General features: G+C 41.0%; 45 protein-coding genes and 1 pseudogene. 25 read left to right on the top strand and 21 right to left on the bottom strand.

Translation table 11 applies throughout. The features are described from left to right. The first annotated feature begins 1,340 nt into the window (after positions 1–1,340). From Q8W26_RS14030 to Q8W26_RS14020, 3 genes are all read left to right on the top strand, one after another. Positions 1,341–1,922, top strand: coding sequence for a TIGR04211 family SH3 domain-containing protein (locus Q8W26_RS14030; RefSeq protein WP_101213819.1), 582 nt, complete (start codon positions 1,341–1,343; stop codon positions 1,920–1,922). Positions 1,923–2,213: 291 nt separating this feature from the next. After that, on the top strand, positions 2,214–3,272 hold the full coding sequence (locus tag Q8W26_RS14025) for a response regulator (protein ID WP_101213818.1): 1,059 nt from the start codon (positions 2,214–2,216) through the stop codon (positions 3,270–3,272). Then, a complete protein-coding gene (locus Q8W26_RS14020) occupies positions 3,269–4,222 on the top strand; it encodes a GGDEF domain-containing protein (protein WP_101213817.1) in 954 nt (317 codons plus the stop codon). Before Q8W26_RS14025 ends, Q8W26_RS14020 begins: the two co-directional genes overlap by 4 nt. On the opposite strand, the gene Q8W26_RS14015 is transcribed toward Q8W26_RS14020, so the two are convergent. After that, the gene (locus tag Q8W26_RS14015; RefSeq protein ID WP_101213816.1) at positions 4,219–5,151 is read right to left on the bottom strand and encodes a M20/M25/M40 family metallo-hydrolase; all 933 of its coding nucleotides are present in this window, start codon (positions 5,149–5,151) and stop codon (positions 4,219–4,221) included. The genes Q8W26_RS14020 and Q8W26_RS14015 overlap by 4 nt on opposite strands. A gap of 107 nt (positions 5,152–5,258) precedes the next feature. Here Q8W26_RS14015 and Q8W26_RS14010 point away from each other — a divergent pair, with 107 nt between their 5' ends. Together Q8W26_RS14010 and cysE are read left to right on the top strand one after the other, a co-directional pair. Further along, on the top strand, positions 5,259–5,615 hold the full coding sequence (locus tag Q8W26_RS14010; protein ID WP_101213815.1) for a hypothetical protein: 357 nt from the start codon (positions 5,259–5,261) through the stop codon (positions 5,613–5,615). A 129-nt stretch (positions 5,616–5,744) separates the two neighbouring features. Beyond that, positions 5,745–6,572, top strand: coding sequence for a serine O-acetyltransferase (gene cysE / locus Q8W26_RS14005; protein WP_101213814.1), 828 nt, complete (start codon positions 5,745–5,747; stop codon positions 6,570–6,572). Between the two features lie 90 nt (positions 6,573–6,662). Here the strand turns inward: cysE and Q8W26_RS14000 are convergent, their stop codons facing one another. The 3 genes from Q8W26_RS14000 to Q8W26_RS13990 all read right to left on the bottom strand — a co-directional run bounded on the left by Q8W26_RS14000 (position 6,663) and on the right by Q8W26_RS13990 (position 9,530). Beyond that, on the bottom strand, positions 6,663–8,027 hold the full coding sequence (locus tag Q8W26_RS14000) for a DUF3482 domain-containing protein (RefSeq protein WP_101213813.1): 1,365 nt from the start codon (positions 8,025–8,027) through the stop codon (positions 6,663–6,665). Continuing rightward, complete coding sequence (locus tag Q8W26_RS13995; RefSeq protein WP_101213812.1) at positions 8,024–9,136, bottom strand: DUF2868 domain-containing protein; 1,113 nt, start codon at positions 9,134–9,136, stop codon at positions 8,024–8,026. The genes Q8W26_RS14000 and Q8W26_RS13995 overlap by 4 nt, the downstream gene beginning before the upstream one ends. A gap of 115 nt (positions 9,137–9,251) precedes the next feature. Further along, complete coding sequence (locus tag Q8W26_RS13990; RefSeq protein WP_101213811.1) at positions 9,252–9,530, bottom strand: hypothetical protein; 279 nt, start codon at positions 9,528–9,530, stop codon at positions 9,252–9,254. A gap of 248 nt (positions 9,531–9,778) precedes the next feature. Here Q8W26_RS13990 and metK point away from each other — a divergent pair, with 248 nt between their 5' ends. Beyond that, on the top strand, positions 9,779–10,930 hold the full coding sequence (gene metK / locus Q8W26_RS13985) for a methionine adenosyltransferase (protein ID WP_101213810.1): 1,152 nt from the start codon (positions 9,779–9,781) through the stop codon (positions 10,928–10,930). 604 nt (positions 10,931–11,534) lie between these two features. On the opposite strand, the gene Q8W26_RS13980 is transcribed toward metK, so the two are convergent. The 4 genes from Q8W26_RS13980 to Q8W26_RS13965 form a co-directional block, all read right to left on the bottom strand. Then, positions 11,535–14,735, bottom strand: coding sequence for an efflux RND transporter permease subunit (locus Q8W26_RS13980; protein WP_101213809.1), 3,201 nt, complete (start codon positions 14,733–14,735; stop codon positions 11,535–11,537). 1 nt (position 14,736) lies between these two features. Continuing rightward, complete coding sequence (locus Q8W26_RS13975) at positions 14,737–15,915, bottom strand: efflux RND transporter periplasmic adaptor subunit (RefSeq protein WP_101213808.1); 1,179 nt, start codon at positions 15,913–15,915, stop codon at positions 14,737–14,739. A gap of 203 nt (positions 15,916–16,118) precedes the next feature. After that, positions 16,119–19,172 carry an efflux RND transporter permease subunit gene (locus Q8W26_RS13970; protein ID WP_101213807.1) on the bottom strand — a complete coding sequence of 1,018 codons (3,054 nt, stop codon included), beginning with the start codon at positions 19,170–19,172 and terminating at the stop codon, positions 16,119–16,121. A 3-nt stretch (positions 19,173–19,175) separates the two neighbouring features. Further along, complete coding sequence (locus Q8W26_RS13965; RefSeq protein ID WP_305473660.1) at positions 19,176–20,264, bottom strand: efflux RND transporter periplasmic adaptor subunit; 1,089 nt, start codon at positions 20,262–20,264, stop codon at positions 19,176–19,178. Positions 20,265–20,447: 183 nt separating this feature from the next. Here Q8W26_RS13965 and Q8W26_RS13960 point away from each other — a divergent pair, with 183 nt between their 5' ends. Beyond that, positions 20,448–21,353: a LysR family transcriptional regulator gene (locus Q8W26_RS13960; RefSeq protein ID WP_101213805.1), complete on the top strand. Its 906-nt coding sequence runs from the start codon at positions 20,448–20,450 to the stop codon at positions 21,351–21,353. Here Q8W26_RS13960 and Q8W26_RS13955 read toward each other — a convergent pair. Continuing rightward, complete coding sequence (locus Q8W26_RS13955) at positions 21,313–21,771, bottom strand: hypothetical protein (protein WP_153071475.1); 459 nt, start codon at positions 21,769–21,771, stop codon at positions 21,313–21,315. The genes Q8W26_RS13960 and Q8W26_RS13955 overlap by 41 nt on opposite strands. 54 nt (positions 21,772–21,825) lie before the next feature. Here Q8W26_RS13955 and Q8W26_RS13950 point away from each other — a divergent pair, with 54 nt between their 5' ends. Then, positions 21,826–22,326, top strand: coding sequence for a hypothetical protein (locus tag Q8W26_RS13950; protein ID WP_101213803.1), 501 nt, complete (start codon positions 21,826–21,828; stop codon positions 22,324–22,326). A gap of 30 nt (positions 22,327–22,356) precedes the next feature. Here the strand turns inward: Q8W26_RS13950 and glnE are convergent, their stop codons facing one another. Beyond that, on the bottom strand, positions 22,357–25,242 hold the full coding sequence (gene glnE, locus Q8W26_RS13945; RefSeq protein ID WP_370694287.1) for a bifunctional [glutamate--ammonia ligase]-adenylyl-L-tyrosine phosphorylase/[glutamate--ammonia-ligase] adenylyltransferase: 2,886 nt from the start codon (positions 25,240–25,242) through the stop codon (positions 22,357–22,359). Between the two features lie 81 nt (positions 25,243–25,323). Between glnE and Q8W26_RS13940 the strand changes: the two genes are divergently transcribed. The 6 genes from Q8W26_RS13940 (at position 25,324) to Q8W26_RS13915 (ending at position 30,955) form a co-directional block, all read left to right on the top strand. After that, the gene (locus Q8W26_RS13940) at positions 25,324–26,292 is read left to right on the top strand and encodes a hypothetical protein (protein WP_101213801.1); all 969 of its coding nucleotides are present in this window, start codon (positions 25,324–25,326) and stop codon (positions 26,290–26,292) included. 14 nt (positions 26,293–26,306) lie between these two features. After that, positions 26,307–27,209 carry a DUF350 domain-containing protein gene (locus Q8W26_RS13935; protein ID WP_101213800.1) on the top strand — a complete coding sequence of 301 codons (903 nt, stop codon included), beginning with the start codon at positions 26,307–26,309 and terminating at the stop codon, positions 27,207–27,209. Between the two features lie 81 nt (positions 27,210–27,290). After that, positions 27,291–29,012, top strand: a complete 1,722-nt coding sequence (locus tag Q8W26_RS13930; protein ID WP_305473657.1) for a polyamine aminopropyltransferase — start codon at positions 27,291–27,293, stop codon at positions 29,010–29,012. Positions 29,013–29,187: 175 nt separating this feature from the next. Then, positions 29,188–29,601 carry a YjfI family protein gene (locus Q8W26_RS13925; RefSeq protein ID WP_101213799.1) on the top strand — a complete coding sequence of 138 codons (414 nt, stop codon included), beginning with the start codon at positions 29,188–29,190 and terminating at the stop codon, positions 29,599–29,601. A 28-nt stretch (positions 29,602–29,629) separates the two neighbouring features. Continuing rightward, positions 29,630–30,319, top strand: coding sequence for a PspA/IM30 family protein (locus Q8W26_RS13920; RefSeq protein WP_101213798.1), 690 nt, complete (start codon positions 29,630–29,632; stop codon positions 30,317–30,319). A gap of 3 nt (positions 30,320–30,322) precedes the next feature. Further along, positions 30,323–30,955 carry a hypothetical protein gene (locus tag Q8W26_RS13915; RefSeq protein ID WP_101213797.1) on the top strand — a complete coding sequence of 211 codons (633 nt, stop codon included), beginning with the start codon at positions 30,323–30,325 and terminating at the stop codon, positions 30,953–30,955. Between the two features lie 37 nt (positions 30,956–30,992). Here the strand turns inward: Q8W26_RS13915 and Q8W26_RS13910 are convergent, their stop codons facing one another. Further along, complete coding sequence (locus Q8W26_RS13910; RefSeq protein WP_305473656.1) at positions 30,993–31,901, bottom strand: DMT family transporter; 909 nt, start codon at positions 31,899–31,901, stop codon at positions 30,993–30,995. 197 nt (positions 31,902–32,098) lie between these two features. On the opposite strand from Q8W26_RS13910, the gene Q8W26_RS13905 reads away from it, so the two are divergent. From Q8W26_RS13905 to Q8W26_RS13895, 3 genes are all read left to right on the top strand, one after another. Then, on the top strand, positions 32,099–33,775 hold the full coding sequence (locus Q8W26_RS13905; protein ID WP_101213796.1) for an RluA family pseudouridine synthase: 1,677 nt from the start codon (positions 32,099–32,101) through the stop codon (positions 33,773–33,775). A 121-nt stretch (positions 33,776–33,896) separates the two neighbouring features. Continuing rightward, the gene (locus Q8W26_RS13900) at positions 33,897–34,241 is read left to right on the top strand and encodes a hypothetical protein (RefSeq protein ID WP_101213795.1); all 345 of its coding nucleotides are present in this window, start codon (positions 33,897–33,899) and stop codon (positions 34,239–34,241) included. Between the two features lie 13 nt (positions 34,242–34,254). Beyond that, positions 34,255–34,695 carry an ion transporter gene (locus tag Q8W26_RS13895; protein WP_101213794.1) on the top strand — a complete coding sequence of 147 codons (441 nt, stop codon included), beginning with the start codon at positions 34,255–34,257 and terminating at the stop codon, positions 34,693–34,695. 111 nt (positions 34,696–34,806) lie between these two features. Here Q8W26_RS13895 and Q8W26_RS13890 read toward each other — a convergent pair whose 3' ends face one another. Then, entirely contained in the window at positions 34,807–36,321 is a 1,515-nt protein-coding gene (locus tag Q8W26_RS13890; protein WP_101213793.1) for a CYTH and CHAD domain-containing protein, read from the bottom strand. 236 nt (positions 36,322–36,557) lie between these two features. Between Q8W26_RS13890 and Q8W26_RS13885 the strand changes: the two genes are divergently transcribed. Both Q8W26_RS13885 and Q8W26_RS13880 read left to right on the top strand, forming a co-directional pair. Beyond that, positions 36,558–37,238, top strand: a complete 681-nt coding sequence (locus Q8W26_RS13885) for a TIGR00153 family protein (RefSeq protein WP_101213792.1) — start codon at positions 36,558–36,560, stop codon at positions 37,236–37,238. A 21-nt stretch (positions 37,239–37,259) separates the two neighbouring features. Continuing rightward, positions 37,260–38,528, top strand: coding sequence for an inorganic phosphate transporter (locus tag Q8W26_RS13880; protein ID WP_101213791.1), 1,269 nt, complete (start codon positions 37,260–37,262; stop codon positions 38,526–38,528). Positions 38,529–38,720: 192 nt separating this feature from the next. Here the strand turns inward: Q8W26_RS13880 and Q8W26_RS13875 are convergent, their stop codons facing one another. The 3 genes from Q8W26_RS13875 to Q8W26_RS13865 form a co-directional block, all read right to left on the bottom strand. Beyond that, complete coding sequence (locus Q8W26_RS13875; RefSeq protein ID WP_305473655.1) at positions 38,721–38,843, bottom strand: hypothetical protein; 123 nt, start codon at positions 38,841–38,843, stop codon at positions 38,721–38,723. A gap of 68 nt (positions 38,844–38,911) precedes the next feature. Then, positions 38,912–39,409 carry an acetolactate synthase small subunit gene (gene ilvN, locus Q8W26_RS13870; protein ID WP_101213790.1) on the bottom strand — a complete coding sequence of 166 codons (498 nt, stop codon included), beginning with the start codon at positions 39,407–39,409 and terminating at the stop codon, positions 38,912–38,914. Continuing rightward, on the bottom strand, positions 39,409–41,127 hold the full coding sequence (locus Q8W26_RS13865) for an acetolactate synthase 3 large subunit (protein WP_101213930.1): 1,719 nt from the start codon (positions 41,125–41,127) through the stop codon (positions 39,409–39,411). Before Q8W26_RS13865 ends, ilvN begins: the two co-directional genes overlap by 1 nt. Before the next feature lie 484 nt (positions 41,128–41,611). Here Q8W26_RS13865 and Q8W26_RS13860 point away from each other — a divergent pair, with 484 nt between their 5' ends. Together Q8W26_RS13860 and Q8W26_RS13855 are read left to right on the top strand one after the other, a co-directional pair. Next, a complete protein-coding gene (locus tag Q8W26_RS13860; RefSeq protein WP_101213789.1) occupies positions 41,612–41,947 on the top strand; it encodes a hypothetical protein in 336 nt (111 codons plus the stop codon). Then, positions 41,934–42,707, top strand: coding sequence for a Zn-ribbon-containing protein (locus Q8W26_RS13855; protein ID WP_101213788.1), 774 nt, complete (start codon positions 41,934–41,936; stop codon positions 42,705–42,707). Before Q8W26_RS13860 ends, Q8W26_RS13855 begins: the two co-directional genes overlap by 14 nt. Before the next feature lie 32 nt (positions 42,708–42,739). Here Q8W26_RS13855 and syd read toward each other — a convergent pair whose 3' ends face one another. Next, complete coding sequence (syd, locus tag Q8W26_RS13850; protein ID WP_101213787.1) at positions 42,740–43,393, bottom strand: SecY-interacting protein; 654 nt, start codon at positions 43,391–43,393, stop codon at positions 42,740–42,742. A 33-nt stretch (positions 43,394–43,426) separates the two neighbouring features. Between syd and queF the strand changes: the two genes are divergently transcribed. Next, on the top strand, positions 43,427–44,284 hold the full coding sequence (queF, locus tag Q8W26_RS13845; RefSeq protein ID WP_101213786.1) for an NADPH-dependent 7-cyano-7-deazaguanine reductase QueF: 858 nt from the start codon (positions 43,427–43,429) through the stop codon (positions 44,282–44,284). Between the two features lie 64 nt (positions 44,285–44,348). Here the strand turns inward: queF and Q8W26_RS13840 are convergent, their stop codons facing one another. Then, a complete protein-coding gene (locus Q8W26_RS13840) occupies positions 44,349–45,191 on the bottom strand; it encodes an HDOD domain-containing protein (protein WP_101213785.1) in 843 nt (280 codons plus the stop codon). A gap of 307 nt (positions 45,192–45,498) precedes the next feature. On the opposite strand from Q8W26_RS13840, the gene Q8W26_RS13835 reads away from it, so the two are divergent. Next, the gene (locus Q8W26_RS13835) at positions 45,499–46,017 is read left to right on the top strand and encodes a hypothetical protein (protein ID WP_101213784.1); all 519 of its coding nucleotides are present in this window, start codon (positions 45,499–45,501) and stop codon (positions 46,015–46,017) included. On the opposite strand, the gene Q8W26_RS13830 is transcribed toward Q8W26_RS13835, so the two are convergent. From Q8W26_RS13830 to argG, 3 genes are all read right to left on the bottom strand, one after another. After that, complete coding sequence (locus tag Q8W26_RS13830; RefSeq protein ID WP_101213783.1) at positions 46,014–46,193, bottom strand: DUF2986 domain-containing protein; 180 nt, start codon at positions 46,191–46,193, stop codon at positions 46,014–46,016. The genes Q8W26_RS13835 and Q8W26_RS13830 overlap by 4 nt on opposite strands. Before the next feature lie 92 nt (positions 46,194–46,285). After that, on the bottom strand, positions 46,286–47,371 hold the full coding sequence (locus tag Q8W26_RS13825) for a GGDEF domain-containing protein (RefSeq protein WP_101213782.1): 1,086 nt from the start codon (positions 47,369–47,371) through the stop codon (positions 46,286–46,288). A gap of 221 nt (positions 47,372–47,592) precedes the next feature. Beyond that, on the bottom strand, positions 47,593–48,831 hold the full coding sequence (gene argG, locus Q8W26_RS13820; RefSeq protein ID WP_101213781.1) for an argininosuccinate synthase: 1,239 nt from the start codon (positions 48,829–48,831) through the stop codon (positions 47,593–47,595). 325 nt (positions 48,832–49,156) lie between these two features. Between argG and yegQ the strand changes: the two genes are divergently transcribed. Further along, positions 49,157–50,545, top strand: coding sequence for a tRNA 5-hydroxyuridine modification protein YegQ (gene yegQ, locus Q8W26_RS13815; RefSeq protein WP_101213780.1), 1,389 nt, complete (start codon positions 49,157–49,159; stop codon positions 50,543–50,545). A gap of 631 nt (positions 50,546–51,176) precedes the next feature. After that, complete coding sequence (locus Q8W26_RS13810) at positions 51,177–51,953, top strand: hypothetical protein (protein WP_101213779.1); 777 nt, start codon at positions 51,177–51,179, stop codon at positions 51,951–51,953. 373 nt (positions 51,954–52,326) lie between these two features. Here the strand turns inward: Q8W26_RS13810 and Q8W26_RS13805 are convergent. Beyond that, positions 52,327–53,193, bottom strand: a pseudogene (locus Q8W26_RS13805) (IS110 family transposase); the annotation flags it as partial. Between the last annotated feature and the right edge of the window lie 77 nt (positions 53,194–53,270).

Here is a 53,270-nt window from a genome sequence, read left to right as displayed (position 1 = left end):
CCTGAGCCTGTCCTTGTTCTTCCTTGAGATAGCTATCCTCGCTATCTAACCAATCCTTTAGCGCATCATCCTGATGCTATAATCCATTTCAGTAATTTCATTCCTCGATATTACTGTTACTCTACCTGAGCCTGTCCTTGTTCTTCCTTGAGATAGCTATCCTCGCTATCTAACTAATCCTTTAGCGCATCATCCTAATGCTATAGTCCATTTCAGTAATTTCATTCCTCGATATTACTGTTGCTCTGCCTGAGCCTGTCCTAATTATCCTTTAGCAATCATCCTGAATGCTAACACCCAAATCCGTGGGCTAATCCCTTTATCAAACACATCAAGATAAAAATAAGGGGTCAATCTTAACATTAGCTACAAATGTTTGGGTTCCTTGTGAGAAGTGCGCTGCACTCCCTAACCACATGACAAATTATCATGTAATCTCCTCACCAAAACAATGTCCCCAAACTAAAAACTCTCACAGAGCAAAAGTTAAACAACCACCTGGAGATCTATAAATAACTGATACTAAAGGGTTAAGATAAAAGTCTTATACTTATCTTAGGAGTTTTCGCCACGCAAACTTACAGCTTTGTGAGATATCTCTTACAAGCCTTCTGCCAATTAACTACTAAGGATATTTTATACACCTTTTCATTGAAGATGAGATTCTCACTCTTTAATGGGCTAGAAAGCCCAAGGGGGCAGTTAATCAGAGGGGTGCTGCTTAAAAAGTAATGCGCTGAAATGATGTACAGAATCTGTATCAGCTTAAGCGAACAACAACCACGTTCACTGAACTTGACGTGTCATCGAACAGAACACTCCACACTACCAATGAAATTAAATATGGCATTTCTTCTATGCATTGGTAATGCCTTAAATAGAAGAAAGAAGTCAATAGGTATTGGAGCCATTTGTTCTGCTGGCCGCACATTTTGGCACCAAAATGTATTAACTTAAAATAGTGATATCAATGTCGCATCTATAATTACAAATTCAATAAAATAAAAGGCTATGTCTTAGTTAACTGTTGTAGATATTTTTGTTTTTATTCAATGCATTAAATGTAACAGGCGACTCTTGTGCGTGAGGCATACTCTGGTATTAATTGCTTTTAACGGAAAGCTATTAAGAGAAAAATTTAAGGGTGAGTCTTTCATTTAAAGATCAGCAATTAAATGACGGGGCATCTTTGTTAATAACATTCATGTTATTAACCCTATAGACTACCAACATGCCTATACATCGAGGTTTTTAGTAATAATGTGTAAAGTCTAGTTGCAGTCAAGGTGACAAAATAATAGGATGGCGCATGTATCATTTTTCAAGCCTCGAGACACTATATGTTTAAACTACTCAAAGCATTACCTATTGCGTTACTTTTTATTTTTTCACCATTATCACAGGCACAAACAGGCTATATTTCTGATAATGTATTCATCTATATTCATTCTGGGCCAAGTGAGAATTTCAGAATTATAGGTAGCGTGCCTGCTGGTACAGAAATAGAAATTATCGAGCAATCAAAAGATCAAAAATTCACAAAGATTATTGATAATAAAAAACGTACTGGCTGGGTTCAATCGCAATTTACTTCAACTCAACAAAGCCTAAAAATTAAATATGAGCAGCTTAAGCAGCAATTAGCTTCAGAGCAATCAAAAAACCAAGCGCTAAATAGTAACTCAGCTAGTTTTACTCAACAGCGCAATCAGCTGAACAGCCGCATCGATCAACTGAGCCAAGAGTTACAAGAAGCAAACCAAGCTAAGGAGCAAGCGCTTGCCCAACTTGTTGGTGAAGACGAAGATATAAAGATTAAGTGGTTAGTCAATGGCGGTCTCCTTGCAGGTATTAGTATGCTCATTGGTATTATCATCACTTACTTACCAAGCAAGAAAAAGAAAAAAGGGAACTGGGCATAAAGCCTTCTTGTCTCACTAGCTTATTCATACGCCACTGAACTCCCCCTCTGTGGCGTACTATAACAATACATATCTTCACTATTCATTTTTTATCCACCGTAAATAATTGAACTAAATGTATCTATTTTGTAACAGGATATATTCATTTATCCTACCTGTGATAGAATCACTCTAATATAAAAATAAAATGCTATGGTTAAAGCTAGAACTGTTTGAGTAGTTTGCTTGTAAAACTATTCATTTATCTACTTACCATTAGCAATAACCAATAAATAAGCTGTACAGGTCTGTATGACGATACCTATTCTAATTTGTGACGATTCAAGTTTCGCACGAAAACAAATGGCTCGAGCTCTCCCACCCAATTGGGATGTTTCTATCTCTTTTGCAGAGCACGGTGAGGAAGCGATTGAAGCAATCAAAGCTGGCAAAGGGGATATATTATTTCTCGATTTGAATATGCCAGTGCTAGATGGCTATGGCACGCTAGAAGTCATTCAAGCGCAGGACTTACCCACACTCACGATTGTTGTTTCGGGTGATATTCAGCCAGAAGCTCATAAACGTGTAAAATCACTCGGTGCATTAGACTTCATAAAAAAACCCACGGACAAACAAAAAGTTAAAGATTTGTTAACCAGTTATGGTATTTTACGTGAAGAAGATCTGGTTGCTAGTGAATTACTCAATGAGAATGAAACCTTTGTCGAGGAAGATGATAGCGACAAAATTAGAGTATCAGATAACAACGAGATACAACTCGATCCATACCAAGAGGTCGCCAATGTTGCTATGGGGCGTGCTGGTGACCTATTAGCGCGAGTACTTAACGTAACTGTTACTTTGCCTATTCCTAAGGTTAACGTACTTGCTTCCAGCGAACTGCACATGATGCTTAAGGCAACTGATGAAACCAGTTCAATTTCAGCGGTCTGTCAGGGGTATATTGGTTCAGGTATTTCAGGTGAAGCGCTGATCTTGTTTTACGACTCCGCTTTTGACGATTTAGCTAAATTAATGGAGTATGAAGGTGAGCTCACTGAGTCAGCACAAAGAGAAATGTTAGTTGACCTATCTAATATTTTGATTGGTGCATTCCTTAAAGGGTTCTCAGACCAACTCGATCTATCATTTAGTCAATCACACCCTGAGTTACTTGGCTTGCACCGTAATATAAATGATTTGATTTATTCTGATACACGTAATTGGCAGGACATTCTTGCCATTGAAATCAATTACTCGATAGAGGAATATAATCTTGAGTGTGACCTTATTGTACTAATAACTCAAGACTCATTACCCATCTTAAATAACAAACTCATTTACCTTTTAGACGAGCAAAATGCATGAGCGGATTAGATTTTAAAGAAGTCCACTGGATGCTCAGTGTTATTAACAGCATTGATGTGGGCATGGTGGTTATCGATAATAATTACGACGTAGAATCATGGAATGGCTTCATGGTACACCACAGTAATATTGACGCTGCAGATGCGAAGGGAAAGAATCTTTTTGATTTATTTCCCGAGCTCGATAAAAAGTGGTTTATGCGTAAAGTGGAATCGGTTAAAACCATCGAAAACCAATCGTTTATTACTTGGGAACAGCGTCCTTATATTTTCCCTTTTAAGAACTACCGTCCGATAACTGGTACCGTTGAGTACATGTATCAAAACGTAACTATCATTCCGTTACCTTCATTGACTGGGGATATTGAGCAAATTAGCTTAACTATTTATGATGTTACAGATGTTGCAACTAATCGGATGGCGCTTCAACAAGCGAATGACCGTTTAGAAATACTCAGTGACACTGACCCTTTGACCAAGATTCATAACCGCGGATTTCTAGAAAAGTCTTTGCATAATGTTTTTGCTAACTTTAACCGAAATAATATAATTAGCTCTTTAGTGATGCTGGATATTGACCACTTTAAAGCAATTAATGATCAATATGGTCACCCCGCTGGGGACGCTGTTTTAAAGCAGCTGGCGTCGATCTTAAAAGAATCGATTCGTGATACTGATATTTTGGCGCGTTTTGGCGGTGAAGAATTCTCTATTGTGCTTGCTCATTCAACGAGTTCGGAGTCATTAAACTTTATCGAGCGTATTCGTCTGGCAATCGAACAAGCCGAGTTCCGCTACCAAGATACAACAATTCAAGTCACAGTGAGTTTTGGCATTGCTCAAACAGCAAAAGCCTTTAAAACAGTCAATGCTTGGCTTGAAGCTTCAGATAAAGCCTTGTATGAAGCAAAAGAAAAAGGCAGAAACCAAGGGATAATTTTCGACAATTAACCCGTCGAGTATTGGCTCTGTACTTGTTGCTCGATCAGTAAAAATATTTCAACAATATTGCGACTGATTTGTGAAAACTGTTGTTTAAGAATTTTATCGGGGCTATCACTAGGTAAATGGTAGTCTCGGTGATCTGCGCCTCCGACAAATAAAAAATCAATGTCTTTCTTGGCAAAAGCCCAGTGGTCACTCGCTCTTAAATAATCAACCTGCCTTCCCGTGACTTTATCTCGGTGAAAGCGCCGATGAACACTACAAATAGTTGCAATGGCAAAGATTTGTTGGCTTAAATCCGCTTGCTTACCTGTCGAGCTTAAAAAATACATCCGTTTAGCCCGCCCGAGCATATCTAGGTTGTAATTAAACACGATTTCATGCTCGATATTAACCCCCTGATTTAACAATGCCTTGGCCCCTAACAACCCCTTCTCTTCGGCATCAGTGGCAACAAAGAGCACTGAAGTTCTTGGCGGATTATCGACTAAGGCTCTTGCTAAAGCCAACATCGCAGCAACACCTGTTGCATTATCATCAGCGCCTAAGTAGATTCTTCCAGCACGCTCACCTAAGTGATCATAATGTGCGGTGACTACGATGATTTTGTTTGGGAGTGTACTCCCCTTAAGTAAAGCAACCACATTAACCCCTCTTTCACCATTAGGTAGGTCAAACGGTTGCTCATAATTAGAAAAGTAAGCAGGGATTGATAAATGTTTAAATCGTTCAATAATATGCTTCCTAGCCAGCACACTACCCTCGGTTCCCGCTTTACGGCCTGCCATGAGTGGTGCTGATAACAACTCCACATCTCTGGCTAGCTCGTGATTGATGACCACAGGGAGATGCTCGGTCAAACAGCTAATGTTTTGTTTTGTTGTACAAGCAGTCAATAACAGAATAACGGCTATTAGGATTAATTGTTGTTTCAAAGTAACTCCAAATGATCAATAAAATTCTCAATTGCTCCAATAACTCCTTCATTGGTACTCACGCTTAATTATCGTTATACTTACGTTTTTATAATTAGATAACGCTTATGAAGCTCGTTAACCGTATTTCACTTATTATTACGCCAAAACAACCCATGTATCAATGGTTGCAACAAGTCGCAGCCGAAGAAGTTACTTCGCTGGAAGAGTTACAGCTTGAATCAAGCTGCTACTTACTCGATGAACCCACCGACGAAATTGCTATTTCACCGCTAAAACAGCAATTAGTTGAGCAGCATTATCGGATGATTTGGCAAAGTGAGCTCGAGGTTTGGGATGAATTTTTAGATCAAGCCCCAGAACTAAAAGACCTCGCAATGTTTCTAGAATGGTTTGATGTCAAATTTTCAGGCCTAACATTTGACCTTGCGAGTAATAATCTAATGGTAGCAAACACACAATAGTGCTTTTCTAAAGGTGCAGTTAACACCTGCGCCAATTATTAACAATCTATCTTATAAGTAAAAATTCTTGCCCCATTACTATAGTCGTGGCAAATTAATAAGATTAAATACCGTTGTTGTAATAATTTCATGAATATTGAGTCTCTATGGGATCAGATCGTTACCCAAGCAGAACAGGCGATCGCCGATGAACCGCTGCTAACAAACCTTTATCGCCGTCATATTACTGACCATAACTCATTGTCTTCGGCCATCAGCAATATTCTATCCAGTAAATTGTATGATACGTATATGCCTGCGAGCTCACTCGAGCAATTATTTAATGAGGCCTTTAATGATTCACCCCAAGCAATTAGTGCGACTGCGCGTGATATTGAAGCCGTTAGAGAACGCGATCCCGCCATTCAAAGTTACCCAGAAGTGCTATTGCACTTAAAAGGGTTTATGGCTTTACAAAGTTACCGTGTTGCACACCACCTGTGGCAAAATAATCGCCATCAACTGGCACTCTACGTGCAAAGTCGTATTTCAGAAACATTTGATGTTGATATACACCCTGCTGCCTGTGTTGGCAAAGGGGTCATGCTTGACCATGCCAATGGCATTGTTATTGGTGAAACCAGTGTCATTGAAGATAACGTTTCAATTTTGCAAGGGGTTACACTCGGTGGTACAGGTAAAGAATCAGGGGATCGTCATCCAAAGGTTCGAGCTGGAGTGCTCATTGGCGCGGGTTCAAAAATTTTGGGCAACATTGAAATAGGTCAAGGCGCTAAGATTGGTGCAGGTAGCGTTGTTCTTAAAGCTGTCGCTCCACACACCACCGTTGCAGGTGTTCCGGCCAAGCAAATAGGCTCTCCAGAAAGTATTATGCCGGCACTAGATATGTGCCAAAATTTAGAGAAAGAGCTAGCTAGTGATGGTAAAACACCACATATTTTGGATTTTAATATTTAATAGTCCACGCTCTTTTAATGATTAAGCTGACACACAACATAGCCCTAAATCAATGATATCAGGGCTATGGCGCTCTATCATACCAACACCCTAATTAAGCAAGGTTAACATTGGCATTAATATATCAGGCAAATCATCAACACTTTTCTGCCTTGATAAACGATCTAATGCTACGTACAACGCTTTTTTATCACTAGTGGACAGTTGTTCAATCAAGTCACTTACTGTAAGCTCATCAATACTCATCCGGTCACGTTGAGCGTGATTGCGTCGATGCAAGATTTTATAACTATGTAAGAAACGCCCAAGTACAACATAAGGAAAGTTTTTATTTTTGATTGGCCCAACGCGCGCTTCATAACCACCTAAAGGGAGCCCTTTAATCTTCGATTGGGCGAGTTTATCAGCCCCAAACCAAGCAGCGCTTGATCCCAAAGCACCTCCCCCCAATGCTCCTAGCATGAAAGAATGACCTGCAACGGCTAAATCTAATGCCCCACCAGCGGCTGCACCAGCAATACCGGCAACACTCGCTAATTGTTTTCGGTCTAAGCCCCAGCCATACCACTTTTCGGTGTCGAACAAATCATCTGGCAATGATAATTCAGTTGTATCTCTTTCAAGGTGGTGATGACGGTATAGCAATTGCAATTCATCATGGGCGGTTAACTCTCGTTGCCTCATCCATTGGTAATATTGTTGCTCTAACATCAATTGCAGAGAAGTTGCCTGTGTTTTACTCAACACTTTTTGATGCAACTGATACTGTGTTAGTTCTTCAAGCATTTTACTGGCGATAAAACAGCTTTGATATTTTTGCCGTGTCACCTCTCCCTTAAACGCGGTTATTAAACGCGTTAATGACGATGACCACGGTTGATGGATCGCCGAAAAAGCTTCAAGCAAGTCAATATGATGCTCAATCTCCGCTTTAACAGCATCAAATACTCGAACCACACTAAAATATTGTCCTAGCGCTTTGGTCCAATTATCGACGTAATCGCTATTGGCTATCGGGTTAATTAACGCCATGCTAGGCTGACCAGTCCAGCGTAAAATTTCCATTTCCGCTTCATATTCCGCACTATAAGGACGAGACCCATCAACTACATATAAGATAGCTGCCCCAGCCATAATCGGCCGTAAAAGCTCAATTTCATCTTTGAATTGTTGACCGCAATCAGAGTCCTCTAAGAATTGTTGAATACGTTCACCACGCTTATCAGCATCGGGATTAGTCCGATTAAGCCAAGCCAACACTTTTCTTGGTCGTTGAAACCCTGGGGTATCAATCAGTTGATAGCTTTCATTGCCGACTTCAATATCAAAACTCTCTGAGACCACGGTCGTGCCGCTTTGCATTGATATTGCCACACGGTCATCTCTTGCTAAAGTCGAAACAATAGACGACTTACCTTTATTTGGGTGCCCAACTACGGCAAAGCTTGGTTTCATGTTAATTCCTTATCAACAAACAACGTCCAATTTTCCAGTGGGTGACAAAAACGTCGCCACTCATCCAAGTAGTGGGGGCTAATTGATTGCCATTGTTCTTCTTTAAAATCAATTGGCATAATGACACCACGCCCTTGTAGTAAAAAGTCTTTTAATTCACCCATCGGGGGTTCCCACGCGGCAACAATTACGAGCTGCTCTTTATCGTCCGCTCTCGCTTTTTCTTCATCGGTTTCACTGCCATGGAAGCCTACATGAAATAAATTATCCGCTGGGGGAAACTTGTCTTTCACTTGCATAAGTAGAGCATCCGGTACTTGCGACCAACACACAAGATTAAATGAGTCGAATAAAGGTCGCTCTGATGAGGCATTCGTTAACTGCGGCTTTGCTGGCTGCGGGTTCAATAAAGGCGCAGGTGTTGTTACTGTTTGTTGCTGAGCTTTATGTGCCTTAGAGAATGTCAGTGAAAGCCAACACAAGGCAATTAAACGTGGGATGATTGCATAACATAGTTGGGCAGCCAATAGGAACTGCCACCATTGGCCATAGTCGACGCTACTAGTTAGGTTATCATGATTAATACGCTGCTCTTGTGTTAACTCAAGCACCTCTTTAGTTGGCAGTGCAATATCAAGATATGTCCATGGCATTGCTATTGCGGCGAGCACAGGGTAAATATGCTCGGCTGTTAATAATGTTGAACGCCAGACAAATGAAACATCACTGAACAACAATACAAAGATAAACGCGAATAAACACCCACCGCTAAAGGCTAACGAGAGTTTCTGACTTTGCAGTTTTAACCATGGGGTGAGCAATTGTTGTTGTTTTAATTGTTGCACTGAGATAAGCCACTCTCTAGGCCAAATAGGTAGTGCTAAACTAAAGCGTAACGATAGACTTTTTGGCGAAGCCGTTGGCAATAAAGTAAATATCAATAGACCACAAGAAAGCAGCGGCCACAGCACAAATAATAAAATGAAGTGCAAAAGGTTTACGCGACCATAATCATCGCCAGATACCATGGCAGCACTTATAAGCAGCCCGACAATAAACATTAGTAATGTAAGCCCAACGCTCAGGCGAGAAAGAGATTGAGAGACCACGAAGAAAATCCATTAAATAAAAAGATGATTTTGACTGTTTTATAGAACTGATGCAATCACAACTGTGTAAACAAGCGTGTCAATCAGACTAAATTAACTAAAGAATAACACGCATTTAGGCATAAATATCTAACTCGTGATCTTCGTCATCATCAGGTTTCGTAGCGTCTGTATAGGGGGTTTCTGAGAGCGCTTTCTCTTCATCTTTCGCTTCAAACTCTCGTTTATGTTTGGCTTTCACTTCAATCAGTTTTTCTTGGTCTGATGGCTCACCAGACTTAATTTTTTTTATTTGATTCGATTTCTCAATTTGTTTTATTTGAATTTTCACAGGCGAGACGCGGTTACCCAAAGGCCTAGGTAATACTGAAAAAATCAAATCTTGACTCGGCATAGCTCCTCCACGAATCAATAACCTATACCCTTATATCGGCATGGTTGTAATAAACTTAATCTACAATTAATACCATAGCAGATTAATCAGTGGCTATCATGTAAACAGACGAGGCAAAAAGTGTCGCCTAGCTAACATTTATTTGTCAAAAGACCCTAGCATTAATAATTTATTTCATTACAATAGACGTCCAGACGTAAAAACATCTTTTTACTTTTTACCCATTAACTATTTCGAAGGCTTTTGCTATGGCACAACACCTTTTTACTTCAGAGTCGGTTTCTGAGGGACATCCAGATAAAATTGCAGACCAGATTTCAGATGCTGTTTTGGATGCAATCTTAGAGCAAGATCCAAAAGCACGTGTTGCGTGTGAAACTTATGTAAAAACAGGCATGGTCATGGTTGGTGGTGAAATCACTACCACAGCTTGGGTTGATATCGAAGAAATCACTCGCCGTACAGTGCGTGAAATCGGTTATACCAACTCAGATATGGGCTTTGATGCTGACTCTTGTGCCATCCTTAACGCAATCGGCAAGCAGTCTCCAGACATCAATCAAGGTGTTGATCGCGCAGACCCTAAAGATTTAGGCGCTGGTGACCAAGGCTTAATGTTTGGTTATGCAAGTAATGAAACTGATGTATTAATGCCTGCTCCTATTACTTACTCTCATAAGTTAGTAAAACGCCAAGCTGACGTCCGTAAAGACGGTACATTACCTTGGTTACGTCCAGACGCTAAATCTCAAGTAACTTTTGCTTACGAGAACGGCATCATTACTGGCGTTGACGCTGTCGTATTATCAACACAACATTGTGATTCTATCGGTCAAGATGACTTAATTGAAGCAGTAATGGAAACGATCATCAAGCCGGTATTACCTGAAAAGTGGCTAAACAAAGACACTAAATACTTCATCAATCCTACCGGTCGTTTCGTGATTGGTGGCCCAATGGGTGACTGTGGTCTAACTGGTCGTAAAATCATCGTAGATACCTACGGTGGTATGGCTCGTCACGGTGGCGGTGCGTTCTCAGGTAAAGATCCATCAAAAGTTGACCGTAGTGCGGCTTACGCAGCACGTTATGTTGCAAAGAACATCGTAGCAGCTGGTTTAGCAGAGCGTTGTGAAATTCAAGTGTCTTACGCTATTGGTGTTGCTGATCCAACATCTATCAGCATCGAAACATTTGGCACAGGAAAAGTCAGCGAGCAAGTATTAATCGACTTAGTTCGTCAGCACTTTGACCTACGCCCATACGGCCTAATCGAGATGCTTGATCTAAACCGCCCTATTTATCAACCAACAGCGGCTTACGGTCACTTTGGTCGTGAAGAGTTCCCGTGGGAGCGCACAGATAAAGCCCAAGCATTAAAGGATGATGCTGGAGTTTAATTACTCTGAAATATTAGTTTAAGTCGCTAAATGAAAGCCTTAGTAGAAATACTAGGGCTTTTTTGTTACTAGGTATTGGTGTAAAGCCCGCCTCTTTCAGCAGCTTTTTAACTTTTCAAAACATAGCTAAACCTAGCGAGCTTGTGATACCAATTACATTAAATATTTGCCCACTTGTGCCAGTTAAAATAACTGGAACGGCGTTACTATCAATCCCAATAGCAGCTATTTCTCAATCGTGTGCCTTGTTCAGGCTCATTTTTCCAAGGCATAACAAGATCACTTTCTTATCAAAGGAAGTGCTACTCCTTAATAACGGCTGTTATTTGTTGAGCCATTTATAAAAGCGAACCGTCAATTTTCAGCTTACCTTCAATGGCAACTGTCTTAACCAAATCGATGTTAATGCGCGCCCTGCAATAAAACCTAAACACTCCCCCCTAAATTATTTTCCTAACATCCCTCCCCAAAAAAGTAATTAGTGACGGCAAGAAATGTACGCTGATGACCAATCACTTCATGCTAATTTATTGTATTTAAGACAATAAAAAGGCCTGAGCATCACTACTCAGGCCTTGTGAATACCAGTAAAGACGTTAGTCCATTAGCTACTCGATGGGGATATTCCACCACTATTAGTGATTGCTACTTCACCGGAAGCTTCATTTAGCGCCGCCGCTTTTTCAGCTTGCAACTGCGCACGTTTAGTCTTCGAAAAGACCCCTTTAATATCTTCTAAAATCACATATAGACAAGGGATAAGCAGTAAAGTAATTACCGTAGCAAATGCGACACCAAAGGCTAACGAGATGGCCATTGGGATAACTATCTTCGCTTGCATACTTGTTTCAAAGATAATCGGCATTAAGCCAATAAAGGTGGTTAATGACGTTAGTGCAATTGCCCTGAATCGGCGACCACCAGCCTCGATAACGGCATCTTTTATTCGTGCACCGCGTTCTCTGGCTTTGTTGACAAAATCAACCATCACCAACGAATCATTGACCACAACACCTGCGGCGGCAATGATACCAAACATTGACATAGAGCTTAGGTCCAAACCAAAAATCATGTGTCCTATAACGGCACCTATGACACCGAACGGGATCACCGACATAATAATCAGCGGTTGTGAGTATGAACGTAATGGCACTGCAAGTAATGCAAATATGACCAATAAAGACAGAACAAAATTCCTTAGCTGTTCATTAGCACCGTCCATCTCCTGCTGTATTCGACCTGACAGCTTAGTTTTGACACTTGGATAAAGCTTTAACAACTCAGGCATAAAGTTGTTCCGGATATCCTCAGCGACTTTAAACGTCTCAACTTGGGCACTATCAACCGTCGCCCAGACATTAACCGTACGCTTACCATTTTCACGGCGTATACGATTCACACCATCGGTTAAGGTTACTGTTGCTAATTCAGACAATGGCACTTGCTGGCCATCTTTTGTAAAGATCAGCGTGTCATTAATATGGCCGATTGAACTCCGCTGCTCTTGCGGATAACGTAACATCACACGAATCTCTTCTGAATCACGTAAAATACGCTGAGCTTCAATGCCGTAAAAACTAAAATTAACTTGTGAAGCGATATCACGCAAGGTTAAACCGAGCCCGTATGCCAATGGCGTTAACTCAAACTGAACTTCTTTGGTTGCACTTTGGCGGCTATCATTAACATCTGATACCCCTTTAAGACTACGAAGTTTGGCTTTGAGTGCCTTAGCCGCTGCTAATAGCTCATCATCATTTTTACCCATTAAGCTAAAGCTGACATCACCGTCATCTCGGCCACCACCAAATAAATTATCACTGACGGTGAGCGATTTTAACCCCGCCATCGGCGGCATGGCATCACGCCAACGTTGTGCGACTTGGAAGGTATCTAAAGTACGTAATTCAGGGTCGATCATTTTAACCATTACCTGACCCCGGGTACGTGAGTCTAAGCTTGAGTTAATTTCACCTACTACTCGATGACCAAACTCTTGCTCAATCTCTTTATCGACACGCTTAATCACATTTTCAACCGCTAGAATCGCGTCTAGTGTGGACTGTTCAGAGCTTTGCTGTTTCATTTCAATGCTAATGCGTGGAAAGTCATGTGGGATCTGCGGCATCCCGATAAAACGAACTAAACCACCAATAAACAAGCCTGCACTGATCAATAAGATGCCAATAAAGGTTACTAGTACTGTATAGCGGTAATGAACAGCTTTAATTAAAAATGGCTGATAGGTATTTGCAACGAAACGTTTTAAGCCACCATCAACTTTCAAGCGTATCGCATGTAATTTACTGGTGTCATTAGCCTCTTTATATTTAATTTTGGCTAAATGAGCCGGCAAAATAAGCTTTGACTCCACTAAAGAGAACAATAAACACAGTACCACAACATAGCCAATCGAGTGTGCCATTGCCGACTCAGGTCCATCACTAAATAGCATCGGTAAAAATGCCGCTATCGTCGTTAACACCCCGAAAGTTGCTGGCATCGCAACCCGTTTAACGCCTCGCACCACATTATCTAAACTATGGCCATGCCGTTCTATTTCATCACTGGCACTTTCACCAACGACAATCGCATCATCGACCACGACACCTAATACAAGAATAAAAGCAAATAAACTGGTGACATTAATAGTGACATTAATAAACTCCATTGGCATAAAGAACAATGCCCCTAAGAAACTCACCGGCAGTCCCATCATCACCCAAAACGCTAAGCGAATACGTAAGAATAGCGCAAGCATTAAAAACACTAAAACACCACCAGAAAACATATTACTGAGCATCATATCAAGGCGACCGTTGAGGTAAAAGGTCATATCAACCCATGGCGTTAAACTAACGCCTTGAGGGAGCTGCGTCTGCTTTTCCTCTATATATGCTTTCACTTGATCAGCTACACCAGAAATACTTTGATCACTTGATGCACCAACAAAGAGTGTAACGGCATTTTCACCATTAAATTTCGAGTAATGAAGTCCTTCAACAAAGCCATCATGGATGGTTGCAATATCACCTAATAAAACAACAGTGCCATCATCTCGGGTAATTAACGGTAACTGCGCAAACTCTTGTTCAGTATAAGCTTGGTTTTCGACGCGCATTGAGATCACGCCATTTTGAGCGCGAATTTGTCCTGCTGACATATTGGCAGAATAATTACGGATAGTACTGGCTATGTCACGAAATGACAGTTGATATTCGCGCAGTTTATCTTGACTCACTTCAATGGAAATTTCATAACTTAAACCGCCATAAAAGTTCGATATATTCACCGTGCTTAAATCTTGAATTTCGTCATGGATACCCCGGCCAAGTTCTTTAAGTTGCTTGGGGGTTAAGTCGCCATGCAAACTGATATACATCACTTCTTGACGGAACTTCTCACGTTTGACAATTGGCCGCTCCATGCCATCAGGAAAGCTAGGAATAGAGTCTATTTGTAGCTTCACTTCATCAAGCACTTCTTGTGTGTCATAGTCAGTATCGACTTCAATCCATGCACTTGATGAACCTCGATTAGAGTAACTAATAACACGTTTTAAGCCTTCAATCCCTTCGAGCGCTTCTTCTATTTTTATCGTAATTCCTTCTTCTACTTCTTGCGGAGCAGCGCCAGGGTACGGCACGTTAATATTAAGCCAATTAATCTCAACAAGCGGGAACATCTGTTTACGAATAGTTAATGAAGCAAGTAAGCCCCCAACAATAATAAACAGCATCAATAAATTCGCTGCAACACTGTTGCGAGCAAACCAGGCAATTAATCCTTTTTCCGAGCTCTGCATGCTACTCTCCAACGACTTTTGCCAGCATTTGTTCAGACTTTACTTGCTCTTTCTCTTCAGCAAGTTGTTCAGGTAATGATAATTTCATACCTTCAATTGGGTAATCTAATGCACTAGTAATGTATTGACTGCTATTAGTTATGTCACCTGTTATCACCACATCATTACCTTGCTCTCGTATGACCTTAACGTTTGCAAAGTGTAATGTTGAATCAGCACTTAATAGCGCTAACTGGTTGTCAATGACAAGATGGCGAGGAACGACAGCAGCGCTCGGTAGCACATAGCCTTCAATATCGACCGTTGTGTAGCTGCCAAAACGCAGCGGCTTTGCTAACGAGTAAGGGGCATCGACTTCAGCGACTAGATAGTTCATACGAGAGTCGTTATCAATGACCCCTTCATTACGGACAATCTTGCCCTGCCACTGAGCTTTTTCGCCATTAAATGGGGCGTAAATGGTTACACTCGCGTTTAAACCTTGTGCAATTAAGAATTGTAAATCACGATCGGCGATAGGTAAGCGAACTTGAGCGACTTCCGTTGATAGCACATGACCAACAGCCGAACCGACACTCACAAAGCTGCCTAAACTGACGGCCCTTGACTCAACAATGGCATTGTATGGTGCTCTAATATAGGTACGTTCCAGATTACGACTCGCCTTTTTCACTTGTGCTTGCGCAGCACGAACTCGTGCAACTTCTTGAGCAAGCTGTGGTTTACGTAAGCCCAGTTCAGAAGGTTTCGCATTGGTAATTTGTAACCATTCTTGTTCTGCGACATGACCTTTGGCTTTTTCTTGTTGGAGTGAAGCTCGTGCCGATGCAAGGTTAGCTTCTGCTTCAATGAGGTTAGCCTCATAATCACTAGGGTCAATGCGAGCAAGTAAGTCGCCCGACTTCACTAAACCGCCTTTAATAAATTGCGGCGCTAATTCAATGATCTGGCCATTGATTTGTGAGACTAATTTAGTTTGCTCTTTAGGTGAGACAACACCTTGTGAACGAACTTTTAATGGCAGCTCCCCCACAGTCACAGGCTCTATCTTCACTAATGGAATGAACTCGACCACTTTTTTCTCTTCAGGCGGTTTTTTTAGCATCATTAAACCTGCCATTGCCACCACTGCAACAGTCAGTGCGGCAAGAGGTAAAAAAATTTGTTTTTTAGTAGCCATCGAAAACTCCATATCATCGTTTTAGCTTTTTTTGATTGCAGCATTATAACGACTATTACTTAAACTTTCGTGTTAAAAATGTAACTTAATCTTACTTTGCGAATCAAAATTTGTTACAAATCATAACGCTAGACATATTATGTCTTTAAGGAAATGTTAAAGCGTCATAAAACAGTATTTTATGACGCTTTAGATATGATGGGTTATTTTCTTATGCCATAGAAAGTGGCATAAAATACTGGAACGAACACTAAGGTCAATATGGTGGCAAAGCCTAAACCAAACATGATAGTTACAGCCATTGATTGGAAAAACACGTCAAACAACAATGGGATCATCCCTAAAATAGTGGTTATTGCTGCCATTGCTACCGGACGTACACGGCTTACCCCTGCGCTGACGATTGCATCGTAGGGCTGTTTACCCTCTTTTAGTTCAATATTAATTTGATCGACTAACACGATACCATTTTTAATCAACATCCCTGACAAACTCAGCAGCCCCAGTAAAGCCATAAAACTAAACGCTGCCCCCATCACCAATAAGCCGCCAGAAACGCCGATGATAGCCATAGGCACAGTTGCCCATATCACTAATGGCGCTTTAAGTGAGTTAAATAGAAATACCGTGATCATAAACATGATTAAGTAACCCATTGGTAAGCCGCTAATTAATGCTTTTTGAGCATCTCGGGCACTTTCATATTCACCGCCCCAGCTCAATTGATAACCCGGGGGCAGCTTTATCTGCTCGATTAACGGCTTAACCTGTCTAAACAATTGATCAGCAGTGCCTTCACCAAGCACATCATGATCGGCTTTAACCGTAATGGTGCGTTTGCGATCACGCCTTAATATCAGAGAGTCCTCCCACGTCGTTTCGAACCCATCGACCACTTGGCTCACCGGAATGTAACGTTTTAATGTGCGACTATATATTTGCAGGGCATTTAAACTATCAACAGAGAGACGTTCACTCGCGGGCGCTCTGGCAACAATAGGGAGCATATGAGTGCCATCACGATACAAACCTACTGCTTTGCCAGAGAAACTCACCAATAATAACTCGTCTAAATCTGCTTTACTGATCCCTACGCGCCTGCCCATCGCCTCATTAAATATTGGGCGAATAACTTTACTGCGTTGGCGCCAGTCATCACGAACATTAAAGGCTAGGGGGTTAGCAAACAAAATAGCCTTTGCTTCTCCTGCTAATTGTCTAAGCACTTCAGGATCTGCTCCAGAAAAGCGTGCTTCAAGTTTTGACTCGACCGCAGGGCCAATTTCCATCGGCTTTATCTTGGCCAATGAATCTGGAAACTGCTCCTTTAGGTAATCTCGTAATTGCTGCATCACTTCGGCTTGACGCTCTCGGTTTGTCACACGAACAATTAGCTGGCCATAAGACTGATAGCTTTTCTCTGGTCCATAGGTCAGCATGAAACGAATAGCGCCTTGCCCGACCGTAGATGTCACATGCTCCACCCCTTCCTGAGCTAGTAAATAATGGTGTACTTTTTCGATATCTTGCTGGGTTGCTCTAATATCAGACCCTTGATAACGCCACATATCAACATAAAACATGGGTGTATTAGAGGCAGGAAAAAATGACTGTTTGACTTGGCCAAAACCGATAGCGGCTAATACTAACAATAACATTAACGATGTTATCGAGACCCAACGAAAACGCAGACAACAGGTTAAGACCTTACGATAGATAGTAAATAATGCACCTTGATAGGGATCTTCATTTTGCTCTGACGACTCTTGAGTTAGTTTATCTTTAAATAACACACTGGCAAAAAATGGGGTTAAGGTGATAGCGGTAACCCAGCTCAATAACAATGAAATACATAACACCCAAAATAAACTGCCTGCAAACTCACCCGTTGCATCAGCAGAGAGGCCTATCGGGGCAAAGGCTGTAATAGCGATCACTGTTGCGCCTAATAGTGGCCAAATCGTTTGTTTGACAATATCACTGGCCGCTTGGGTTTTACTGCGCCCTTTTTTCATCCCTATTAGAATGCCTTCCGTCACGACAATAGCATTGTCGACGAGCATCCCTAACGCAATAATCAGCGCACCTAATGAAATTCGTTGCAGCTCTATCGCCATAGATTCCATAAAGATGAAGGTACCAAACACTGTAATAAGTAAGATGAAGCCAATTAATAATCCACTTCGAACGCCCATAAAGACTAAAAGGACAATAATCACAATTGCTACTGCTTCAACCAAACTCAGAATAAAGCTACTCACCGACTGCTCAACTTCAATGGGTTGGTTGTAGACTGTATTTATCTCAAGGCCTAGCGGTTTAAAATATTCAAGCTCACTTAAACGTTGCGCTAACACTTCGCCAACCTTAACCACATTAACGCCACTGGAGAATGACACACCAATGAGCAATGCTTGTTGTTGGTTGTACGTAATAATATTTGATGGGATTTCTGCATAATCGCGACGAACGGTCGCAACGTCACCAAGATAAATCAGTTCATTACTGCCCGGCGCAGAAATAATTAAAGATTCAAGCTCAGAAACGTGTTTAAACTCTCCCGTGGAGTGAAAACGAATAGACTCCTCACCCACTTTTATCTGCCCTGCATTAGACACAGTATTTTGACTACGAAGTAACTCAAAGATACTCACTTGCGGAATACCCAACGCAACAAGCTTACTGCGAGATATTTCTACAACGACTTGCTCACGCTGCTGCCCAGCTAAGTCAACTTTTCCAATACCGTCAATTAATACCAACTCTCGGCGCAACTGATCAGCATAGCTTTTTAGCTCTTCATAACTATAGCCATCACCAGTAATGGCCAGCAACACGCCGAATACATCACCAAAATCATCTTTAACCTTTGGCGGATTAACGCCTTGAGGGAAGCTCCCAGCTAGATCATTAACCTTACGCCTCACTTCATCCCAAATTTGTCGTAGTTCATCTTTACGATACGTACTTTGCATCTCAACAATAATTTGCGATAAACCCGGCGATGAAATAGATTTAACATTTTTAATATAGGGTAACTGTTGCAACGCATTTTCAATAGGATAACTAACTTCTTCTTCGACTTGCATAGGACTAGCACCAGGATAGCTAGTCAAAATCATTGCTTCTTTTATCGTAAACTCTGGATCTTCCAAACGGCCTAGTTCGTTATAAGAAACAATCCCACCAAGCAACAAAATAGTTGCAAACATCCAACTGATGACACGATGACTTATAGAAAGTTTTGCGATATCCATAACTTACAGTCCTCGCTCACGAACCCATGGACGAACTTTCATCCCTTGACGAAGGTGGTGCACACCAGCGCCTACGATAAGTTCATTCCCCTCTAAACCATCAGTAATAATCACACCGGACTCGGTTAATTGGCCAACTCTGACTGGAATGCGTGACACAGTCATATCTTGAGCAACACGCCAAACAAATTTTTCAGGGCTATTAACCGGCTGCTCAGACGCAGAGAAAACAGCTGCAACAGGCAATACCACGTGGGAGAAATCTTGTTTAGTGACTTGCGCTAAATCCGCAAAAACTGTCCCCGACATTCCAGGTAAAATATTTTTATCTGCAGGCAATGCCATCGTGAAGACAACCTTATACGAACGGGTGACCGGGTCTGCTTGAGCATCCCATTCTTTCACAGTCAATTTGAAGCGCTCATCAGGCATCGAGTCAAACACAACATCTGGCTGATACTTTGTTTGTTTATCAATAGTGGCGACGAGTTTTTCCGACAAGTGAATCGAGACATCGACGCGATCGAAGTTCTGTAAGTTTAAAATAACTTGTTGAGCTTGAATATTTTGATGCTTTTCAACAAATACTTTCGCAATAGTGCCAGCGTATGGCGCACGTAACGTTGTGTATTCCAAAGCTGTTTTAGCGCTATTTAGATTTGACTCTGCCACAAGTAAGCTGGCACGAGCTTCATCAAATTGCGACTGAGAAGCTAACTCACGTTCAAGTAATTGCTTGGTACGATTAAACTGCGATAAAGCTAGCGCGTGCCTCGCTTCACGGTCAGCGACGCTAATGTTGTAGTCTCGAGGATCTAGCTGCGCTAGAATCTGGCCTTTTTCCACCCTATTTCCCGCTTTCACCAAAAATTTTTGTACTTCACCACTTACGCGAAACGCAAGGTGACTATCATTGTTGGCTTCAACTTGGGCTGGAAACTGTCGCTCCGACGATTGAGATAAACCATCAATATCGATGATTTTCACCATAGGAACTATGGGCTCTCTCGCTACAACCTCTTGCTCAAAGCACCCGCTGAGTCCGACTAGGGTCGCGATTACAACCGATAATTGACCTAATTTAATCCACATGTTACTGCTACCATCCATTATTACCATCCCTTGTTTACCAAAATTGTTCCAATGCTCATCATTGGTTTTCTTCGATGACTACATGTTACTCCGGCGCATATAAAAATAAAATTTATATAAAATTAAAATCATGATAAATTTTATTTATAAAGTTTTGCTATTTAATCTTATCGAGTATCAATCATGACGTTAGAACAGTTAAAGGTCTTACAAAAAATTGTCGAGTTAGGGAGCTTAAAGGCGGCTGCACAAGCACTGCATAAAACCCAACCAGCATTATCTATTGCAATAAAAAAACTTGAGCAGCAATATTCTATTCAACTACTCGATCGCCAGCAATATCGATTAACGCTAACAAGTCATGGCAAAATATTTTATCGTCAAGCGCAAGTGCTCTTACTTGGCGCTGACCAACTTGACTCATTAGGCCACCAACTAGCAGAAGGGAATGAAGCACTATTTCGGATTGGCTACGACCCTCTATGTAACCTTGATATGCTGTTAGCGATTCTGAAACAATGCCAACAACAGTTTCCTACTACTGAATTTCAGATTATCTCAGGCTCACGCTTTTCGTCACTAGAACAACTCAACGACGATGACGTTGATGTGGCAATAGGAGCATGGTTCCATTTATTTCATGGATTAGGCGACTATCAAGCATTACCTGTGGGTGAGTTTAAGTTAGTACTTGCTGCGGCCCCATCGCTTTTTGATAAAGAAGTCGTTACAAGCTTACAACAGCTCAATCAATATCCTTGTGTTACTTTGTTAGAAAGTAGCCTAAGTTTTGATAACGAGCGATTAGGTATCCATAGCGCCAAGCAGCAGTTTAAAACCAAAGATGTACACACCCTTAAGAGTCTGATTCGTCAAGGCTTAGGTTGTGCGATTATTCCTCGCTCTCACATTGAAGCTGAGTTAGCCTCAGGCGAATTAATTACACTAGCACTGGAAGATTTTGAAGAAAGTCTTGATGGCGAGGTCCGTATGATCAAAAAGATAGATAAAGTATTTGGACCTGTTGGACAATTCTTTTGGCAAGCCGTCAGCGAAAACTCAAGCAAGCTTGTGGCAGCATCAAATTAATACTGTCACCGTAACAAAGCCCGTCAATAAAGGGAGCTATGACTTCAACTACCGATGATGAGTGAAAGTGACCAATTTTAGTTTCTGGGTGGGGGTAATAAACAAATGCAGCAAAAGCTTGCTCATTCTTTACAAGATGACAGCGGGTAAAAGAAAAGTCTTCTGCAGGAAAGCTTGGATGCCAGCGCAGCTGTTTAAAATAATAATCGGGCGACTTATTAGTAAAAATATAGGGGCTAATCTCAAGGTTTAATGTACCAGAAAAATACTGGGATAGATTCAAGCCTCGTTGCAAAAAATGCGAAGCTTGCCACGCGATTGAACCTCGACCAGCCACATCCTGACGCTGCCCTGAAGCCAAGCCGTAACCTTGGCAAATCGTTGCATCAATTGCGACCATCTTGTTGTTCAGCTTCAATTAATCCACTCCTTTATAAGATAAGGATATTAACTTAGGGTTTGGAGAACGATAATGAAAAATTCACTCATACAATGGATGATGATAACCGCTATTAGTGCCTCGCTGGCCTTTGCTCCGGCAGCATTTGCAGGTCCACATAAAAGTCATAATAATCACCATCATGTAAAAAAGAAACATCATTACAAAAACCATCACAACAAACGTCATCATGGAAAAAGACATCACCACCGCCGTCACAACCACAGTAGTAAGCACTTTATTCATGGTGTCATTGGTGGAGTAGTGTTAGGTAGCGTGATCCATCATGCCTCTAAACATAATCACCGTAAGCATCATCATACAAGTTATCAGCACACAGACTATGGTTACAATAATGGTTATAACAGCCAATATTATAATACGCCTGTCAGGGTCAATAAAACGGTTATAGTTAATCACACCCCCACTCAAACTTACCGAGTGTTAAATGGTCAAGACTGTTATTTAGTTAATTACAATGAGCAAGGTAGTGAGATTTTAACGCAAGTACCTAAGGTAAATTGTGGCTTTTAAGGCCACAATTTACGCTCACACGCTTGGCGTTTAAAGTGAAGTAGAAGGTGCGCTGAGTAACACTTGGCGCCAAATACTACTGACCTCTTCGCGCTCTTGAGTAAACTCTCCCATTGACACCTGATTCTTTTGGTTCTGCAAGACTAACCGATGCCCTTTATCTCGGTAACTACAATAAGCAGAGCTAAGCGAGATAACTTGCTGTTCAGATAAAATTCCATGTTGTTTAATGGCATCAAAGATACGAATATTATCACTAAAGGTGGCTAACGCTGGGTACTTCTCACTGTATCCAAGGACAATGTATTGTGCAATAAACTCAATATCTGCTATTGCGCCGTTATCTTGCTTTAAGTCAAAGACCGATTCAGTACCTTTAGACAGGTGATCACGCATCTTAACCCGCATTTTCGCGACTTCTTGTTGCAATTCAGCAAGGTCTCTTTGCTTGGTCAGAATTGCTAAGCGTGCTTGATTAAACGTCTCTTTGATAACGTTATCTCCACAAACAATGCGAGCACGCACTATCGCCTGATGCTCCCAGACCCAAGCTTCTTGTTCCTGATACTCAATAAAAGTTTGAATATTTGAGACCATCAAGCCTGAATTCCCCGATGGGCGCAAACGCATATCAATTTCATAAAGAATCCCTGAATTGGTACGGGTATTAAACCAATGCAAGATACGCTGTGCTAACTTCAAATAAAAGTGATGGCTATCAACTTGCTTATTGCCATTAGTTAACGCGCCAGCTTTGGCGCAATGAACAAAGACTAAGTCCAAGTCAGAGCCGTAGCCTAATTCTAAGCCGCCCATTTTTCCGTAACCAATCACTGCAAACCCTTTACCTTCGCCTAAATGAACCGGCTCGCCATAACGCTCGGTCATTTGTTGCCAAGCAAGGTCAACGACGTAATCCATAATTGACTCAGCCAGCGCCGTTAAGTGATCACTAACTTCCATTACAGGCATCACCCCCGTAATGTCTGCAGCGGCAATTCGTAATTGTTGTGCTTGCTTGTATTGTCGCAAGCCTTCCATCATTTGCTCCATATCATCTGGCGGCACACGCATTAAGTATTGGCGTAATTCACTAGGGTATTCACTTAGTGGCGTTGGGCTATATAGCAGTTTGGGATCTAATAACTCATCGAGTAGTATTGGAAAATTAGTTAACTGCTCTGCAATCCAACTACTGGCATGACACAGTTTAATAAACTGAGTCAATGCGCCAGGGTTTTCAAGTAATAGTTCGATGTACGCCGTTCTGGTAGCAATCTTACTTAGTATCTTTCCAATTCGAGCCAATAGTTCGTCACTATCATCAAGCTTGATTAACTGAATTAATAATGCAGGCATTAGCTTCGCCATTGCCTCTTGACCGCGTGGGCCCATTGGCCGTTTGGAAATATCTTGTTTTATATTATGAATCTCATTAAACAATGGTTGCGGCTTCGCACACCCAAGTTCAAATAACACTGACTCTCCATCAAAATCGGCATCGGACTCGTAAATGAGTTTGAGTAAATTTACTGTTTTAGACTCGCCGCATTGCTCTTGATCATCTTCCCCCACAACCAAATTAAATTGTTGGGTGACAGCTGCGGTGTGTACTTTCAACTTTTCTCTAAACGCAGCCTCATCGACGCAATCACTGAGATAGACTAACCGTGCCCAGTCTGTCTCATTCTCTGGAAGCGTCTGTGTTTGTTTGTCCGCGAATTGCTGTAAAAATTGCTCACAAGCACGTAAAAACAAGTAACTTCGCAACAAACTTTGATATTCATATCGAGTAAAAATATCAAGCTCTTGCAATGCGATGAGCGTGGCTAAGAGAGATTGTTGACGCAACTGAGGCTCGCGTCCACCCCGAATCATCTGAAAGACTTGCACAATAAACTCAACTTCGCGAATACCGCCACTGCCAAGCTTAATATTATCGACTAAACCGCGACGTCTTACCTCATGGCTAATCATTTGTTTCATCTGACGTAATGACTCTATTGCACTGAAATCAATGTAACGACGGAACATAAATGGGCGTAGCAGCTCACTCAGCTCATGGCTATAATTAGTTTGTTCACCTAAGACTCGCCCTTTGACCATAGCATAGCGCTCCCAGTCACGCCCTTGAGATTGGTAATAGTCTTCAAGCGCAGCATAACTAACCACTAGAGGCCCTGAATTACCAAATGGGCGTAAACGCATATCGACACGATAAACAAAACCATCATAAGTTTTCTTGTCCAATGCGTTGATTAACTTTTGTCCAAGCTTAACAAAAAATTGCTGATTTTCAGTACTACGTCGGCCACCCTGGGTTTGGCCATGCTCCGGAAAAGAAAAAATGAGGTCAATATCGGATGAAAAATTAAGCTCTCTCCCCCCTAGTTTCCCCATCCCAATGATCATTAATGGTTGGGGTTGACCATCGGCATTCACTGGTGTGCCCCAAGTTTTCGCCAAAAAGCCATATAACCAATCTCGGGCACTGATAATAAGGTGCTCGGCTAATGCTGATACATCTTTCATCGATTGTTCTAGCGCGATAAGTTGACACATATCTCGCCACGCAATGACTACTTGGAAAAAATTACGATTAAGACGTAATACGCGATCGAGGTCTGCTTCACTATTCACCGTAGCTAGGTCACCTTCAAGACGCTGCCGAATATGCGGTATCAACTGCTCTGCAGTTAAGATTTCCTGCTCAAAAATATCAGTTAGCCACTGTGGATGAAGTGTTATTTGCTCATAAGCAAAGTCACTTAACGCAAAGATTTTTAAAATTAAATCACAATGCTGTGGCTTTATTTGATCTATCAGTTGAACATTAGCCTCACTGAATTCATAATAACGTTCACTCGCGAGAGTAAAAAGTGCTTGGGGTAACGAAAACGGATTTAACATTTGCATTCTTTTTGGCATCCACAATAAGTAAGTTGAGCAGAAAAAATTGTTACAACAACTCATAACCATATCATTTACGAGGTCTTTATGGCAGGTAAGCCAATAAAAATATTGTTGCTTATATTGGTTTTTTTTATCACAGCTGGGTGTCAAGATGAATTGGATGAACGTATCAGCCGATTACAGCAACAGAGCCAGAGTGATATTCTAAAACTTGGTGAGCAGTTAGATAAAGGTCAAGTGCGCAATGCTGTGATCTTAAAAGAATATGTTGAGCTCTTAAGGAAGCAGCGTCCCGAGTTATCGAATGTGCTAGATGTCTTAGTAATAGATTCAACCCGTGAAGGTCCCTTATTTAAAAGTTTGCAACAACGAGTCACCGACGCGAACACAATCAACAATGACTACAGTAGTCGAGAAGAACAAGCGTCGGAATTGATCAACTTAACCGAAGCTCTTAATCCGACTTTATTTAATGACGCCCTTAGTGACCCTGTTAATGTTGTTGCCGATTTATCCCAAGGAAAGCTAGCACGTGTCAATGCGTTAAGTCAGGCACAAAGCAAGCTCGCCAACGCGGCCGAAGACTTTGGTCCGGGCTCTCAACTTGTTGGTAACCCCAATTATGGTAGTTGGGTTACTGATAATAATGGTATGTCAATGTGGGAATGGTTTGGTGCTTATCTTATTTTCTCCACAATTGCTGATTCCATCTCTTATGATCGTTGGGGGCGTTATCGTGGTTATAGCTATTACAGCGATTATGGTCGATACCGTTACAGCACTCATAAACAACGTCGCTATCAAAAAGACACGTGGTTGAAGACCAAAAAGAAATACAGCACTGGAACGCATTACTCTTCGCCGTACAGTAAATCACGTGTTGGCGCGAGCCGCTTGTCTACCAACAGTAATCAAGCTAAAACCACCGCTTCTCGAAATTATGCGGGCCATAAACCGTTTAGACAAACACGTTCAACGTCAAGTTACTCAAATAATTCAAGCTTTAGAAATAGCCGCAGTTCAACCTCGCGCGGCATTAGCCGTGGCAAATAATAGGATTGACACACATGGAACAATTACAGCAATTTATTAATCACCAACCCCACCTACTCGGTATTTTAGCTATCGATATCGTTATTGCCATTGTGCTTCTTCTCGCCATGCGCTTTATCTCAGGCTTGTGGGCTGGAGTTGATACCACCAATGAGCTCGCACAAAAAGACAACTTCGCTTTTGGTATCTCATTAGCCGGTAGCCTCCTCGCGTTGGCCATCGTTATGACAGGAGCAATCAGCGGTGAATCTGGTGTTACCTTCGCCCAAGAAGCTATCGGTATGACCATTTACGGTACCATCGGACTATTACTAATAAAAATTGGCCGTATTGCTCATGATAAATGGGCATTACCTGGCATCGATAAAGCCGTGCATATTGAACAAGGTAATATTGGGGTCGCGATTATTGATGCCGCAGCGGTCATTGCCACTGCACTTATTATCCGCGCCACTTTACTTTGGGCACACGACCTTGATTTGAATACTTTTATCGCGATAATCACAGGATTTATTATTTCACAAGGCCTACTGGTTCTCATGACGCGTTTACGAGAACGTGCTTATAAGAAGGCCAATCAAGGTGCGTTGTTCCAAGAGGCTATCGCAGCCGGGCAAACTGCACTGGCTATCCGCCATGCGGGCTTCCTAATTGCAACAGGCTTTACGCTTACAGGCGCAAGCAATTTCTTAGAGTACCACCCTAATGCTTACGTGGAAAACGCTCTGGGTTGGGTGCTGTTTGGTGTGGCTATGATGTCATTACTGTATGTCTTAGTACCTATTGTAAAGCGTTTAGTACTCTCTCGAATTAACCTAACTGAAGAAGTCGATCACCAGCATAATATTGGTGTCGCTGCTCTAGAGTTTGTTATCAGCTTGTGTGTTGCACTTATTTTAATGGCGCTCATGGCTTAACCATTTTTGCAATTACCACCACATACTTTTTAATAAGCCTTCACCGATGTGAAGGCTTATAGCTTTTAGGAAGAAAGAACCTTGATTAAGAACCTGCAGGTCAATCAGCGCTTGCTCGATGATGTATTACTCATTTCCATTATGGCTGTCCTGGCTGGCTGTGGTTTGATTTACGAATACCTACTCTCCCATTATGCCGGACGAGTTATTGGCGCAATTGAATCCGCCATTTATACCATGATTGGAATAATGATAGTTTCGATGGGGGTCGGCTCGTTTGTCGCGCGCAAAGTGAAGTGTGCATTCACCGGGTTTGCCTGGCTTGAGCTTATCATCGCACTCATTGGTTGCAGTGCAATAGTCGTCATTTCTTCTGCGATTGCCGCTGTGCAATTACTTCCACAAATCATTGCTCAAACCTTCAATTTACCACCCGATAGCCTACCCCAAGGCGGTTTTATTCAAACGCTCTATTACATTACTCACTATAGCCCTTATGTTGTAGGCGCTATCCTTGGGTTGTTTATTGGGATGGAAATACCCTTAATTGCGCGAATCCGCGAACATGTCCACCGTCAACATTTAGTCCATAACGCCGGAACCATTTATGGTGCAGATTATATTGGCGCAGGCATCGGCGCTGCAATTTGGATTACCATCATGTTGTCCCTTGAAATAAATTTAAGCGCAAGTTTGACCGCGACGGCCAACCTTATCGCAGGAGTTATTTTTTGGTTTCGTTATAAACAGTATATTCGCCACAAAAACCTGCTCATTGTCGGTCATTTTCTTGCGTCACTTGTTGTGATGATGATATTTAATTTTGGCGGGCAATGGTCAAAGCAATTTAATAACTTATTGTACTTAGATGAGGTCGCGTACCAACAGCAAACGCGATTTGCCAATGTCGTGGTCACCGAGCGCTATTTACCACAGCGGGCAGAGCCCATCTTAAGTTTGTATCTCAATGGCCGTTTACAGTTTTCTGCTACTGACGAGCATATTTACCATAAGTTTTTAGTGTATCCTGCGATGGCCAGTTCTGCCCGTAACGAACGCGTCTTAATCATAGGTGGTGGCGATGGCTTGGGTTTAAGAGAAGTGCTTAAGTGGCAACCTAAGCACGTCACGCTAATGGATCTGGACCAAGAATTAGTCGCAATATTTAAAGAACCTGAAAGCAAAGTACCGCCATACTTAGCACAAACCATCAATAAATTAACAGAGCGTTCGTTATCTGACCCTCGCGTCGAAATAATTTATGCCGATGCCTTTAACGGTATCGACCAATTAATTAGCGAATCACGACATTACGATACTGTGATTGTTGACTTACCCGATCCATCTCACCCTGATCTCAATAAACTCTATAGTAAAACGTTTTACCAAAAGATTCGTCAAATTATCAGTAACGATGGTGTCATGGTCGTTCAATCAACTTCTCCATTTCATGCAAAGCGTGCATTTGTTAGTATTAAAAAAACTGTAGCCGCGGCCCAATGGTCGCACGTTGAGCAGTACCATCATAATGTCCCGACCTTCGGCCAATGGGGCTGGACGATAGCGAGCCTCAATGGTAAATCACCCCGCGCGCGTTTAAGACAGGTCAAACACTTGCATTCATTTGAAGACTGGCTAACCCCAAGCTTAATTCAAGCGAGCTTTGAGTTCTCGCAAGGGTTTTATCAAGTACAGGAAAGCGTTGAAGTCAATGAATTGGGAAGTTTTACCCTCTACCATTATCATCAGAATGCATGGGAGCACCAGCAAGGGCTCAATAGCACTTTGTATCAAAATGAGTAATTAAAATAAAAGCTGTTGATCTTAGTTATCTTTTTATTACTGTGAAACTGTTTATACCTAGACTTTCGCAGTGAAGCTTGTAACTATATGAAAATAATTTAACGGAACGTTTGACATATTATGTCAAGCGTTCTACATTAACTACTCGAGACATAATATGTCATAAGGAAATGTTATGAATATACACTACATTGCAAACCACTTAAATGAGCTCGCGGATAGTAGTGACACAGGCTTGCGTTTTGATAGCCTACCTATCACAGGTGAAGTTGATGTGTTGCAAGTAACGATTCAAACCCGTGAAGAGTTACCAATTTTTGTGTCAATTACCGATGATCAAATTTTGTGTATCGCTTACCTATGGGGTGAAGAAGAAGTTAGAGCGGATACTCGTAGTGAGATGCTAGAAGCGATGGTCGAAATGAATATTCCGATGCCTCTTTCGTCTTTCTCGAAAATCGATGATAAATACGTCATTTTTGGCGCGTTATCAGTTAACTCATCATTGCATGATATTGAGCACGAACTGTCAGTATTAAGCGATAACTCACTTGAAGTCATTAATGAAATGGCTGATTACTTAATTTAACAATAGTCTTTGACGGAGTATTACTACTATGAGTATTTTCAAAAAAATTATTACAGCACTACGCGGTGGTGCAAGCGAAGCCGGTGAAGCTATTGTTGATGCAAACGCGACCCGCATTTTTGCTCAAGAAATTCGTGATGCGGAAAATCACCTAACCAAAGCGAAGCGTGATTTGACAGACATCATGGCGAAACAAATGCAGTCTCAACGTGAGCTTGACCGTATTAAGCGCAGCATTACTGAGCACGAAGGTTACGCTACCTCAGCATTAAACCAAGGGAACGAAGCGCTAGCATTAGAAGTCGCAGAAAAAATTGCAACACTAGAAGCAGAGTTAGCTGAGCAGCAACAATCATTTGATAGCTACGACAAAAACGCTAAACGCCTGAAAGATCTCGTGAAGAACACTGAACGCCAGCTAGCGGATTACCAACGTCAACTGAGCATGGTAAAAACCACTGAGAGCGTTCAAAAAGCGACCGCGGCTATCACAGATAACTTTAATAACAGTAACTCTAAATTGCTTAATGCCAAGCAGTCTTTAGAACGTATTAAAGCAAAGCAACAAAACTTTGACGATCGCTTACAAGCTTCAGATGAGTTAGCTAATGAAAACAGTGATAAAGCGTTAAAAGATAAATTAGCGCAAGCGGGTATCGGTGAGCAGCAAGCAAGCGCATCTTCAGTGCTTGACCGTTTAAAGTCTAAACAAGGCTAAACTATGGGCTTTTTCAGCAAGCTATTTAGCAAAGCAGAAGCAAAGCCTCAACGGGAGCTCACTCACCCGTCACAACTACGTCAAGGCGATATTATCGTACTTGACGATAGCTTTGCGCTACCCGTTCAGCTTCGTGGTCAATCGCTAGAAGTCAGTGAAGTGAATAGTTACGAATATGAACATAGCAAAGAATGTGAGTGGGTCTTACGAGGCACTAGTGATGAATTACTCTTTTTAAGTGTCTATAAAGATGATGAAGAGTCGTTAATTCTGTCACGTAAGATTACCCGTGAAACTGTTGGCAAGATATTTGACCTTGACCAGTTCTCACAATTATTCGATGAACCAGGTAAAGCGGTTCTTGATGTAAAGTCAGTACCTACTGACTTAGAGCAATGGTTAGGACAACATTATCGCCAAGATGATTTTGCCCGTTTTGGTTATTTCCATGACTGTGATCACCGCGACAATAATTTGAGCATTAAAAGTGGCGACTCCTTCGAACGCTACAGTGCGATCTCTGATGACGAGAAATTCGCAATTGAGGCTGAAGTTTATGAAGGTGGCGAAACAGATGTTGTCGTCTCCTTATATCGTCCAATTAGTGATATTAGACAGTATTGGCCCAAAACATAGCAGTTTGGTTTTAATCAGTATTAATAAAAATGCGGCCTTAGCCGCTTTTTTTATGCCTAATTGTTGAGGCCCGTGTAAAAGATACATAGCTCAATATATTGCCTAGCAACATCACCACCCCACCGCATAGAAGACTCATGGTAAGGCCCTCTCCATACAGTAATGCTCCCAAGACAGCAATCATCGGTAATCTCAAGAAGTCAATCATCATCACCGTTGCTACATCACTACATTTTAAAGCATGGCTCATACAATAATGCGCACTAAGTGCAGTTAATGAAATGATAATAATCCATAACCAGTCGCTGCTGCTTGGTTGACGCCAATCGGTCACCGCAAAAGCCCCAGCAATAGGTAATTGTAATAAACACATATAAAACAAAATAGTCAAAGCGCTTTCTGTTCGAGTTAGAGACTTAGTCAAGACATGAGCGAAGGCGTAAGCTATCGCCGATAGTAATACAATAAACACGGCATTAGAGTCACTATCAAGATTGGGTTGAGTGATCACAACAACGCCAATTAGTCCCATCATAATAGAGATCGTTTTAGCAAGGCTTAAGCGTTCATTTAGCCAGAACCAAGCTAATAGCGCGCTCCATAGCGGCACCGTAAATTCTAGAGTAAACACCTGTGCTAAAGGCAATAAGCTAATTCCAACAAACCAACCATATTGCCCCGCTAAGTGAAAGCTATTTCTTATGAAGTGTGCTGTGATTCGTTGTGTCTTTAGCTGTTTCAATTGCCCTAAGCCTATGATCAGCAGCGTGATGATCGTCAAACCAATTGCGCTGCGATAGAACAACAGTTGAAAAGTATCAATACTGTCCCCTAGCTCACGAGCACTCACCGCCATTAAACAAAAAGAAACTAATGTTCCACTCATCCATAAATAAGCGCGCCAAGTTTTAGCGTTTGCTACATGTTGCTGATGTATTTCAGGCATTTTCCACTCTTATTAACTCAATGAGGCACGTAATTTATAGTACCAACAGTCTCGTGACAAAATTCATTGACACACAGTTAAGCACTGTCATCGCAAAAAAACATTTTGCTTCGTGCTATTTAGGCTATCACGGGTTAAAATTCCCGCGTTTTCTTATTTGCTATATTCCTCGTAGCAACCACTGTTAGATTGATATGATGACCAATAAAACTTCATGCTTTACCCCCTTTGCTGAGCCGATTGATTCATATGAATTACCTGAGCGTTTTACTTTCCCTTTTTTTTATCAGCCACACCCTTTGAGCTTGGTTGCAGTAAAACAATTACAGCAGCATTTACAAACACAACAGCAATGGCAGCATGATTTTAACACAACGGGAAAAATGTTTGGCGTCCTGATAGTACGTAACAGCCACGGTGAGTTAGGGTTTTTATCAGCATATTCTGGCAAGGTTGCTAATAGTAACTCTCTACCCTACTTTGTACCACCAGTGTTTAATATGCTTGATGAAACATGTTTTTTTATCGATGACACCAACGAAATCAACACGATAAATCAACAAGTAAAAGCAGCCAATGCTAACCCTGACCTTGCATTATTAACAGCAAAACTGGCTGAACAAAATAAACAATACCAGCAAGCATTGGATAGTCATCGCCAATTAATGACTGATAATAGAGCACAAAGAAAAGCACAACGACAACAAGCTGAACACACTCTATTGAATCAAAGCATCACCGCAGCGCAATTTGATACGTTGCTCAAACAGCTAGGACAACAAAGTGTTAATGATAAAAATCAGTTAAGAGATTTAAAATTACACTGGCAACGAGTAACCGCTGAAACGGAGCAGCAACTAAATGGATTAGCACAGCAATTAGCGTCACTCAAAGAGCAACGAAAAGAAAAATCAGCTCAGTTACAGCAAAAACTTTTCGCCCAATATCGTTTCTTAAATATCAAGGGGGAGCTTCGAGATCTTAATGACATATTCTCTGACACCCCAGTAAAGATTCCGCCAGCGGGAGCTGGTGAATGTGCCGCACCTAAATTATTACATTATGCGTTTGCTAATAATATGCAGCCCCTCGCCATGGCAGAGTTTTGGTGGGGCAGCTCACCAAAATCTGAAGTTCGTCAACATCAACAATATTACCCCGCATGCCAAGGTAAATGTCAGCCAATTTTAGGCCACATGCTTAATGGCATGAACGTTGATGACAACCCATTGTTAACTAATCCAGGGTTATCAAAAGAAATAGATATTCTTTTTCAAGATGAACACATGCTAGTTATTAATAAACCTGCGGGTCTTCTCTCGGTACCGGGAAAAACAATTACCGACTCAGTACAGCAACGCTTAAAGCAACGTTTCCCTTATGCAAGCGGACCATTAATCGTGCACCGATTAGATATGGCTACATCTGGCCTGATGCTCATTGCCTTGACAAAACGAGCGAATAAAAGTTTGCAGAGACAATTTATTCATCGCGGCATAAAAAAACACTATATAGCGATATTAGCAGGCGAGCTCAAACAAACTCACGGTGAAATAAACTTACCCATGCGGGGCGATCTTGATGATAGACCTCGCCAGCTTGTCTGTGAAGAGCACGGAAAACCAGCGAAAACAACGTGGCGTGTACTAGCAACAAAAGATGGTAAAACCAAAGTCTCTTTATCACCCGAAACAGGACGGACACATCAATTACGAGTGCATTGCGCCCACCATTTGGGGCTTAATACACCGATTGTGGGCGATAGCCTATACGGAGTTTGTGCAGATAGATTACACTTACACGCTAAGTCGATTCATTTCCAACACCCTATCTCGCGAGAAGTCATGTCATTTAGCGCTGAAGAGCCATTTTGATGATTTCTTTGCCTTTGTTGTATCGACTTTTGTTGCATTGATAACTACCAACACAGCAAAACAGATGGCATACTATCGTTCAATAAACTACGATTAATCCTATTTGAAGTATAAAAGTATCATGAGTCAATCTGAGACCGAAAAAAAAGCAAAGCTGCCTTCAAAATGGCAAGCTGCAAACAAAGCAATAAAAGCAACTCAAGTTGCTTTTGATATGGATGAACGAATTCAATATGAAATTCGTCGTCAAGCTTTAGAAGATGGTGTAAGCCCTTCAGATCAAATTCGCCATATCTTAGGGCTGCCTTGCACACGCCGTCCTAAGCGCCCTCGCCTAACCGTATCATTAAGCCCTGATGATTATGAATTACTGGGGCAAAAATATGGAATCGATCCCGCGAAGCAATTAGAAATAAAGAAAATTGTTGTCGCTGAACTGACTGAATTTGCACAAGATAAAAATTAATAAAGGAATATCAATGGATTTTCTCCATCATATTGATGAATATGGCGTAAAGAATTATAAAACCCGATATCTTGCTCTGATGGTTATGGTGGTAATTTATTGTGTTATCGCTGTGGGGGCAGGACTGCTCATTCATTTCGAATCAGCCAACCCTGATGCCAACATTCATAGTTATGCCCAAGCATTTTGGGTATTAATAATGGCAAGTTCGACGATTGGTTTTGGTGATTTTTATCCGACCACCACTGGCGGGTATGTCATTGTCACTCTAATGTTCTATATCGGTGTTGGCATGATGGGCTACATCGGAGCGCTAATTGCTTCAAAGATCATGGGATTCTCTGATACCAACGTCAAAAACCGAGAGTTACGCCACCAAAATGCTGCCATCCTTGAAGAATTACAGGCTATGCGTAAAGAGTTAGCGCAACAAAGAACTGTAAACTCAGATTAAGGCGGACTTCGGCACATTCTAATAAAAAGGCCTTAACTTCAACTTGGTTATTAAGTTCAAGTTAGTTATTAAGTTCAAGTTAAGGCTTTTTTAATTGTCTACTTCGCTCGTCTATAACCAGTAAGGCGTTAACTTCAATGCCGACTTACGTGATTGTTCCATAGCATGAATGAGGGAGCTTTCCTTGCGCTCAAGCCAACTCTTAATCGCGCCGTCATCGTCTAAGCACTCTGCTCGTAACAATTGTTTGATAGGCTCAAACTGCAATAACTGATCAATACCCACTGCAATATCAGACCACGGAGCCCTAAAACGTTGTTGTGACTCACTATCAAACAAATTACCAACACAGACACCAACTTGCATATTGTGCTGTAAGTTTAAGCGTTGAGCTAAGTAATCTTGATAGGTTAAGGTTGATTCATAAGGGAGGGTTTTATGAACCAACTCCCAATCTTGAGCTAGAAACTGTTTCGCTTGGCTTTTAACCGACTGCTGTTGAAACTTCTCTAACGTGGGTAAAGGTTGTTGTTGCCACGGTTTAAAATAGAGCCATTGCATTAATTGAGACACTAGCGCTGTATGACGCTCACTGTTAAACAGTGCAACAATATCAGACTCTTGAGGTAAATTGTCACGCTGCTCACTAAGCATCGCTAAAATCTTCTTATGGTGCTCTAATTTTTTAAACGCTTGCCCTTTGTTGCCAAGTAGTTTTTCAATACGCAGCGCATCATCAATAAAGGCCAGCTGTTCCATTAACCAAAAGATCGACTTAGTTAAAGCTTTGAGCTCATTATCATGGAAATAATCTTGATACAACTCATTGGCTTTAATAATTAATTGCAACGCATCTCGAATTTCTTTTAGGGCATAAAAATCTTGCTGGTCGATGAAAACTTCAATGTGATATTGCCAATGGGCTAATCCATGAGAAACCGTTTTTATATAAGCCGTCTCCAAAGAATCTTTTGTACAAATATCAACCACAGTTAATGATTTGACCTGATCTTTAGTTTGCTTGGCCAACTGGTAACCACGAGCGGCTTTACTTTTAGTACCAAATCGTAATGGTGATTGTTTAGCCAATTGTCCCGCTAATTCAAAGATCAGCTCTGGTTTACCTTTAACCAATTCAAGCTCTACTTCACAAATTTCAACTTTGTGATCACCAGCACCGATAAAACCTTGATCATAAACCATTTCAACGACGGCACCGTCGGGGTAAATCATCATCACTCCCCGCCGAGAAAAGTTAGTATTAAACAAAGGGTTAATTTGTTTTTGTAGTACAGAAACATCTGTACCTTCAGGCCATATCTGTTGTGGAAAAAGAGCTAATTGTGGCTCGGGGGTCTCAATATCCACGTTATATTCAGGTCGCTGATGCAAACCACCAATAACTTGACCTGCAGTCTTAATTGTTTGCTCGATATGCTGATCGTTCACCCTAATTCGCAGCCCCATATCCCAGAAGCGTAGCTTCTTGTCTTGCGTATCAAAATAGATATTTTCTAAATTGAAGCTTTGAGAAACCAACTTAACATCTTGATTCTTTGATAAACTATCTAACGTTTTCTCAATATCAGCTGAGACAAATAACTTTATCTCAATTTCATTTTCCATGATTTACCCAAATATTATTCTTTGTCATAAAAAAGTCACAAAACTTTAATACAATTGCTTCGGTTAACTTATAATAACTAAATTACTCGTTGTTTGAGGCACAGTCTATATCGATTTAATAGAAAGTTTAAGTCATTATAATCAACTCAAATGTTTTAATGTGAAACGAGTTAAGTTACTATGCGCTCGATTTTTCAATTGTTGCTATAAAGCGAACATAATCAAAAGGTCAAACTATGTCGATGAATTCGATACTTGGTGTATTTGCAAAGTCACCAATAAAGCCTCTTCAAGAGCACATCTGTAAAGTACATCAGTGTGCCGAGCATTTAGTCCCTTTCTTTAAGGCAGTCTATGCCCAAGATTGGAATAAAGCAGCCAACGTACGAGCAGAGTTATCTCAGTTAGAGAAATCTGCCGATAAGTTAAAGCGTGAAGTACGGACAAATTTACCGAAAGGTTTATTTATGCCGGTTGATCGTACTGATATGTTAGGGCTAATTACCCAACAAGATAAAATTGCTAATACAGCAAAAGACATTTCAGGACGCATCCTTGGTCGCAAGCTGGTTATTCCAGAACAAATCCAACAAGAATTTATGGAGTACCTACAGCGTTGTATCGAAGCCTCTGGTTTTGCTGCAAAAGCGATTGCTGAATTAGATGAATTATTAGAAACCGGTTTTCAAGGCGTTGAGCTACAAATCATTGATAAATTAATCTCTGAGCTAGACACTGTTGAAGATAGTACCGACATGATGCAAATCACTTTACGTCATTCATTGCACGAGATTGAGCAAGAATTGAACCCTGTGGACGTGATTTTCTTATACAACGTAATTGAGTGGGTAGGCGATTTAGCTGATCTTGCTGAACGCGTTGGTGACAGACTAGAGCTAATGCTAGCTCGTTCATAATTGTTTTAAAAGGTTTTTTCAATGGATATCATTGTAAATTATAGCTTTGAGCTAGTGCTACTTGCTGGCTTATTCGGATTTTTCATGGCGTGGGGCATCGGTGCAAATGATGTTGCTAACGCAATGGGAACATCAGTTGGCTCAAAAGCATTAACGATCAAACAAGCGATTATTATCGCGATGATCTTTGAATTCGCTGGTGCCTACCTGGCCGGTGGTGAAGTAACATCAACCATTCGTAAAGGCATCATTGACTCTGCGTACTTTGTTGATGTGCCTGAACTACTCGTTTTCGGTATGATCGCCTCACTTTTAGCCGCGGGCATTTGGTTATTAGTCGCTTCTTATTTGGGGTGGCCTGTATCGACAACTCACTCAATCGTTGGCGCAATCGTCGGTTTTGCCGCTGTTGGTGTAGGAACTGACGCAGTAACGTGGTCAAAAGTTGGCGGGATTGTTGGTAGCTGGGTCATCACTCCGTTGATATCAGGTGTCTTTGCCTACGTCATATTTATGAGTGCCCAGAAGTTCATCTTCAACACTGACGACCCACTTGCTAATGCGAAGCGTTATGTGCCTGTATACATGGCTTTATCTGGCTTTATTCTATCGCTGGTAACTATCAAGAAAGGTTTAAAGCACATTGGTATTCACTTTTCGACTCAAGAAGCATTTCTACTATCAGGCTTAATTGCTGTACTAGTTGCTGCCTTGGGTGTGATTGCCATTAAACGCTTAAAAATCGACCCTGCGGCAGATAAAAAGATGCATTACGCCAGTGTTGAGAAAGTATTTGCTATCTTAATGGTTGTAACGGCCTGTTGTATGGCATTTGCCCACGGTTCTAATGACGTAGCTAACGCTATTGGTCCTCTAGCAGCGGTTGTATCTATCGTAAATAACGGTGGTGAAATTGTTGCTAAGTCGCCACTTGTCTGGTGGATCCTACCTCTAGGTGGTATTGGTATTGTTGCAGGTCTTGCTATTTTTGGCCGCCGCGTAATGGCAACCATTGGTCAGGGCATCACGCATTTAACGCCTAGTCGTGGTTTCGCAGCCGAGCTAGCAGCCGCTACAACGGTTGTACTAGCCTCTTCTACGGGTTTACCTATTTCAACTACACAAACCCTTGTTGGTGCGGTATTAGGTGTTGGTATGGCACGTGGTATTGCAGCGTTGAACATGGGGGTTATCCGTAACATTGTTATCTCGTGGGTCGTAACTTTACCAGCGGGTGCAATCTTATCGATTGGTATCTTCTATATGTTAAAAGGTATTTTCGCTAGCTAATCAAGCTAAGCGCCTTTAAACAACGAAGACTTAAAGCCCTGCTAACATCTGTTAGCGGGGCTTTTATTTATTCGCTGAATTACTGTCTGGTAAACCTGTAATTGTCATTCAATTCTATCTCGTTAAGTCATCTCGTTGATAACGATATCATAAATAGAGATTGAGCTGCCGTCACAGTGTTTCCATAGGCATTTACGTCAACTCGCCTAACAGCCAAAACATTACGTAAGCGATGTTATGGTAGCTAAGAGTAATCGGCTTAAACAAGGTGATCGATTGGCTACTCGCTGGCTCTTTAGCATCTATCAATTGCATGGAGAGAACATTAAAAAAGCCCTGCCAACGAGTTAGCAGAGCTTTTTGTTTATGACCAATCGTGACATTTAAGGACGTAAAGAACGCTCACCACGAGCAATGCCAAGCGTACCAGAACGAACGACTTCAATGATTTCACTGGTTTGTTCAATTTGCTTCACAAAGGCATCAAGCTTAAAGCTATCTCCAACGATACGAACCGTATAAATACGCGGTGTTGCATCAATAATTTTACCATTAAAGATATCAACTAGGCGGCATACTTCATCGCGCTTGTTACCAACACACGCAACCTTAACTAATGACATCTCTTGTTCTATATGCTCACCATCCGTTAAGTCAGATATCTTTAGCACATCGATCAATTTGTTAAGTTGCTTCATGATTTGTTCAATCACACGGTTATCACCGTTAGTGACAATAGTCATTCGTGACAGCGATGGATCGTGAGTCACAGATACAGTCAGCGACTCAATATTATAGCCCCGCTGTGCAAATAAGCCCACAATACGTGACGTAGCACCAGCTTCATTTTCAAGTAAAAGTGAAATGACTGTTTTTGACATTAGCTACGCTCCGTTTTACTTAAATACATTTCATTCATCGCACCATATTTGATTAGCATCGGGTACACGTGCTCTTGCTCATCAACGGCAATATCCATGACCACTAGACGGTCTTTCTGTGCAAAGCAACGTGCAAAGGCATCGTCTAACTCATCAGGGCGGTCTACTTTAATGCCAACATGACCAAAGGCCTCTGCTAATTTGACAAAGTCAGGTACCGAATCCCAATACGAATGAGAATGACGGCCTTTGTAAATCATATCTTGCCATTGTTTAACCATCCCTAATGAACGATTATTTAAAATAATAACTTTAATTGGCAAGTCGTATTGCAAACAAGTAGATAGCTCTTGAATGTTCATTTGAATACTACCGTCACCCGAAATACACACAACAGTGCTATCAGGAAACGCCATTTGTACACCCATCGCAGCAGGTAAGCCAAAGCCCATGGTGCCAAGACCACCAGAGTTTATCCAGCGGCGTGGCTTATCAAACGGGTAATACAATGCAGCAAACATCTGATGTTGACCAACATCTGAACACACATAAGCATCGCCGTTGGTTGCCTTATACATCGCCTCAACCACTTGCTGTGGTTTTAAAGAGTCAGGGTTCGTCTCGTAGCTTAAACACTTAACCGAACGCCACTGTTCAATTTGATCCCACCAAGCAGCCATCGCTTGGCTGTCGCTACTCAGTTCATCATGCTTAATCATGTCAAGCATGTCTTGCAGTACATTGTGAGCGTAGCCAACAATCGGAATATCAGCATGAACTGTTTTTGAAATCGATGTTGGGTCGATATCAATATGAATGACTGTCGCATCTGGACAGTACTTTTCAAGGTTATTGGTTGTACGATCATCAAAACGTACACCAATAGCAAAAATGACATCACTGTGATGCATAGTTTTATTCGCTTCAAGCGTACCATGCATGCCAAGCATACCGACAAACTGCTTATCAGTGGCTGGGTAGACACCTAACCCCATTAACGTATTTGTTACTGGACATCCGACAATTTCAGCAAACTCTTTCAGAAGCTCTGGTGTATTTTCCCAAATTGCACCGCCACCAGCATAGATTACCGGACGCTTTGCTTCTAATAAGACCTTCAACGCTTTACGCGTTTGACGCTTATGGCCACGCGCAGTTGGGTTATACGAGCGTAAAGAAACCGACTCTGGGTAACTGTACGGGAAACGCAATTGCGGATTAATAATATCTTTTGGTAAATCAACGACCACAGGGCCCGGTCGACCTGTCGAGGCAATATAGTAAGCTTTTTTAATTGTCTCAGGAATGTCTTCTGCACGCTTACATAAGAAACTGTGTTTTACAATAGGACGAGAAACACCCACCATATCTGTTTCTTGGAAAGCATCCTCACCAATCATGGTCGTTGGCACTTGCCCTGACAAAACAACCATTGGAATTGAATCCATATATGCCGTTGCAATACCCGTAATACAGTTGGTGGCTCCTGGACCTGATGTGACCAGTACAGTACCGACATCACCAGTGGCACGAGCGTAACCATCAGCCATATGGACAGCGGCTTGCTCATGACGGACGAGAATATGCTCAACACTTGACTGCTGAAACAGTGCATCATATAAATCTAAAACAGAACCGCCCGGATAACCGTATATGCGCTCAACGCCTTGGTCCTGTAAGGAGCGGATAACCATTTCGGCTCCTGATATCATCTCCATGGTGAACTCCAAAATAACGTAAAAATAAAAGTAATTGCCAATGTTAAAAAGGCCCGCATGCCATTTACATTTTTTAAACAGCTGAAACTTGATATTAACCATTATGATTGGGCCCTAGCAAGGGCTTTTAGTGATATTTAGGAAAAATAAAGGGCTTTTTTAAGTGTTATACACTTTAGTCGTAGCAAAAGCATAAAAAAGTATAGTTTTAACATCGGTTAAAATAACAACAGAAAAACCAGAGTGTACGAAAGTTTTAAACGGTCGATTAAATAGCAAAATAGTAGGATAAAAAGCTGATATTAAAGGAAATTAAAAACCCAACAATCATCGTAAACAATAATTTACATCAATTGCATATTAGATTGAATAATTAATTTTTTCTTCACCGCCATTCAATGTCAGATTTGTGACATTTTTTAGCTAAATATTCATTATAAAAATGCTAAAATAACACTTTGAATGAAAAAATAGGACTAAGCAAATGGAAAAACATATCCTAGCGATTGCAAAGCAGCTGACTCAACAAGGAAAAAAGCCTTCTGTTGCATTGGTTCGTGCTAAATTATCACGCCCTGTCCCCATCCCTGTTTTAGTCAAAAGCTTACAATATTTTGAAAGCCTATCAGCAGAACAAATCGCTGACATTGATGATGCTCAACACAGAGCACCATCAACAGAAAAGGTGGAACCATTAAGTGACAGTCAAAAAATATTGCAACAACTTGCAGACTTAACGGCTGAAGTTGTGTCATTGCGTAAAGAAACAAATGAACTAAAACAATTAATAAAAGAGCGTTGCCCTAATGATCCTTGCTAAGCTGACCTTTGAATGTTTTGAAGATACGACAATCACTGCCGTAGAACGGGCAATTTGCGGTCTGATCACTGAACTGAAATATAATGGACAAATTATAGGTCAAGAATTCCCAACACTATTGAAAGATGGTTATTTTGTTACTCAAGTTCTTTGCCCAGAAGAAGAGTCATTACAGCATACTCAAAATAACCAAGCAGTAAATAGGGCAATAAACAACTTAACCAAAGCGGGAATCTTACAACCGAAAATAGATATTTTAGGTCAAGAAATACATTCTGACATGACAGACCCTGTACATCAGGCGAGTTGGCAAATGCTCTATACCAGTTATGTGCAAACGTGCTCGCCAATTCGATGCGGTGATCATTTCGCCCCGATTCCGTTATATCGATTACCTCCACTAGCCAACGGCTGTTATAAACAATTGGTTAATTGGCAACAAGACTGGCAGGCCTGCGATCAATTACAAATGAATGGTTTAAGTGCAGAGTTTGAAGTACTGCCTGAAATTTGCGACCTCAATAGTTCATTAGCTAAGCGGGGAATGAAACTCTGTGAACGAATTGAAGAGTTAAGTGGTATACCGACATACTTATATCTATATCGTGTAGGTGGAACAGATTTATCCAGTGAACAACAGCGTCGCTGTCCGAGTTGTGATGGCGATTGGGCATTAGCAGAGCCATTACATCAAGTTATTGACTTTAAATGTGACGACTGTCGATTAGTATCAAACCTATCTTGGGATTATAAACACTAACCGACAATGCCTAATCGTTTATTAGGCTGCCATTAGCGGCCTAATAAACTGCGCATCACTTCTTTTAGCCGCGGCATTAACCCTGCCTTAAGAGGTTGAGGCGCTTGATACACCTGCTCCTCTTCAGGGGATGCTAACGGTGATAGTCGACTTAAAAAATCGCAAATCGAACTGGCTAAAACTTCTCGATCATTGTTACCAGCGATCTCACACACAACCTGCCCTGTGGTATTATCAATCGATAGCATTTTTTCACTGTTAACAACACAGCCAATAAATACGGTTAACGACTGCTTAAGTTTTTGCTGCATCATAATATGACCGATAATATTGGTACTTAAGCGATCAATATCTTGTTCATTCCATATTTGTAATAGCTCGAACTGACGTGAATCGAACGTACCAAACAGTGAACCACTATATAAACTATGATAGTAATCTTTGATATCTTGGTGTATCGACAATTCAAGGGCATGTTCAATATTAGCAAAGCCATTATATTGTGAAGCGTGCTCAGTTAACTGTGGCTGCCATTGAATTTTCTCTCCGTCCAGAGCACCTTCATGCTCACAGGGTGAGGTCCATTCATTATCATGGCAAACTTGTGGTAAATATCCCGTTTCATTGGCTACAGCTTTGCTATAATCCGTGGCAAATTGTTGCAATGCTTGTGCAGTTGTTAACATCTTAATCTCAATTATATGGCGGAAACTAGCTCCATGACGACAAAGTCACCTTATGACAATGCCCCAGAACTCGCATCCCTTACTTTGGGTAAACAGACTGACTATGATAACAGCTTCGATGAAAAACTGTTACAAGCTGTTCCTAGAGCATTAAATCGTAACGAATTAAACCTAGGTCAGACCTTGCCTTTTCATGGTGATGACATTTGGACAGGATATGAGCTTTCATGGCTTAACGCTAAGGGCAAGCCAGTGGTCGCCATGGCGAACTTCAAGGTACCATGTCAAAGTAACAACTTGATCGAGTCTAAATCATTTAAGCTCTATCTAAATAGTTACAATCAGCAGCGTTTCAATGATGCTGACGAGGTAACAGCACAACTGACTAAAGACTTGTCCGTATGTGCTGAGAGTAACGTCACAGTTGAAATTATTCTAGCTCATCAATTCGCTACGCAGCGTATCATTAGTGCAGCGGGTCATTGTATTGATGACTTAGATATCACTATTGATGATTATCAATTCTCGACCGACTTTCTTGCTCACAGTGATAATAGCAACCAGCCTTTGGTGAGTGAGACGCTTCACTCTAATTTATTAAAATCTAACTGCTTAATTACCAATCAACCTGATTGGGGGACCGTTGAAATAAGTTATCATGGCCGTCAAATTGACCATGAAGCCTTATTGCGTTATTTAATTTCTTTTAGACAGCACAATGAATTTCATGAGCAATGTGTTGAACGTATTTTTACCGATTTAATGCGCTTTTGTCACTGTGATAAATTAACCGTTTACGCCCGCTACACCCGCCGTGGAGGCTTGGATATAAATCCGTTTCGCAGTAACTTCGAGGAGACACCATCGAATCAGCGTCAAGCTCGTCAATAGATACACTCAAAAAAGGCTGATAGAGTTTCCTCTATCAGCCTTTGCAATGGGTTATGTTATTGATTTATGCAAACGCTTCACGGTTTCCAGCAAGCTCTTCGTTAAACGAGTCACTAGAAATATCTTCAATACTACCAATTAAGCCTTTCTCAATAAATGGCGTGAGTTGGTCTTCACAATTAGTCAATGCGCCATCGTAGGCTTGGCACAATACAGCTAAACGAACGAAGTCTAAATAGCTGACTTCAGCCGTTTGATGCTCGTTTTTATTGTAATATTTCACTGACTCAACCATTTCATCGCTGAAGTTCCAGTCTTTCACAATCGCCACACCAATATGAGTATGCAAATCTGAGATAGCACGTTCTAAGAATTCTGGTTCAGCGAAGATTTCTGGGTAGCCATCAGCCTCAGTTAGAATAGGCAGCGTGCCTATGTTGTGCAATAAAGCTGCCAAAGACAAAGTATCCACCTGAAGTGAGGTATGTTTATTTTCTCTTTGATAAATCGACAATAAAGCCATTGCATAAGCTGCTACTTCAGTCGAGTTATGCCAAGTTTTTGCTAAATAATTGGCAACCAACTCGTTATCAGAAACAAACAATTGCTCCATTGCAAGAGCCATAACAATATTCTTTATCTGGCGCATTCCGATACGAGTCACTGCAGCTTGCAGGTTTTCAGCACGCACTGCACGGCTATAATGAGCCGTATTGGCAATTCGAATTAATCGAGCAGACATGGCAGCATCTTGTGCCAATAAGCTTGAGATATCCCCTAAACTAGAATCAGGATCTGCAACAGCCTCACGGACTTTCATTGCAATCTTAGGGAGTGTTGGTAAAACTAGAGAATCGTTTTTCAGTTTCTCAATGAGAATGGTTCTTAACGCGTTTGCTGTAGACATACACAATCCGTTTCATATATTAATACTAAAAAAACTGTATGTTACTAACCTTACCTTGATACCTAAACGGAGAAAATTATCACAGAGCCCCTTTAAGGGTGACTCGTCCCCTTAGTACCTAATAAAACATACAATGCCTAAAAACCAATATAACAGCTTTTTTTGATTTGCATATAACTATATTTAACTAATTATAATAATGAGTTGGCAAATATTGTTTATAGTCAAACGAGTCTATGACTGTTGGTTTAACCGCAAATCACGTAGACTTCACTTTTTTAGAATAGCGTTTGGATATATCTTCATTATGCGTGGCAATAAATCGACTTTGCAATTTCGTAATAACCAATTGGTTGGATTAGGGAATGCTCAGGCAAAAGTGATTTTCCATCTCGAAAACGCCCCTCTTTTACCGACGAGCGAACTTGAACAAATTACCACTGATGAAATCGTCGCAATCAATGGTAATCATTGGCGAAAAATATTTACAATTGCGGCTAAATTAACTTGCAAGGCGCATCCATGGAAAGCGTTTCGTGATGAGAAATTACTAGCGCATACCTATTTTAGCTTTTTACCCCTTGCTCCATCAGAAAAATCTCGTATTCATATCGTCTGTGGTAAACAATATGCACAGACTCTCGGACTTTCCCCAGAGCACGATATAACTAACAAATTCGAGCTCCTTGAAACCAGTAAACCGGTATGGCGTTTAAAAGATAAAGACCTTGAGCTCGTTATACTCACGCCTTATTTAGATTATCGACAATTTCCAAATCAGCTAATTAGTGAATTACGCTTATTATTCGCACTGCACGGTGGTTAGGACTCAATTTTGTTCTCACTGTCACACGATTGCTCTACGCTAGTGCTATCAACATCTGGAGCAATGTCACGATCCGCTTTAGCAATGTACCGTGGTTTGTTACTGTGCGTTAACTTAGCATTTTTCTTTTTTTGCTTTTTTAGCAAAATGGATTTAATTTTCTTTTTTCTATTCATGATGTGTTTAATACGTCTCTAAGGTAAAGCCATTTTATACTAAATCGTGGCCTGATACTAAACCTGTGAACACCTTTAAAACTTAAAGTAGGTTAAGTGCTAAAGATGGCAAACTGATTCTTACCGTTATCTTTAGCGCAGTACATCGCTTTATCTGCCAAATTTCGTAATGTATCGACATCGACACCGTGCTCTGGATACAAAGCAATACCTATACTGCAACCGACACTAAAATGATGGTCATTAAACGAAATAGACTGTGATAATTTATCAATTAGCTTTGTCGAAAGCTCTTTGACATCTTCAATGTGGTCAATATCTTCAAGAATAACCAAAAATTCATCACCACCAATACGAGCGACCATATCATTACCCCGAAGTAACCCTGTCGTACGTTTAGCGATAACTCTTAAACAATGATCTCCTGCATCATGGCCAAAGTAGTCATTAACAGACTTAAAGTTATCTAAATCAACAAACATAATCGCGGCTTTTCTCTGGTGACGCTGCGCGCGTAAGCAAGCTTGTTGCCACTGTTTTCTCATCAGTCTAAACGTCGCTAACCCTGTTAGCTCATCATAACCAGCTACCTGAGATAACTTATCATATTGCTCATTCAAGCGTCCTAACACAGACTCCATTTCTTGACGGAAAATATATAACGTCGAGGTCGCCATTAGGATAAAAAAGATCACACCACTGGTATAAATAATCCAGTGCCAATGTGTATTTACTTCATTGAGGCCGTCTGCCTGAGGCACTGTAGTAAATTTAATACCCGCGAAGATAAAAATTAAAACCACACCGACGGCAGCCGCTATAATGACACGTTTTTTATAGAATAAAGCAGCAATTATCACGCTCAGCAGTAAGTAGAACACCGCAACGGCTTGCGTACCGTAATTGAGTACGCCCCAAATGCCAGCAATGAGGTTTAATGTGAATAACAAGTGAACGGTAAAATGATTAGATAAGCGTGATCGGACACTTAAGAACACACCAAGAAGCACAATTAAAAATAGGTAGATAAATTCATCATACCCCCACCCGACCTCAACAGATCTAAGTAGAAAAAGACTTAAGATAACACAGGTAAAGCAGGCCCAAATCACTGATAAGTAACTCATTAACCTTTCATTAAGACGTTCAATTAAGCGAAGTTGTATCTGATTATCCATTGCTCACCCGTGCCACCGATTAAAGAGAAAAGACTCAGCTATAAACAACAATAAAATACCACTGGCGTATAAAAAGCAATACTTTCCAACTAAAAATTGTATATTAATCATCCTACCTTGTTTTAAAGCAAAACAAAAAAGCCACACTAACAAGGGGAATTAGTGTGGCCTAAGGTGTTGAAATAATATTGGTAATGGCTAAATACCATCACCAGAATAGTTTAACTATCGCCTTTGAATTGACCAGCTTTAGCTAGTGCACATGCTTCTACAGACAAGATATCGGCGTATCCCTGTGAGCTTTCAGGGTTTAAGCCGTCACTTGCTTCCATAGATGAGTCTTCTTCATTATAAAGCGATGCTTCAATATCCGTCATGCTGTTAAAGAATACGTTGCCTTTATACAGCCCTAAGGTCACCGTACCAGTGGCACTTTCAGTTAACACATTAATGCCTGCCATTGCTGCTTTATTAGCTGTGTCAAAAACACGTCCATCATAAATCAAGTCGCTTACAGTCTGGCTCAAGCTATTATAAAGTGCTGTAGCGCGACGATCTAAAGTCGCCTGTAAGATATTTTGTAACCCTTGGCTTAATAACTCCATTCCCGGTGCTTCATATACACCACGGCTCTTAGTGCCAATAATTCTGTTCTCTAAAGCGTTAGACATACCAACACCGTTACGGCCACCCACATCATTAGCACGCGTCATCATGTCAAACGGATTTAATGCTTCACCGTTAAATGTAACAGCCACACCCTGCTTATAACCAATAGTAACTTCTTCAACTTGATCTGGTGCTTCTTGCGGCCACACTCCCATCGTCGGCTCAACGATTAACATTGACGTTTCTAAGCTTTCTAAATCTTCAGCTTCATGAGATAAGCCAGCTAAGTTAGCATCGGTAGAGTATTTTTTCTTCATTCCTATCACAGCTGGTATATCAAACTGTGCTAAATAGTCAGCCATTTCACTACGACCAGGGAACTGTTCAAGGAGTTGAGCATCACGCCAAGGTGCGTAAACATTCATTTCAGGTGCAAGAGAACGGGTATAGCGCTCAAAACGCATTTGATCATTACCACGACCTGTAGCTCCATGGGCTAAGATATTAACACCACGAGCTTTCATCGCCTTAACCAACCCCTGAACGGTTACACCACGTGCAATACCCGTGGTGTTCCAATAACCACCGTCATAAGTTGCGTTTGCTTTGATTGCGTCAAAACAGGCATCAGCCATTTCATTTTTTAAATCAACTAATACTGTTTCTGCTCCGCAAGGCTCCATTTTGCGCACAACATTTTGAATATCATCTTCGTCTGGTTGTGCTAAATCAGCAGAAAAACAAATAACTTTAATATTGTCTTCCATTAAACGCTTAGTCACAGTCTTGCTGTCTAAACCACCAGAAACACAAACACCAACTGTTTGATCTTTAATCTCAGATAACTTCATAATCATTCACTCTAAATAGCTGGCAGTTCGCTTGTTGGACTGCCAAATTACACTAATAAACATTCATCATATTTCAGAATTTTTCTATTGGAAATAAGACCAATAAATAATTGTAGCTAACGATAAACCAAAAGGTAATCAAGCTCAAGCACAAAATGAATAAATATATCATTAAAGTGACTTTTTATTCACACGCACCCATTTTAGGATTTCAAGTTGAGCCGTGTACTGAAAATTATTTTACTGATAATAACCACACAATTTGCGATGATTAAGAATGGAGTATAAAATACGCGCCTATTTTTTGATTGAGAGCTCTATTTCTATGTTTACTCCTGAACTATTATCACCGGCTGGTAGCCTTAAAAACATGCGTTATGCCTTTGCTTATGGTGCTGACGCTGTCTATGCAGGTCAACCACGATACAGTTTGCGAGTACGCAATAATGAATTCGACTTAGATAATTTAGCCATTGGTATCGAAGAAGCACATCAATTAGGTAAAAAGTTTTATGTGGTAAGCAACATTGCACCTCACAATAGTAAACTAAAAACTTACATTCGCGATTTAGCACCTGTAGTTGAGCTCAAACCTGATGCGCTAATTATGTCAGATCCTGGATTAATTATGTTGGTCCGTGAAGCTTACCCTGATTTACCTATTCACCTTTCTGTACAAGCAAACGCCGTTAACTGGGCAACGGTCAAGTTCTGGCACCAGCAAGGTATCGAACGCGTTATTCTATCGCGAGAGCTATCTGTTGATGAAATCAATGAAATCCGACAAGCAGTGCCAGAAATGGAACTAGAAGTGTTCGTTCATGGTGCACTATGCATGGCTTACTCTGGACGTTGTTTATTATCAGGCTATATTAATAAGCGCGATCCAAACCAAGGTACTTGTACCAATGCCTGCCGTTGGAAATACGGTGTCCATGATGCCAAAGAAACTGAAACCGGCGATGTAATAGCGGTGGCTCCAGAAGCTGCTGAACCACAAATTGTTGAGCCACAGAAAATAGAGCCAACGCTTGGTGAAGGTGATACCACCGATAATATCTATTTGCTCCAAGAGCCGGGACGCCCTGAAGAGTACATGCCAGCATTTGAAGATGAGCACGGTACTTATATCATGAACTCAAAAGACCTGCGTGCTGTTGAAATGGTTGACCAATTAACTAAAATTGGTGTCCACTCTTTAAAAATTGAAGGTCGTACTAAGTCATTCTACTACTGTGCTCGCACAGCACAGGTTTATCGTAAAGCGATTGACGACGCTGCAGCAGGTAAACCTTTTGATCAAACATTAATGAACACCTTAGAGCACCTTGCTCACCGTGGTTACACTGAAGGTTTCCTGCGCCGCCACAGCCATGACAAGTACCAGAATTATGAGTATGGCCATTCAGTCTCTGAGTCTCAGCAATTTGTTGGTGAAGTCACTGGCCGAAATGAAGACGGCTGGGCTGAAATAGAAGTTAAAAATAAGTTCCTAGTAGGTGATTCATTAGAGCTTATGACACCAAGCGGTAACATCACCTTTACGCTAGAAGAGATGAAAAATCGTAAAGGCGAAAACGTTGATGTTGCACCGGGCTCTCGCCATGTGATGTATATTCCTGTACCACAAGATATCGACTTAGCGTTTGCATTGTTAATGCGTAACTTTGAAGAAAACCAAGACTCACGTAACCCACATAAAAGCGCTGGTTAAGTAACTAACGAGCCTCTTAGAAGTCTAAGAGGCTCGTCTATGACATCATTCAAAGTCTCGTCGGAAACCCTAATGGCACTATTAATTAAAGACAACTGCATCAACTGTGATATGTGTGATCTTGCGACTTAAATACTTTAAATTCAATAAATTAAAAAAGTGTGTTACGTGTTGTGTTACGGTGTTTTTTTTACCGTCTTAGGTACCGTAACACAAATTTTAACTCTAAGATATGTGTACACCACTGTAACCTATTCCTTTTCTACACCAACATAACGTTATAACGTTGATTTCTGTTTTAATTTTAAAGTAGAGGGTAAAACTTCTTTGCCGCTGACAGTTAGAACAACTAACGACATATAACTTACTTAGGGGAAGTTACAAACAAAGTGTAGTTAATATGATCATTTTATTAGAAAGAGTAAGGTGTGGTTAACCACGGTATAGGCAACTCTTGCTATGTTAAATTATTTTACACTAGACGTCCGCTCTCGGCCAATAGCGGACATTGTAACTATTACAATTAAAAGTATATTGTGAGCGCGTTTGGTCACTGGTTTATCGCTACCTTGTAATGTAGGATAGCTTGCAAGGTCAAATTAATAACCTGTTAAATGCCAATGGAGTCATCATGCCTAGTAACAATATCGAAAATACAGTTATTGATTACCTATCAGAATTTGATGTCATAGCTGAAAAAATAAAAGAGATTAAAGAGAAAACTCCCGATTTTATTGTTCGTGGAGAGGATAATGTACTAATCGAATTGAAGGAAAAGTTCGATGCCGATATTGAACATGAAACACAAGAATCTATTTTGGCTAAAGGAGATGTTTTTCAAAAAACGCATACGACGGGTTATTGGAATAGTATTTCAACTGTTATTACCAAAGGGATTCAGCAGTTAAAAGCTCAAAAATCGAATACGAAAAGCAAATACTGTTTTCTTTTTATTGTTACAAGTGGTGTAAATCCATCAACGCAGGTTAAACAATTTGAGTCTACATTTTATGGTCGAAAAAGTATAATAGATGTCGATTCAGACTCTAATCAAGCTGTATGGTGTTATTACTTTTACCATAGCCTCTTCTCTATACATAAAAATGCGATTGATGGTGCCTTTGTATTAGATAGTAATAATAAACAGACAAGGCTGTTGGTTAACGATCAATCTCCTCAATATGAAAATGTTAAAAATTCTGAATTTCTTTCTAAGTTTAGGGGAAAGATAGGGATCGTAGATCCTAAAGAATTAGAAGCTTCTAATAAAATCTATATTGCAGATACAACAATACCAAGAAGTAACGAAAACGCGGTTAAAGAGTTTGTTTTTAATAAATATGGAATTAGTAAAGGGCTGGTGCTTGATTTTCCTCAGACGGTTTTTCAAGCTAGGGTAGATGTATAAAGGCACTTAACAAGCAACTAAACGCGGGGGTGGTTTACGGTCACGCGTTTTGCAAAAATACGCAAAACATCGTGCCAGCAATCCTCACCGGTTAGTTGGGCTACATGGACTCCCCGTTGTCAAGCAATAGCTTTCTCTTATAACTAGAAGATCTGACAGCAGCTCTACATTCGGCGTTTAATTAGCTTTATTACGCTATCGCCCTGATGATTTGCGCTTGAGCAATGCCTCATTCGTTAAACAGAATCTTCTTGATAAAGAATTTTTCTTCCCGACTAAACAGGCTTTCTTGCTCTCGGTCTGACCGTGTTATCGTCAATAGCTAATGCTCAGACACGGTGGGGTAAACCGTTGTATCACTTATAACTTACTTTTATTTTACATAATCTACCTGATACTCTTTTTCTGAATGTAACAGCGCCCAAATTAATCGTGCGTTTTTAGCTGCTAATGCGACCGTGGCGCGCTTGAAGCCTCTCCGTTCAATAAGATCTTTTATCCAGAGGCTTGTTCGGTCCGTTTTATTTTTACAGTTGGCAATTACGGCTCTTGCCCCATGAATCAGAGAGGTTCGAATATGTTTCTCACCACGCTTGCTAATCCTACCTAATCGAACGACACCCCCTGTTGTGTATTGTCTGGGCACTAAGCCTATCCAAGCAGCAAAAGAACGACTGGATTTAAAGTGCTTAGCATCATTGACTGTTGCAACAACAGCAGTAGCGGTGATTTCCCCAATACCCGGAATACTCATCAAGCGTTTTGCATCTTTCATTTGATTAGCTAATGCGTAAAGTTTTCTATCGTATTTTAGTATTTCTTCGTTTAAGGCTTGAATACTTTGCCAAAGGCCATTCAACAACGCTCTGGCAAGGAAAGGTAAATTGTTCTCTGCATCTTCGATAATCACACCAATGGCTTTTTGCGCTGGGTAGCGTCCTTTAGGCATGATGATGCCAAATTCTGCTAATAATCCACGTAATCGATTGATACGTGCGGTTCTATCTTTTATTGCGCCTTGGCGTATGCGATGTAAAGATAAGATGGCTTGTTGTTCTTCACTTTTAATACTGACAAAACGAGTTTTAGGCCTGGTAGCAGCTTCACAAATAGCTTCAGCATCATTAGCGTCATTCTTTTCATTTTGGCGGTATGGGATAACAAACTTAGATGCCATGATACGCACATCATGCCCGAGTTTAGTGAACTCACGTGCCCAGTAATGAGCACCTGAGCAGGCTATTCTGGTCAAGTCCAACCGGACACTTCATTCTGTAATTTCTCATAGTTAATTGGTGTTTTATCACCAAGTGTTGT

This window comes from Psychrobium sp. 1_MG-2023, assembly GCF_030689115.1.
Classification (GTDB): domain Bacteria; phylum Pseudomonadota; class Gammaproteobacteria; order Enterobacterales; family Psychrobiaceae; genus Psychrobium.
This window is presented reverse-complemented; position numbering and strand designations above follow the sequence as displayed.

Excerpts from the sequence above, each read along its gene's own strand:
- Q8W26_RS14030 (WP_101213819.1), top strand. The coding sequence starts at position 1,341 with ATGTTTAAACTACTCAAAGCATTACCTATTGCGTTACTTTTTATTTTT.
- Q8W26_RS14025 (WP_101213818.1), top strand. The coding sequence starts at position 2,214 with ATGACGATACCTATTCTAATTTGTGACGATTCAAGTTTCGCACGAAAA.
- Q8W26_RS14020 (WP_101213817.1), top strand. The coding sequence starts at position 3,269 with ATGAGCGGATTAGATTTTAAAGAAGTCCACTGGATGCTCAGTGTTATT.
- Q8W26_RS14010 (WP_101213815.1), top strand. The coding sequence starts at position 5,259 with ATGAAGCTCGTTAACCGTATTTCACTTATTATTACGCCAAAACAACCC.
- cysE (WP_101213814.1), top strand. The coding sequence starts at position 5,745 with ATGAATATTGAGTCTCTATGGGATCAGATCGTTACCCAAGCAGAACAG.
- Q8W26_RS14000 (WP_101213813.1), bottom strand. The coding sequence starts at position 8,027 with ATGAAACCAAGCTTTGCCGTAGTTGGGCACCCAAATAAAGGTAAGTCG.
- Q8W26_RS13990 (WP_101213811.1), bottom strand. The coding sequence starts at position 9,530 with ATGCCGAGTCAAGATTTGATTTTTTCAGTATTACCTAGGCCTTTGGGT.
- metK (WP_101213810.1), top strand. The coding sequence starts at position 9,779 with ATGGCACAACACCTTTTTACTTCAGAGTCGGTTTCTGAGGGACATCCA.
- Q8W26_RS13980 (WP_101213809.1), bottom strand. The coding sequence starts at position 14,735 with ATGCAGAGCTCGGAAAAAGGATTAATTGCCTGGTTTGCTCGCAACAGT.
- Q8W26_RS13975 (WP_101213808.1), bottom strand. The coding sequence starts at position 15,915 with ATGGCTACTAAAAAACAAATTTTTTTACCTCTTGCCGCACTGACTGTT.
- Q8W26_RS13970 (WP_101213807.1), bottom strand. The coding sequence starts at position 19,172 with ATGGATATCGCAAAACTTTCTATAAGTCATCGTGTCATCAGTTGGATG.
- Q8W26_RS13965 (WP_305473660.1), bottom strand. The coding sequence starts at position 20,264 with ATGTGGATTAAATTAGGTCAATTATCGGTTGTAATCGCGACCCTAGTC.
- Q8W26_RS13960 (WP_101213805.1), top strand. The coding sequence starts at position 20,448 with ATGACGTTAGAACAGTTAAAGGTCTTACAAAAAATTGTCGAGTTAGGG.
- Q8W26_RS13950 (WP_101213803.1), top strand. The coding sequence starts at position 21,826 with ATGAAAAATTCACTCATACAATGGATGATGATAACCGCTATTAGTGCC.
- glnE (WP_370694287.1), bottom strand. The coding sequence starts at position 25,242 with ATGCAAATGTTAAATCCGTTTTCGTTACCCCAAGCACTTTTTACTCTC.
- Q8W26_RS13940 (WP_101213801.1), top strand. The coding sequence starts at position 25,324 with ATGGCAGGTAAGCCAATAAAAATATTGTTGCTTATATTGGTTTTTTTT.
- Q8W26_RS13935 (WP_101213800.1), top strand. The coding sequence starts at position 26,307 with ATGGAACAATTACAGCAATTTATTAATCACCAACCCCACCTACTCGGT.
- Q8W26_RS13925 (WP_101213799.1), top strand. The coding sequence starts at position 29,188 with ATGAATATACACTACATTGCAAACCACTTAAATGAGCTCGCGGATAGT.
- Q8W26_RS13920 (WP_101213798.1), top strand. The coding sequence starts at position 29,630 with ATGAGTATTTTCAAAAAAATTATTACAGCACTACGCGGTGGTGCAAGC.
- Q8W26_RS13915 (WP_101213797.1), top strand. The coding sequence starts at position 30,323 with ATGGGCTTTTTCAGCAAGCTATTTAGCAAAGCAGAAGCAAAGCCTCAA.
- Q8W26_RS13910 (WP_305473656.1), bottom strand. The coding sequence starts at position 31,901 with ATGCCTGAAATACATCAGCAACATGTAGCAAACGCTAAAACTTGGCGC.
- Q8W26_RS13905 (WP_101213796.1), top strand. The coding sequence starts at position 32,099 with ATGACCAATAAAACTTCATGCTTTACCCCCTTTGCTGAGCCGATTGAT.
- Q8W26_RS13900 (WP_101213795.1), top strand. The coding sequence starts at position 33,897 with ATGAGTCAATCTGAGACCGAAAAAAAAGCAAAGCTGCCTTCAAAATGG.
- Q8W26_RS13895 (WP_101213794.1), top strand. The coding sequence starts at position 34,255 with ATGGATTTTCTCCATCATATTGATGAATATGGCGTAAAGAATTATAAA.
- Q8W26_RS13890 (WP_101213793.1), bottom strand. The coding sequence starts at position 36,321 with ATGGAAAATGAAATTGAGATAAAGTTATTTGTCTCAGCTGATATTGAG.
- Q8W26_RS13885 (WP_101213792.1), top strand. The coding sequence starts at position 36,558 with ATGTCGATGAATTCGATACTTGGTGTATTTGCAAAGTCACCAATAAAG.
- Q8W26_RS13880 (WP_101213791.1), top strand. The coding sequence starts at position 37,260 with ATGGATATCATTGTAAATTATAGCTTTGAGCTAGTGCTACTTGCTGGC.
- Q8W26_RS13875 (WP_305473655.1), bottom strand. The coding sequence starts at position 38,843 with ATGCAATTGATAGATGCTAAAGAGCCAGCGAGTAGCCAATCGATCACC.
- ilvN (WP_101213790.1), bottom strand. The coding sequence starts at position 39,409 with ATGTCAAAAACAGTCATTTCACTTTTACTTGAAAATGAAGCTGGTGCT.
- Q8W26_RS13865 (WP_101213930.1), bottom strand. The coding sequence starts at position 41,127 with ATGGAGATGATATCAGGAGCCGAAATGGTTATCCGCTCCTTACAGGAC.
- Q8W26_RS13860 (WP_101213789.1), top strand. The coding sequence starts at position 41,612 with ATGGAAAAACATATCCTAGCGATTGCAAAGCAGCTGACTCAACAAGGA.
- Q8W26_RS13855 (WP_101213788.1), top strand. The coding sequence starts at position 41,934 with ATGATCCTTGCTAAGCTGACCTTTGAATGTTTTGAAGATACGACAATC.
- syd (WP_101213787.1), bottom strand. The coding sequence starts at position 43,393 with ATGTTAACAACTGCACAAGCATTGCAACAATTTGCCACGGATTATAGC.
- queF (WP_101213786.1), top strand. The coding sequence starts at position 43,427 with ATGACGACAAAGTCACCTTATGACAATGCCCCAGAACTCGCATCCCTT.
- Q8W26_RS13840 (WP_101213785.1), bottom strand. The coding sequence starts at position 45,191 with ATGTCTACAGCAAACGCGTTAAGAACCATTCTCATTGAGAAACTGAAA.
- Q8W26_RS13835 (WP_101213784.1), top strand. The coding sequence starts at position 45,499 with ATGCGTGGCAATAAATCGACTTTGCAATTTCGTAATAACCAATTGGTT.
- Q8W26_RS13830 (WP_101213783.1), bottom strand. The coding sequence starts at position 46,193 with ATGAATAGAAAAAAGAAAATTAAATCCATTTTGCTAAAAAAGCAAAAA.
- Q8W26_RS13825 (WP_101213782.1), bottom strand. The coding sequence starts at position 47,371 with ATGGATAATCAGATACAACTTCGCTTAATTGAACGTCTTAATGAAAGG.
- argG (WP_101213781.1), bottom strand. The coding sequence starts at position 48,831 with ATGAAGTTATCTGAGATTAAAGATCAAACAGTTGGTGTTTGTGTTTCT.
- yegQ (WP_101213780.1), top strand. The coding sequence starts at position 49,157 with ATGTTTACTCCTGAACTATTATCACCGGCTGGTAGCCTTAAAAACATG.
- Q8W26_RS13810 (WP_101213779.1), top strand. The coding sequence starts at position 51,177 with ATGCCTAGTAACAATATCGAAAATACAGTTATTGATTACCTATCAGAA.